We start from the raw sequence: 57,671 nt of genomic DNA, 5'->3' as shown, positions 1-57,671 counted from the left end.
CTTGAGTTTTAGGCCAATTTCGACTGCGACAATCTTGTAATTTCTGTATGTGTTCTTTTACTAGTTTTTGGTAGCGTCTCTGAGCATCTTTATTGCCTTTAAATGCTGATAAACGTAGCTGTTCTTTGTCCTTAACTGCTTTTGGTGATAACTGACAAAACTCCATTACTTGTGCCGCTGCTGGTTGAGTACCAAAGTTAGGCATCAACATACTGCTGCTAAACAAAACAGCAAACAGACTTCGACACAATGATCTTGCTGTGGGAAAATTTAAAGGAGCTTTGTACATATTCCTCAATTTATACTTTGATTAAGTAAGTAGGCGTTGAAATTTATCCTTGTGGCAAGGCAAAAGGCAAGAGGCAAAAGGCAAGAGGGGAAAGACTTTTAGCGATCTTACATCTTGTAACATACCTTGATTTTTTCCTGCCAACTTACTTACGTTTCTTAATTAATATATAGCAGCAGGAAAAATTTACAGCAGCTAATGGCTACACCAAAGCAACGCGGTCAGCGCAGCTATACCTACAGCTTTACAGCAGTCAGAGGACGATCAGCTTTTCTTGGTAACAATTCCAGAATTTACCACTGGCAACGCCCGTTGAAGGCATCCTTTTAAGGTTAATCATAGTGGAAGTTATATGTTAAATGAAGTAATTACAATCTTGAGACGTGAGCATTGTTTTGATCATTTGGATAAGGAAAAGAAGCAAAATATTTTTGAGGAAATTGTACATTTAGCTGGTTATCAATATGATTGTAATTCGGGAGAAATTTTAGAATGACACACAGAATTTTTTCAATTATGTGATTCTTGTTTAGCGAAAACTAATGATCTGGAATCAGGTCTTTGTATAAAATGCAGGTGATAGTTTGCATATTATTTAAGGGTTGGTTAGTTTTTCTATTTTAATAGAATCGAATTTTTACCGCAGGAATCGCTTTTTTGTTTCGTGCAAAGACGCAAAATCAATAATCAGTGACTCATTTCATTTAAAGCTATATTATTTCTTCACTAACTCCATGATGTTTTAAATTTTCAATAAAACTAGAAATTCCTTGATTACGACTTTCTAAATAACGGGAAGCATCATCAAACCATGCTTTTAAAGGCTGTTCTGTATCAGGATATCAGGATGTTTTTAATTATTTATCTGTTATTTATTCTTGTAATAAGACAGTATTTTCACGGTTACGTTTTTTGTTTATTTATTTTATTTTTTAATCACAATTGAAATATTAATAGATAAAGATGCTTATGGAAACGGGAAATATCGCCCAAACTCATATCTTGCACCTCTCCGTACCAACCCAGATAACCCAAAAAGGTGCGCGATAAGGATACCTTATTTTTATGGGTTTTTATCGCCAAATCAAGGGTTTTGGAATTATACGGTGTGATTAAATTACATCAATTTTTATTGGTACAAGATGTGAGCAAATCCAATTTGCATTAAACCCAAGTAGTTAGGTTTTATCTGTCTATCTGAGATTTTTATCTGCCTTTTTACTGATATATATAATTTTTTAAGGTTTACGTGATGACAATAATTGATATTATATTGATTTGTATTTTCTTATATTGTTTGTTCGTTGATTATTACCATCCATCTGTTTTTTCAGAAAAAGAATCCCAGCTAAAGCACCAAACATATAGTTCTTATAAAAGGAATTACAAACAGAAAAAAGTTAAATATAGATATCGTCCCATATATGAATTTGACTCGATGAGTGGAGTAGAATTTGAAGAATTTCTGGCAGAACTCCTGAGTGAATACGGTTATCTAGTAACTCAAACTGGATATAGCCAGGATTACGGTGCAGACTTAATATTATACAAAGATAATATAAAAATTGTGGTACAGGCAAAAAGATCAAATAAGCCAGTGGGTGTAAGGGCTGTGCAGGAAGTTGTAGGTGCTATTAATTATTATCAAGCCAATAAAGCAATAGTAATTACTAATAATGATTTTTCAAGCAATGCTCATAATTTGGCAAAAGCTAGTCAAGTAGAATTATGGGATAGAAGAAGGTTGCTTGATTTTATACGCGAAATCAACAATCCCACCAAAAATTAACAAAAAAAGATATTCAGGGAATCAATTAAGAGTCTAAAAGCAAAAGTCGGTTAAAACCGACTCGCCAAAAACCTCTTTTCCTCTCTGCGTCTCTGCGCCTCTGCGTGAGAAAACCCTAAAAATCCTCATCATCAATAAAAAACTCCGCTTCCTCATCAACCCTAGATTTCGACACACCCAACCCCCAAAGAGGCTGTAAAACCGCCACACTAACCAAACCCACAGCCACCCAAAAAGCCAACACCAAACCAAAAGGAATTTGTATTGATTGAAAAACCAAAAACCGTAAAGATACAGGCGTAGCATTCTGCACCGAAATCAGAGCGATCGCTAACACCCAACCAGCTATAACTATAGATATAAATAAATTCACAAACATTTTCATAACTTTAAATATAAAAATTCAGGAGTAGGGGCGAAGCATTCGGAAAATATCCTTTGGCAAAAACTGATAATTTATCACCCGAATGCTTCGCCCGTACAGGAGTCAGGAGAAAGAATGTTTAATTTTTAATTCTTTCCCCTCTTCACTGTCACCTGTCACCTATCACCTATCCTAACTTAACAATTTCAGCTTCCATTGTTGCTGCAATTTGACTAAGTTTATCGGGTGAGTTAGTTTCCATGTACACCCTCACCAAAGGTTCTGTACCCGAAGGACGCAATAAAACCCAACTACCTTCTTCTAAATACAGTTTGATCCCATCCTTTCTTCCCACTTCCTTGACTTTAATTCCAGCTACTTCGGAAGGAGGATTTTTTGTATAGGAATCAATTACAGCGTTTTTGTGAGATTCAGTTAGGTGTAAATCCAAGCGGTTGTTATACAAAGGACCATCAGCTTCTGCAATAGCTTCTTGCACCAACACACTTAAAGGTTTACCCTCGTATGCGATCGCCTCAGCCACCAGCATATCAGCTAAAACCCCATCCTTTTCAGGAATATGGCCAATAATACTCAAACCACCCGATTCTTCACCACCAATCAAAACAGCGGTTTCCCGCATTTTCTCACCAATGTATTTAAAGCCAACAGCGGTTTCATAAATTTGCAGACCATTTTTAGCCGCAAAATTATCTAACAAATGGGTAGTCGCTACAGTTCTCACAATTGCGCCTGTTTTACCCTTGTTTTTGATTAAATGTCTTGCTAAAACTAACAGCACTGTATTGGGAGTGAGAACATTACCTTGTTCATCCACAATACCAAAGCGATCGCTATCTCCATCAGTTGCTAAACCCAAATCAGCTTTATCAGCTTTAACAGCTTCCACCAACTCAACCAACTGTTCTCCCTTGGGTTCTGGCATACCACCGCCAAAAAGTACATCCCTCCAAGTGTGGAAACTTTCTAACTGAGTTCCGCAATGTTGCAGCACCTCATCTAAATAGCCACGAGATGTAGAATAGAGAGCATCGTACTTAACCTTTAAATTCGCACTCTTAATTTTTTCCACATCCAGCAAGGTGTAGATAAAATGCAAATAATCAGGCTTCGGATCAAAAGTAGAAATAGTCCCAGATGGGTTACTTCCCGGTAACTCATCCGATGCCGTTTCTATATTTGCCACAATAGTATCAGTAATTTCAGGAGTGGCAGGCCCAGCATAGTCTGGGATATATTTAATCCCACAATAAGGTGCAGGATTATGACTAGCAGTAAACATCAAAGCCCCTGCGGAATTCAAGTGTCTCGCATTGTAGGCAATTACAGGAGTCGGGCAATCCCGATCAGTAATTTTCACATTCCACCCTAAATCAGCCAAAACCGCAGCCGATGTCCGTGCAAACTCATCAGCTAAAAACCTTGTATCGTAGGCGATTAAAACTGGTCTGTCTTTACTATAGGCAGTTTCCAGATAACTAGCTATTGCCCTGGTTACTTTCCGCACATTGGGAAAAGTAAAATCATCGGCAATTATTCCGCGCCAGCCATCAGTACCAAATTTTATTTTACCAGAATTGTCAGGGTTACTCATTTTGCCACTCTCTCCCGTGCATCATCATTACCATTAGGAAGCATCCCGCAAAGCAACTGTATAGCCACTGTGCCGCAAGTATCCCCAAGGTAATTTCTCTCACTGTACCTGAGCAATGTCAACCCCCGCTAGACCCTTTGTTAGTTACCACCTTTGGTCCTTGGTTGCCCCCGCTAGAGGGCAAGAACATTGGCATTGTCAAATGAGAAGGGGATTTATTAAAGCTCGACAACACGAACCAGAGGTAAAAGCTTTATTAGCCCAAGCTACACCACCGCAGCGTATCGGTATCTTAGCTCAAAAAGGTGTGTATGAGTTTCATCATCATTTGCAGTGGTTAACTCAGTCGGATGGAGTGGAAAAAGTCGCGCAGTCACTGAAACTCAGTAACTTCACTTTTCAGGTTAAGCAACGGGTAATACAAATTTTACAAAAATATCAAAAATCACCTTTACTTTTGGGTAAAAGCATTATTCAGTTAACACCCGGTGATGAAGGATTTCCCAAACCAATTTTGATTGAACAAGCTAATTATTGTTTTCGGTTATATGCAGCTATGGATTGTGTGTTTATCGAGTCTGATAGCACTTTGCATATTTTAGATTTTAAAACTGGTAAGTCTGCTTTTGATAAACGACAAGCATTAGTTTATTTATTAGCAGCGCGTTATCTTTATCCTGGAAAATCTGCTGTAGCTTCATTTTATAATTTAGAAGTTTGTCAAAAATCTGAGTTAATTACTATTAATAATCATGAATTAGCATCTCTAGAATTTGAGTTGGCTAATGTAGCGAATAAACACCAACTTGATTTACAGAAATATGCAGCGAGAAGCAGTAACTTTAGTCAAATCTTTCCACCCAATCCCGGCAATCACTGCCGATTTTGTCCCTTTAATTCAATCTGTGAATTTTCTACTTATAATCCTGCAAAATCACACTCAATGCCAATAATTCGTAATTCGTAAGTAAGGAAATAGAGAATAGTTATTTTTCTTGTGCCTCCTGCCTCCTGCCTTCAACAAAATCTCTTAAAAAACGATAAATCAAGCTCACCAAAGTTAATACTCATGGCAATATTTAATTGTTCTAAAGTTGCCACTAACCAATCAATAGCATTAGTAGTCGCCGTTTCATAGTGATTAAACAAAATTGCAAATCTTTTTTCCAAATATGGTTTAACTTTATGACAGATTAAAACCACTTTCAGCAATAAGCCAATAGTTGGTAGCGAACCTTGATTACTAATTAAATCTAAAAAAGTTGAGTGTTGTGGCGATGCTTGACTGCTGACAACTAAAAAGTTTAGTAACTGACTACAAGTTCTCACCATTAAGAAGTCATTGAGCCTTTGATCATCAGCATCCGGTAATGTATTCTGTAAATGAGTGTATAAACGTTGATTAAATTGGCGTTTGCCATATTGTCCGTCAATGGAGGATATTAGATATTCATATAAATCATCCTTAAAATCCTGGAATTTAGCAGTTTGACTACTATATTTTAAGAACTGCTGCGCTCTTTCTTGGTAAGTATAATTACCTTCTGTTTTTCCAATAAATTGTTTTACGGTACTGTAGAGATCGCTATCGCTCAACAATGTAGGATTATTAATAGGCCGTAAAATCCGATTCGCTTCCGCTGGGGAAACTTTTCTTAAAACCTGAATCCGACGGACTTTATAAGTTATATATTGTGACAGGTCAATTTCAAATTTTTTTTGTACCTGTGCCTGAAAGTTTCTGACGGTTTCTTGTTGCTCAAAAGTAGAATCTTCACTAATTAAACAATGTTCATATAAATAAGGATAGCGACTGATCAAATTTATCAAAGGTTGATTATCTTTACGGGTATTCAACTTAGGTGTTTGATTCACTAATTGAAGAAACCGACGCAAGATTACATACTGATCACTTTCAGTAAAAATCTGCAACAGTTCCCGCAAGCGCCTAATTTCTCGCAGACGGAAAGAATTCACTACCAACCTATTAGGTGGTAAATCAAACAAGCTGATTAACTCCGTAATAGCATGATGCAATTGGGGTTGCATATACCAGCGGTTAATCAAAATATGACAACAACGGTTGAGAAAAAATTTAAAATCTTCTGTTGCTGTCTTAGAGGCTGTAATTTTGTCTAAAATTAGAATAATTTCCGGCTCAGGATAATTCGCACGCTCAACAAAAAGAGCGCGAAAACGTTCAATCATTTGGTCGGGAGATTCCATTTGTACCAAATGAAGAAAATGCTGATATATCAACTGCTCTTCTTGATAACAGTCGTGGTAGTTGTGTAGATATTCTCGTCTACCACCATGAACTTTCGCTAAGGGTGTTTGTTGCACAGTTTTTTCAGATTCAGAACTCGTCCAATTTTTCACCTTTGATTACCGTTTACAAACAGAGTTATAAGTCATTTTTCTTACATATATATGTACGCGTCAACCGAATTTACACGGTTTTAGCAAGGCTTGATCAAATCTTACTCTCCATATTTCTAGGGAATTATTTGCTTTTCACACTTTACCATGAAATCCGAAAATTTACTGATACTTTCATTAAAGTAAACATAAATCTTTCTTACCTATAGTTAAATTTATAGTTAAGGGTTGTACGGAACTTGTGGCAATGGGGGCGTTTGAAGCCAATTCAACAATGCTTCTACCTGATACCCCATTGCTAGCTACAAACTCCCAATTCTGAATTCCCAAATTAAACAGGTGGTAATTCTTTAAGAATTGTAAAACGAATATGGTTAATGGCCAACTCGCCAATAGAGATATCTTCTTTGGTTAACCGATCGCCATTGCTGGTAAGGGTTTCAAAGGATACTCCTTTGCCAATTTCGATATGATACCAGCATAATCCCATAAAAAAGCGTGTGGGATAGGGACCAGCATCGCCCACATCATCAGGATTAGATTCCATTGGTACCCACCCAAAATCAGGGATGTAAAACTCTAGCCAAACATGATTAAAGTCGGGTTGCAGAGGGACTCCTTGTTGTTCACCATAGGGAGGGCATTTATACCTACCTACAGTCCGACAAGGAATACCATTCAAACGGCACAAAGCCAACAATACGCCTACATATTCCCCACAGGAACCAACGCCTCGTTCTAAAACTATATCAGGTGTATCTATGTGGGGTTTGATACCATAGGATAACTCATCATAGACGTAGTTGCGGATATTGTACATTTTTCGCAACATATTAGTTTCTGAACCGACAGCTTCACGGGCTGCACGGCGGACAATGGTAGTCTCCATTGCTAAATCATCATCATCCACCAAATAACGAGTTTGTAACTCTGGTGTCAGTTCAGGGAGGTCTTCTACATCTTTGGGTGTGATGCGATACTTAATGCCGCGAACTTCTAAAAGTGCTTTCCAGCCGAAGATATGGCGTTCACCGGGAACGAGGGAATCAAACTTAAATACGGCTACCCGTTGTCCGGCGATAATTTCTTCTGTGAAGGGTAAACCGATGGGTTCAACTTGTTTGACCTTTTGGCGTTCTGTTTGAGATGGTAGCGCAATCCGCCATTCTACATTGGTTAAATAAACCTCGTCTAAGGGAGCAATTTCCTCTACATAGGACATTTCTACCAGATAACCATTAGATAGGGCGTAGCGTTTATCTGGCTGATAATGATAATACAGGGGATGAATAAAAGTGATATCCCGGTAGGTTAGCTCATGACTAGGGTCAGCATTGGGATTATCACGAATATAAGGCTCTTCAGTAGAGTAGGAAACATAGAGAATATCCTTACCTGTTTCATCCTGACTATGGATAGCGATACCTGTAGGAGAAGCAAAAGGTGTGAGAACACTAAAACGAAGTTCTCCAGTGGCCCTATCCATAGAGTAAACTGTTTGCTCAGTGCGATCGCAAACCCAGAGAGTTTCCTGACTAACTGCCAAATTTTCTCTTCCCACACCAGGGGCATAAAATCGAGTAATTTCTTTGCGTGTATCCCGGTCAAAAATCAGAACACAGCCCAGTCTTTGGCAGCTAACATAGACAGTGGACTCCCAAACAGCAACACCATCAGCAGCATAAGGTAAGGTGACAAAATGCTCCAACCCCAAAGAGTCCAGCTTACACAAATAAACGCTATTACCACGGCTGACCCACAGTGTATCTTCCCAGACGGCTAAACCAGTAACATCGCTAAATTCCTTAACTTGGTGGGGATTAAGAATTTTACTGTTATCAGAGATGGGGTCAATCTCCAATAAATGCCCTTTTGTTGTATCGATAGCAATAAGTTTATCTTTGATGAAAGCAATACCATAAAGGGTAACAGCAGTAAGCGGTCGAATTGTTTTTTGCCCAAACATCTGGCTAACATTCAAACTAGGGAGTGCAAAACTCATATTATTTTATTGGTCAGTTGTCAGTTGTCAGTTGTCAGTTGTCAGTTGTCAGTGGTAATTATCAATTACTACCCAGTCCCTAGTCCCTAGTCCCCAGTCCCCAATGTAACTTGAGTTGATGGAATTCCTGCCATCACTCAATTATGATCGAATTTTGTAACCCTTTCCTGTAACCTACACGATGTCTGCTCATTCTTTGCCTGAAAGTGCCGCAGTTTGGCATAGTTTAGAGGTTGATAAAGCTTTAAACCTGCTTGATAGTAATGCAGATAGCGGCTTAACATCCCAAGAAGTTGAACAACGTTTGCAAAAATACGGACCCAACGAACTAGAAGAACATGGTGGCCGTAGCCCTTGGCAGATTCTACTAGATCAGTTCACTAACATCATGTTATTGATGCTGATAGGAGTAGCCCTGATTTCTGGTGGATTAGATTTTTGGGCGCTGCAACAAGATACATTAAAAGCTGGTGAAGTGCCATTTAAAGACACAATTGCGATTATGGCGATTGTTATCCTCAATGGCATACTAGGCTATGTCCAGGAAAGCCGGGCTGAAAAAGCTCTAGCAGCCTTGAAAAAACTATCTTCTCCCTTAGTCCGCATCATCCGAGACGGTAAACTGGCGGATGTAGCAGGGAAGGAACTAGTACCTGGGGATGTGATGCTGCTGGAAGCTGGTGTACAATTAGCTGCTGATGGACGCTTAATAGAACAGTCTAATTTGCAGGTGCGGGAGTCTGCACTGACGGGTGAAGCCGAAGCTGTAAATAAGCAAGCAATTCTCACATTACCAGAAGATACTGCATTAGGCGATCGCATTAATCTAGTTTTTCAAGGAACAGAAGTAGTCCAAGGACGCGCTAAGGTTCTTGTTACCAACACCGGCATGACAACGGAACTGGGCAAAATTGCCACGATGTTGCAGTCGGTGGAAAGTGAACCTACACCCCTACAGCAGCGCATGACTCAACTGGGTAATGTGTTGGTTACGGGTTCTTTGGTACTCGTGGCGATTGTGGTGGTCGGTGGTATTATCCAAGCTAGAGGTTTTAGCAACTTACAAGAACTTTTGGAAGTTTCCTTAAGTATGGCGGTGGCTGTAGTTCCTGAAGGTTTACCAGCCGTTATTACCGTTACTCTAGCACTGGGAACTCAGCGAATGGTGCGCCACCATGCCTTGATTCGTAAACTCCCAGCGGTGGAAACTCTAGGTTCTGTAACTACCATCTGTTCTGATAAAACTGGGACTTTGACTCAAAATAAAATGGTGGTGCAGTCAGTCTACACCAATCAACAGACTTTCCGGGTCACGGGAGAAGGTTATGCTCCCATTGGGGATTTTCAGTTACATGACCAACCAGTTGACCTAGATGAAAATCCAGAAATATCGGCTTTGTTAGTTGCTTGTGCTGTGTGTAATGACTCGGTACTGCAAAGAGAAGCCGGAGAATGGGTAATTTTAGGCGACCCCACAGAAGGCGCTTTGATGACTTTGGCGGGTAAAGCTGCTATTGAAAAAGATCAATGGAGTAGTAAATTACCCCGTGTGTCCGAGTTTCCCTTTTCTTCAGAACGGAAACGCATGAGTGTAATTTGTCAAGTGGAGGAAGTGGCCACAGGTGATCCGGCTATGAGTGGGGTGGACCCGGTAATAGCAGGTTTTTTAGAATCTGAACAATATTTAATGTTTACCAAAGGTTCACCAGAATTAACCTTGGCACGTTGTCATCAAATTTATCTGGGTGATCACTCTATCACCATCGACGAAGAACGACGCGCTCAAATTCTGGCAGCCAATGACCAAATGGCCTCTCAAGGTTTGCGGGTGTTGGGTTTTGCCTACAAACCTCTAACGGAAGTACCTCCAGAAGCTTCAGAAGATACTTCTGAACAGGATTTGGTGTGGTTGGGCTTAGTGGGAATGCTCGATGCACCACGCCCTGAAGTCAGGGCAGCTGTGGAAGAATGTCGTCAAGCTGGTATTCGTCCCATCATGATTACTGGTGATCATCAATTGACCGCACGAGCGATCGCTGTAGACTTAGGTATAGCTGATGCAGATGCTAGAGTCCTAACCGGTCAAGAATTACAACGCATGAGTGACACGGAAATAGAGGAACAAGTTGATTTAGTCAGCATTTACGCCAGAGTTTCTCCAGAACACAAACTGCGAATTGTGCAAGCATTGCAACGTCGTGGTCGATTTGTAGCTATGACTGGGGACGGTGTGAATGATGCACCCGCCCTGAAACAAGCTGATATTGGTATCGCTATGGGTATCACTGGTACAGATGTCAGTAAAGAAGCCAGCGATATGGTGCTGTTAGATGATAACTTTGCCACCATTGTGGCTGCTACTAAAGAAGGTAGAGTTGTTTATACCAACATTCGGCGGTTTATCAAATACATCTTGGGCAGTAACATTGGTGAAGTTCTCACTATCGCTGCTGCACCTTTAATTGGCTTAGGAGGCGTTCCTCTGACTCCTTTGCAAATTCTGTGGATGAACTTGGTAACAGATGGTTTGCCTGCTTTAGCATTAGCTGTAGAACCTCCAGAACCAGATGTGATGCAGCGTCCTCCTTTTAGTCCCCGTGAAAGTATTTTTGCCAGGGGATTGGGTGCTTACATGATTCGCATCGGTATAGTTTTTGCCATCATTTCTATTGCCTTGATGTCCTGGGCTTATAATCATACTCATGCACAAGGGTATCCAGGCAATCCCGACACTTGGAAAACAATGGTATTTACTACTTTGTGTCTCGCCCAAATGGGTCATGCGATCGCTATTCGTTCTAACAACCAACTCACTATTGAGATGAATCCTTTTTCTAATCTCTTTGTGCTGGGTTCTGTAATCGTGACAACGATTTTACAGTTAATGTTAGTATACGTCCCACCGCTTAGAGATTTCTTTGGTACTCACGAACTAAGTCTTTCAGAATTGGGAACTTGTATTGGCTTCAGTAGCTTGATGTTTGTCTGGGTTGAATGTGAAAAGTTATTCTTCCGTTTTATGGGCAAAAGGACTGTTTAATTGGTAATTGGGGAAATGGGGAGATGGGGAGATGGGGAGATTGGAAATGAATAATTACAATCCAAAATCCGAAATCCAAAATCCAAAATTAAATAATTAATTTCTGCCTCTTACCTCCAATTACCTATTACCTAACCTTATGTACCTCAAAACTCTACACCTCCGACATTTTCGTAATTACCAAGAGCAAAAGATAGAGTTTAATGCTGCCAAGACAATTTTGGTGGGTAATAATGCTCAGGGAAAATCGAATTTGTTGGAGGGGGTAGAGTTGTTAGCCACATTGCGATCGCACCGCATGGCACGCGATCGTGATTTAATTAGAGATGGAGATGCGATCGCTCAAATTAATGCCACCCTAGAACGAGCAAACGGAGTTTGTGACTTAACCTTAACTTTACGACGACATGGCCGCCGTAGTGTGGCTATCAACGGTGAAACAGTCCGCCGACAAATGGACTTTCTCGGTGTTCTTAATGCGGTTGAATTTTCCAGTTTAGATTTAGAATTGGTGCGCGGTAGTCCTGAAGTTCGTCGTAACTGGTTAGATACACTTTTAATTCAACTCGAACCAGTTTATGCTCATATTTTGCAGCAATATAACCAAGTATTACGCCAACGCAATGCTTTTTTGAAAAGGAGTCAGGAGTCAGGAGTCAGAAGTCAGGAGTCCGAATTGGCTATTTGGGATGCACAGTTAGTTACCGCCGGTGCAAAGGTAATTAGAAGACGTGACCGAGCTATCCAAAGATTAGCACCCATCGCCGCAGCTTGGCATGGTAGTATTAGCGGTAGCACAGAAGTTTTACAAATTAACTACGCCCCTAATGTTCCAATAGGAAAAGACCAGAAAGAAGAAGTTGCACAAGCTTTTTTAGGTAAAATTCAACAGCGATCTGCTGTCGAACTGCACCGAGGTACTACCCTTGTTGGTCCACACCGGGATGAAGTAGAATTAATTATTAACCAAACACCTGCTCGTCAATATGGTTCCCAAGGTCAACAACGAACACTGGTTTTGGCTTTAAAATTAGCAGAATTACAATTAATTGAAGAGGTCGTTAATGAACCTCCTTTACTTTTATTGGATGATGTCTTAGCCGAATTGGATCTATCTCGTCAAAATCAATTACTTGATACTATCCAAGACCGTTTTCAGACTTTAATTACTACTACACATTTAGGTGCTTTTGACTCTCAATGGTTAAATTCTTCACAAATTCTCTTCGTGAAATCAGGAGAAATATCAATGTAAATACAGCAGGAGTCAGGAGTAAAACTGGCTTTGTGTATAGGTTTAAATTTAGATTATCTACCTCATTGATCTGCAATCTGCTGTAGGTTCAAGAGGCAGGAGATAGGAGGCAGGAGGCAGGAGGAACCCACGTTTTCTCTACGTGGGATTGAAGCAAGGACGCTTTGTATCTGGCGCTATGCGTCTCGATACAATTCCTCTTTTAAACTGGGCTTTAGACCCAGAACTAAAGTTTTAATTCTTACTTCTTCCCTCCTGCCTCCTGCCTTCTTTGTAATTGGTAATTGGTAATTGGTATTTTTAAAGTTTCTGGTAAATAATTTGGATATGAATCAAAAAAGTCATGTATTAGATAAAAAAGAGATTGCATTACTAAGTGCATCCTTGAGAGTGATTGAGCCAAAGCTACTGAAACCATGTGAAAAAGCAGATACAGAGAGAATGTGGCTTCAAGGAGGAGAACCTTATTTTGATATTTTTTTGGAATTAAAAAATGAGAAAATTATCTGGTTTCAATTTACATTACGTGGTAAATCGCTTTCTTGGTACAGTAAAACTTCTAGATTTCAAACAGGTATTACTAATGAATTAAGTATTGATGATGTGAGTTTTTATGCGGCGAGTAAAATCATAGATAATGATGATATATCGGATTTAGAATTTATTAATTTAGTTAAATCAATTCTGCAAACAAGAGCAGACGAAGAAATTTTTGCCAAAGCATTGAATTTGTTTAGTTTTACACAAAGACCCATGACTAATGGCACACACTGATTTTGAAACCGGATCAACGAATTTTTTATTGATTATCACCAATGACTAATAACTAATGACTAATAAAATTTTTCTAATTTTTTAAATAAATTCAGAACTATAACTGTCAACACAGCAGCAATTAATCCTAGCTGCCATAAACCACACCCAGAGGCAATTCCTAAAGCAGCTGCCACCCAAATAGCTGCGGCCGAAGTAAGACCATGAATTTCAATTGATTGTGATTTTTGAGAAGATTCGCGCAAAATTTCTCCAGCACCGAGAAATCCCACTCCAGCAGCAATTCCTTGAATGACGCGACTGAGAGCATCGGCACTGATTTTTTCTCCTCCGACTTGGATAGCAGTGATAGTAAACACAGCCGAACCCAAACTGACTAACATATGAGTTCTTAACCCAGCTGGTTTACGCTTGAGTTGCCGTTCTAAGCCTATAATTGAACCAATCAGCAGTGCCAGACAGAGCCGAAAGCAGATATTAAGCCAATCATTGCTGGCAATGTAATAAGGGTTTGTCAATTAATTCTAATTTACAACAAACAACATTATATTCTACGTTAATTGGTAATATGGTGTCAAAAAGTCAGTAGTAAATAATATTGACGTGAAATTGGCTAACAAGGCTACTACATAAATTCGGCATAATAAAAAAATCTGGAATAGCATTTTATCATCAAGTCGGTGGGTCGATAACTGACAGATGATACCTAACACCTGAACAAATGACACCTAATGATTTGAGTGGACAAACTCTACTGGCTTGACCAGATTACACCACAAGACCGCGCCCAGGTTGGCGATAAAGCGTTTTACTTGAGCAGAATTATGCAAAGGGGCTATCCAGTAGCGCCTGGTTTTGTGGTTGGGGCGGACGTTGGACGAAAATTTCTAGAAACTCTCAATAGTTCAGAGCCGTTGGTTGCGGACTTGCCCTATTCGTCGCTACATTTGGATGTAGGTAATTGGCTACAACTTCAACAGGTGGCTGGCCGCTTGCGTCAGGAAATTATTTCTGGTACTGTTCCACAGCACTGGGTGAATAAGATTTTCCAAGCTGCTAAAACTTGGGAAGGGAAATGTTTAATTTTGCGTCCTACACTGAGCGTATCATCTGTTAATCAGGTGATGGGCAATATCTCTGGGTTGCTGGAGTCGGTTTTTTGTGTTTGTGATTCTGAAGCGATCGCTCAAGGGTTAAAGCAAACTTGGAGCCAGTTGTTTCGTGCCAGAAGTCTCCTATATTGGCAGAGTGTAGGCATTAACTTCAAACAAATTAATTTAGGGGTGTTAGTGCAACCGGTGGAAAATGCGATCGCCTCCGGTTCATTCAAAGCCGACACATTAGGCTGGGAGATTGAAGCCACTTATGGATTAGGAGTAGCTATTAACAGGGGCGAAGTATTACCAGATGTTTACTACATCGAAGAAAAAACCGGAGTTGTTCAAGAACAACAATTGGGAAATAAAATTCTCGCCTATTCTGTTGGTGATTTTACATCTGTTGCGGCGGCGCAATCCCTGTCTACATCAGTATTGATGACAGAACACAATTGTTTGTTGGCCTACCTACTCAGTGAGCATCAGCAAAAACAGTATGCTTTACCAGAAGATTTCCGACAGCAAATAATTCATTTAGGCAATCAACTAGTGAGTGAACTAGGGGCAAAATTAACTATAAAGTGGACAATTACCGAAGCAACTTCAGCCCCGAAGCTTTACATTACTCAAATTAGCGCCCCTCCATCTTTAGTTACTAGCTTGCACTTCCTCAAAGGCATAGGGGCTGCTAGGGGACGTGTGATGGCTACTGCTTATGTGATTGTTAGTTCACAACCCAAACCAGAACAAATTGCCAAGGGAGTGCCAAAGGGAGTAATCATAATCGCCCCAGCAATCACTCCTGATTGGTTGCCTTTACTACATGAAGTGGGGGGGATTATTACAGAACGAGGAGGACTAACCAGCCACGCGGCGATTTTATCTAGGGAATTGGGTATTCCTGCTGTAGTCAGTGCCAAAAATGCCACAAAGTTAATTCAAACTGGCGAAAGACTAATGCTTGATGGTGACAGGGGAGAAGTTTATCGCAGTGGAGGAGAGGGCGATAACTGGCCTGATGGGGAGATGGGAAGATGGGGAGATGGGGAGAAAATTTCATCACACCAGTACACAAAGGAGCCACTTGAGAATAAGTCAGATCAGCCCCAGTACGGGTTTAGCATTGCTAAACCCCTACCTATGATTGCTACCCAACTATTAGTTAATCTCAGTCAACCTAATTTGATTGAAAAAGTCCAAAATTTGCCTGTAGATGGGGTGGGATTATTACGTTCAGAATTGATGATGTTAAATATTTTGGAGGGACAAAATCCTCATGCTTGGCTGTTGGATGGAAGACAGTCAGAATTATTAGAAACTCTATCTGCACAGATTAAAAAGTTTGCGCGGGCTTTTGCACCAAGACCTATTTTATATCGGTCTTTAGATTGGCGACCACAGGATTTACCTTCTTTTTGTGATAGTGGACAATCTTCACCACAGTCGATATTAGGTGAACATGGGACTTGGAGTTATTTACGCAATCCGGCTGTTTTTGAATTAGAATTGAAGGCTTTGATGTGGTTACAAAAAAATGATTACACCAATATTCGTTTGATGTTGCCTTTTGTGCGGACTGTGGAAGAATTTGTATTTTGTCGTCGTAAAGTTGAGCAAGTAGGTTTAACTCAAAATCCTCATTTTCAATTATGGATCATGGCAGAAGTACCGAGTGTACTGTTTTTATTGCCAGAATATATTAAAGCTGGGGTAGCGGGTATTTCTATTGGCACTAATGACTTGACGCAATTAATTTTAGGTGTAGATCGGGAACAGGGAGATTTAGCAAGTATATTTGATGAACGTCATCCAGCGGTAATGGGTGCGATCGCTCAATTAATTAAGATGGCTAAAGATGGGGGGATTCCTTGTTCAATCTGCGGTCAAGCACCTGCTTTATATCCAGAAATTATTGATAAGTTGGTGGAATGGGGTATTACTTCTATTTCTGTGGAACCGGAAGCTGTGGAGAGGACTTATCAAGCGATCGCTCGTGCTGAACAGAGGTTACTTTTAGCAGCTGCTAGGAAACTTTTGGGTAATTCGTAATTATAGAAATTTTTAGGTTATTGAATTACATTTTGATTAAGTTTCGCGCAAAGGTGCAAAGGAAGAAATCAGTAATACATATATCCCCGACTTCTTTATTTAATTATGTCAATAAATCATGATTTATTGCTAGAAGTCGGGGATCTGAGTGCTAGAAGATTTGATGGAGTTAGTTTTATAGTCCTTCCCTCAAACCCATGGCAATTTTACTGTGTTTTTCAATTTGTCCCATTACCTGTTTTGCACGCTTTATTACAACCGCAGGTAAACCCGCTAATCTTCCCGCTTCAATACCATAAGATTTATCAGCACCACCGGGTTGAACTTGATGTAAAAAGATAATTTGATCAGGTAACTCTTTCACAGTCACTTGATAATTAGCCACATTAGGAACAATACTAGCTAATTCATTTAACTCATGATAATGAGTTGCAAAAATAGTCCGAGATTTAATTTCCACTGCTAAATATTCTGCCACAGCCCAAGCAATAGAAAGACCATCAAAAGTTGCAGTTCCACGACCAATTTCATCTAATAAAACCAAAGATTTAGCAGTTGCATGATTGAGAATATTTGCAGTTTCATTCATTTCTACCATAAAAGTAGATTGACCAGTTGCTAAATCATCAACAGCACCAACACGGGTAAAAATGCGATCGCACACCCCCAACCTCGCCGACCTAGCAGGTACAAAACTACCAATTTGCGCCATTAACTGAATTAAACCCACCTGCCGTAAATAACAACTCTTCCCACTAGCATTGGGACCCGTCAAAATCACCAAATCAGGATAAGAACGTAGAGAGATAGGGACAACATTCTTCTTCTCTTCCTTCTTCCCTTCTTCCTTCGTGTCCTTCGCTCCTTCGTGGTTCATTCCTCCTAACCAAGTCGAATTAGGAACAAAAAACCCAGCAGGTAAAGACTGTTCAACAACCGGATGACGACCATCAACAACCTCAATTTCCCGTCCGTTCACCATTTCAGGACGACAGTAACCTTGATGGACAGCCAACTCAGCCAAACCACATAATACATCAGCAGCAGCTACCGCACGAGAAATATTGCGAATGGTTTCCGCGTGAGAACCCACCTCATCCCGTAAAGCGGCAAAAATCTCATATTCCAACTGATTTAAATCGTCCCTTGCTGTCAATATCCGTGCTTCTCGTTCTTTCAAGTCTGGAGTAATGTAACGTTCCTCATTTGTCAGCGTTTGCTTACGGATGTAATTTTCTGGAACTTGGTCAGATTTAGAACGAGAAATACTGATGTAATAACCAAAAGTTTTATTAAAACCTACCTTTAAGTTGGGAATTCCCGTTCTCGCTCTTTCATCAACTTCTAAATTTGCAATCCATTGTTGATCTGCTTCTACTGTAGCTTTTCTTTCATCCAATAGGGGATTTATACCGGGACGAATTAAACCACCTTCTTTTAAATGGGTGGGTGGTGATTCCACGATGTGGGCGTGTAACTTTTTTGCTAATTCTTCTAATATAGGTGGGACTTTTTGTAAAGCTTTGAGAAAAGGCGATCGCGCATCTTCCACTATACGAGATAATTCCGGTAAACGGGAGAAAGAATCAGCTAAAGCCATTAAATCTCGTGCGTTTGCTCTCCCTGAACCTGCACGACCTGTTAACCGTTCTAAATCGTAGATTTGCCGTAATAACTGCCGTAAATCTTGACGTAAAGAGGTATTTTCCAGTAGTTCTTGAATGGTATCTTGTCGCGCTCGAATGCCTTTGATATCAAGTAGCGGTTGTAACAACCATCTTCTTAAAGCTCTTCCTCCCATTGCGGTGCTGGTTCTGTTTAAAGACCACAACAAAGAACCGTGAAATGTACCATCGCGAACGGTTTGGGTAATTTCTAAGTTGCGTCGGGTTTGGTGGTCAACGATCAGATAATCTGTGAGTGTATAGGTGTGTAATAGTTGCAAAGAAACGGTGTTTTCTTTTTGTGTATCTTCGATGTATTCCAGTAGTCCACCAGCAGCGCGAACTGCGAGGGGGAGATGTTCACAACCTAACCCTTCGAGCGATCGCAATTTGAATTTCTGCAATAATTTACTTCTAGCTTCGGCTTGAGAAAAGGGAAGTTGCGAGCGCAAACTATAACAAAATGTCGGTGGTAAGCATTGGGGAAGGGAGGGTGAGGTTTCCCCCGGACGTAGTAAACTACCCAAATCAGGAGCATTTGTAGGAAACAACACTTCTGAAGGTTGCAATCGCATTAACTCTTGAGTCAGGTGTTCTAAATCACTACCTTGACAGGTGAGAAATTCCCCAGTTGATATATCTGCATAGGCTAAACCCCAATGATTCACCGCAATTACCACAGCGGCTAAGTAGTTATTACGACTTGCTTTGAGCATTCCTTCTTCTAGTAAAGTCCCTGGTGTGAGGATGCGGGTTACTTCGCGCTTTACTAAACCAATAGCATCAGCAGAGTCTTCAACTTGGTCACAAATCACTACAGCATAACCTTTTTCTACCAGTTGGGTTGTGTAGCGTTCCCAAGCATGATGAGGTACACCAGTCATAGCAATACGACCAAGCTCACCACCATGTTTACTAGTTAAAACTAATTCTAATTCTCTGGAGACGGTTACAGCGTCTTGGAAAAAAGTTTCAAAAAAATCACCGACGCGATATAGCAGCAACGCATGAGGATATTTATCCTTCATTTCTACATAGTGCTGATACATTTTACTCAGCTTGCTGCGGTCTTCTACCAGTTTTGTATCGCTAAGAGGTGTATTTGGTTGATTGCTTTCTGGTGTGGTCATGGTAGATGCTGAGGTTGCACAGTTTAGGCACTATTTTTGATGATAGCGTGATGTGGGGGATGGAGTGCGATCGCTTAAAGTTTATTTATTTTTTTCTCACGCAGAGACGCAGAGGCGCAGAGAGAGACGCAAAGAGAGATTATCAGTTATTATAGATAGAAACAGGGTTATAAAGATAACATCTTATGATTGGTAAGATTCTCCGTCAACGTTACCAGATTATCAAACAATTAGGTGCAGGTGGGTTTGGGGAAACTTACCTTGCTGAAGATTTAGATATTCCTGTTACTCCTAAACCGGTTTGTGTGGTTAAACGGTTAAAACCTACAGAAATTGATAGAGATAGTATACGTTTATTTAAACAAGAAGCACAAATTTTATATAAATTAGGTCAAAACCACGATCAAATTCCTAAATTGTATGCCTATTTTCAGGAAGATGAAGACTTTTATTAGACCTCTTGCACAATTGTTCCTGTGCTACAATTAGGAGGTTTAGGTTTTATGTGTATTTGGGTATTGTTGCGATAGCTGCGCTCTCTATTCCTTCGGTCCCGTAAGGGATACGAGACGCTACGCGAACGCCGAAGGCATCGCAAATTTAAAGATAGTCGTTTAATTCTAAACTTTTGGCTAAAATTAAGGCAAACCTCCATTTTAACATAAAATGAATTCTGCAAGAGGTCTATTTAATTCAGGAATTTATTGAAGGCAAAGATTTAACTAATGAAATCTGTCCTGGTAAAAAGTTTAGTGAAGCTGAAGTAATTCAACTTTTACGAGATGTTTTAGAAATATTGGTTTATGTCCATGACAACAAAGTTATTCATAGGGATATTAAACCAGACAATATTATGCGACGTAAGGATGGTAAGTTAGTATTAATTGATTTTGGTGCAATCAAACAAATTAATACCACTACTGCCATGAAATCAGGCTCTACTACCCGAACTATTCGTATTAGTACGCCGGGATATACGCCTTTAGAACAGGCTATGGGTAAACCTAAATTTAGTAGTGATATTTATGCTTTAGGTATGACAGTTTATCAATACTATTAGTAAATTAGTTATTCCCTGTCAGTTTGGTGATGCTGATTCGTTTTCAGAAGGACTAGCAAAAGTAAAAATAGAAGAAAAATGGGGATTTATCAATACTATTGGTAAATTAGTTATTCCCTGTCAGTTTGATGATGCTGATTCGTTTTCAAAAGGACTAGCAAAAGTAAAAATAGAAGAAAAATGGGGATTTATCAATACTATTGGTAAATTAGTTATTCCCTGTCAGTTTGATGGTGCTGATTCGTTTTCAGAAGGACTAGGAGCCGTAAAGATAGGAGGAAAATACGGGTATATCAACACCAATGGTAAAGTGATTATTCCCTGTCAGTTTGATTATGCTTTCAGATTTTCAGAAGAACTAGCAATGGTACAAATAGGAGAAAAGTATGGGTGTATAAATACTAATGGTCAAATGGTTATTCCTTGTCAATTTAATCAGATTTACTGGTTCTCTGAAGGACTAGCAGCCGTAAAGATAGGAGAAAAATATGGATATATCAATACTAATGGTCAAATAGTGATTTCTTGTCAATTTGATAGGACTGTGTGGTTTTCAGAAGGACTGGCAAATGTACGAATAGGAGATAAATGTGGTTATATAAATACTAATGGTCAAGTAGTTATTCCTTGTCAGTTTGATAATGCTTATAATTTTGAAGAAGGATTAGCAAAAATAACAATTAATGGAAAAGATCACTTAATTGATAAAACAGGGAAGATAGTTTATTAACTAAATTATGACTAATGATACAATCAAAACAGTTATCTGGGTAAATTCTGCTAAAGAAGAACTTTTAGAATTTCCTGAAGATGTAATTGATGAAGTTGGGTATATTCTCTACCGAGTGCAAACTAATCAAACTCATCCTAAAATCAAACCATTAAAAGGATTAAATGGAGTATTTGAAATTCGCAGCAACTATCAAACTGACACTTACCGAACTGTTTATGCTATAAAAATAGATGACGCTGTTTATGTTCTCCATGCTTTTAAAAAGAAATCTACTCAAGGAATTAAAACACCTCAACAAACTATTGATTTAATTCAGCAGCGATTACAAACAGCAAGACAAATCTCACAAATTAGACAAAATTAATCCTCATAAAAGGAATATTATGTTAGATTACACCATCAGTTCTGGCAATATCTTTCAAGATTTAGGATTTGCTAATGCAGAAGAAAAACTAGCAAAAGTTAAATTAGCTTCTGTCATTGCTGATATTTTAGAACAACAACAAATCACACCAGAACAAGCTGGACAAATTTTAAATTTAGAACTTGCACAAGTCAATAATTTAAGTAACGGTATTCTCAAAGAATTTACCCTTGAAAATTTATTAAGTTATTTAATAAAATTAGGTCAAAATGTAGAAATCATGGTAACAAATCAAAAATCAGATAAATCACAACCGAAAATTAATGTAGTTTATCAAAAAATTGCCTAATTACTCTGCTTCTGTATTGCAGTTTGCTCCATTCATTTTTGATATGATAGTTGTAAACAGGCGATAGTTATGGAATTTGAATTTGATCCTAATAAAAGTGCAACCAATCAAACTAAACATAACATTGATTTTATTGAAGCACAAAAACTGTGGACAGATACAAACCGTGTAGAAATACCCGCACGCACAACCGATGAACCCAGATTTTTAATCATTGGTAAAATAGGTGATAAATATTGGTCAGCAGTCATTACCTATCGAAGTGATAAAATAAGGATTATATCTGTTCGTCGTTCTCGTACTGAAGAGGTAAATATTTATGAAAGCGGAAGAATTTGATACTAAATTTGACAATTATGAAGATATCACTGAGTTTTTAGACTTATCTCAAGCAATTCGTCCCGGTTATGAACAGAAAAAAGTGAATATTGATTTTCCTGTTTGGATGATAGAAGCATTAGAACAAGAAGCAAAACGTTTAGGTGTAACTTCTGATTCTATTATTAAATTATGGCTTGCTGAACGTCTTGATAAAAAAGTGATCACTGGTTAACAAAGCAAAATAGATTTCAATTTTTCCTTATTCTGCGTCAGTGTTACTGGTTGATATAGTCATTTTTGATATTATGGTTGTAAAAATGCGATCGCAATAAGGGGAAGCTTGACAACTACCTCCCTATCTTATCAAAATCCTTACCCTGAAACAACCATCAACTTACCTCTACACTTTTCTGCATTTCACTTACACTCCCATCAACTTCATCAACCTTCTTCAACTCACCCGCCCGCCAACTATCAGCAATATCTTTAATAAAACTAGCGAGAGGAATAGCAACTAATAAACCCAAAACCCCGCCTAACTTCGCACCAATTAACAAAGAAATTACCACCCAAACAGGATTTAAACCTGTTAAATTTCCTAAAAGTCTTGGCGCAACAATATTAGAATTAATTTGGTCAATTGTCACGGCTATCGCTGCTACTTCTACCCCTTCCCAAAAGTTTTCTAATGTCACCAACAAACTCACAATACCAATACCTATTCCCGTTCCAAAAGGGAAAAGAGAGAAAAAACCAATGCCAATTCCAAAAAGTAATGCTAAAGGAATTCTTAAAACTACGAATGCTAATGTAACTGTTACAGCTAAAATCGAGCCTAATACTGCTTGACCAATAAAATAATTTTGGAAATCTTCTTTGAGTGATGATCTAACTTTTGTGCTAATATGGGGTGGAAACCATTGATAAATTCCGTTCCACAACTTTTCCCCATTTAATATTAGGTAGATAGTTAAAACTACTGCCAATATTAAGTTAACTAAAAAACCAATAGTATCAAACGCAAAACTAAGAATTTTACCAGTAAAGGACTGAAATTGGCTAGAAATTCTTTCTAATAACTGAGTTGCTAAACCAGTTACATTTACAGGTAAATCTTGTGTAGCTGCCCAATTCACAAAAGCTTGTAATTGTTGAGTTCCCGAATCAATCCAAGCCGGAAGAATATTAACTAATTCATTGAGTTGTTGGAAAATAAGGGGTACTAAAATCACGCCTACAGCCCCCAAAATTATGACCGCTAAAAGTAAAACTCCGACAATAGCTAAGTTACGTGGTACTCCGCGTTTATGAAAAAATTTGATGGGGTAGTCTAAAACAAAAGATAACAAGATAGCGACTGAAACAACACTTACCAAAGGTTGAAAATATTGGACAACCTGAATTAATAACCATCCATTGAGAATGATAATAGGAAAAGCCAAACCTACGCTTAACCAGCGCGGTAGTTTATTTACTATTTGCATACTATAAATCCATCACATTTATTAATTGATCTTTACAAAAAATGTCTATGAATTGGTGAGAATATTAAACCCATTTATTCATCTGCCATTTGTACATAATTTATTCTGAATTCTGTAGAGACGTTCCGCCGGAACGTCTCTACAATTGTTGGTTGATAAAATCCAGCATTATCCGTTGATGGGGAATTCCCAAAGGTCTGAATTCTCCAGCGATCGCAGAATAACAACTACCCCGTTCAATATCTTCCCTTGTCAATAATCCCATATCCCAACCTTCATGCAGCACTAGTTGATCTAATCCCACTAATAATGGTGCTTGAAAAACGTGACGAATAACTCTCTCATCGGTATAAAGTCCAAATTTAGCAAAAGAAGGTAACTCATAACCGATTTCTTCTATTACTTCCCGTACAAGTGCTATTTCTGGTGTTTCACCTGGTTCTAAATGTCCACCGAATAAACCCCAGCAACCAGCAGCAGCTATATTGGGGATATTGTCCCGTAGTTGCATGAGATATTTATTGTCTTGGTAGAGAATAGCGATAGCTACTTGAGGTAGTTGATTATTCATAAAATGCCCTTCTCAGTTGATTGATGCAGTAATAAAATCCAGCATAATACGTTGATGGTTAGTACCTAAAGGTCGCACCTCATCTGCAACTGCTGAATAACATCTGCCCGAATGAATATTGTCCACTGTTAATAACCCCATGTCCCAACCTTCATTTAAAACCAGTTGGTCTAATTTCACCAAGAGGGGAGCATGAAAAACGTGTTCAATGAATTTTTCATGGGTATAAACACCAAATTTGACTACATCTGCCAACTCATAACCGATTTCTTCTAAAATTTCCCGTTTAATGCCTACCTCTGGGGTTTCATGAGGTTCTATGTGTCCACCAAAAATTACCCAGCATCCAGGTGCATCTATAGTGGGGATATTGTCCCGTAGTTGCATGAGATATTTATTGTCTTGATAGAGAATAGCGATCGCTACGTTCGCCGCAGGCAACGCTACCTGGGGTAATTGATGATTCATAATAATTATTCTTCTAAGTAAACTTCCCCATACTCTTGCCCAGCCAAGGGAATACTTTTGTATCTTACTTTACCCTTTAAAACTACGTCTTGCCCGACTTGCAGATTACTTTGATTCGTCACAACCCAGATTTTGCCTGTCGAATCAGCGATTTGATAGGCTTGCTGCTTGATGAAAGGAGCGTGTTTTTCTATCTTTCCTTGGATGTAAACACTAGCTTGATTGTCTTGTGCTGGTTTAATTTCTCGAATCGGTGTAACATTAGCGCCAATCCTCAGAGTTTGTAAATTTAATTCACCAGGTTTCCCGTTAGCACAACTACAAAGTCCCACCACCAGAAAAAAGGCCAATCTTTGGTGAAAAAACCTCAAAGAAGAAAGTTTTGTTTGTTGTATAAAAGCAAGCAAATGAGAGAATTTTTGCATTAATCCTTACCTTTTCACCAGTTTTCTCAAGTTTCGATTCGTACTATCTATGTTTTACTGACAAAAAAAGGTTTTAGATCATCCTTTTATTCTTTATCCTTCAGCTAACGCAATTAATCTGAGAAAATAATCATTGACTGGGGACTGGGAACAGGTTTTTACCAATGACCAATCACCAATGACTAATGACCAATGACCAATGACTAATGACAATGGAAACAAAAACCGCCAAAATCCTTGATGGTAAAGCATTAGCCGCTAAAATTCATCAAGAATTAGCAGCTAACATTACAGAATTACAACCCAAAATTGGCCGACCTCCTGGTTTAGCAGTGTTAATGGTTGGTGATAACCCCGCTTCAGCAGCTTATGTTAGCAATAAAGAAAAAGCTTGCGCTAAAGTGGGAATTACCTCTTTTGGTAAACATTTTCCTACTCAAACCAGCCAAACTGAACTAGAGGAAGTAATTGAGGAACTTAACCAAGATGAACGGGTAGATGGAATTCTGGTACAGTTACCCTTGCCTAATCATTTAGATGCAATAACTCTTTTACATAAAATTGCACCGGATAAAGACGCTGATGGACTCCACCCTGTGAACTTAGGGCGATTGGTGCGGGGTGAGACAGGTTTACGCAGTTGTACACCAGCAGGAGTGATGCGACTGCTAGAAGAATATAAAATTCCCTTGGTGGGAAAACAGGCAGTAGTAGTAGGACGGAGTATTTTAGTTGGTAAGCCAATGGCATTGATGCTGTTAGAGGCTGATGCTACAGTCACTATTGCCCACTCGCGATCGCAAGACCTCAAAAGCATCACCCAAAATGCTGATATTCTGATTGCAGCAGCAGGTATTCCTGGATTAATCACTGCCCAGATGGTGAAACCGGGCGCTGTTGTGGTAGATGTGGGGATAAATCGCGTCACCGATAGCAGTGGCAAAAGTCGTTTAGTCGGCGATATCGATTTTGCCGCAACTGCTAGTGTGGCAGAATATATCACCCCTGTTCCTGGTGGTATTGGACCAATGACAGTCGCCATGTTACTGCAAAATACAGTTTCTAGCTATTTGCGGGCAACCAGTAATTAGGCAGTGTTAACGAAGGCAGGAGGCAGGGGGCAGGAGGCCGTTTTTGTAACGGGGATTGATGCCAAGCTACAAAAACTTTGGACGAAGTCTGGTTTTAGACCCGATTGTTTCGATAATTCCTCACTAACTGACTGTATTTGAGATTTTATGCTCAAATTTTCTGGTTTCACCTCTGGAGTCACGCCAAAATCCGAAATCTAAAATCCAAAATTGAAACATCAGTGAGCGTTTCAACCCTAGAGCAACGTAAAATTGTCACACATATCACCATAAACCAAAAATTGTAGGAATTTGAGCATGGTAGCAACGGATAATTTTCAAAAAACATCAGACCAAGCCAGGTTTAACCTCGCTGCCTATCTGAAAGAACGACAAAAGCTGTGTGATACTGCTTTGGATCAAGCTATTCCCGTCGTTTATCCAGAAAAGATTTACGAAGCCATGCGCTACTCCCTCTTAGCAGGTGGTAAGCGTGTACGTCCCATTCTTTGCCTTGCTACCTCGGAAATGATTGGTGGCACCATAGAAATAGCCATGCCAACAGCTTGCGCTGTGGAGATGATCCACACCATGTCCTTAATTCATGACGACTTGCCAGCAATGGATAATGACGATTATCGTCGTGGTAAGTTGACAAATCATAAAGTCTACGGCGAAGATATCGCCATTTTGGCTGGGGATGGCTTGTTAGCTTTGGCTTTTGAGTTCGTAGCCACCCAAACCCCCCAAAACGTACCCTCAGAGCGAACTTTACAAGTAATTGCCCGTCTCGGTAAGGCGCTGGGAGCTGCGGGTTTAGTCGGTGGTCAAGTGGTAGATTTAGAATCGGAAGGGAAATCAGATACTTCCCTAGAAACCCTGAATTTTATTCATAACCACAAAACAGCTGCCCTGTTAGAAGCTTGTGTAGTTTGTGGCGGAATTATCGCCGGCGCATCTACAGAAGATGTACAAAAATTAACTCGTTATTCTCAGAATATTGGTCTAGCATTCCAAATCATCGATGATATTCTAGATATCACTGCGACCCAAGAACAACTAGGCAAAACCGCAGGTAAAGACCTTAAAGCCGAGAAAGTCACCTATCCTAGCCTGTGGGGAATTGAACAATCCCGCGCCAAAGCACAACAACTGGTTGAGGAAGCTTGTGTAGAATTAGCATCCTATGGAGACAAAGCAACTCCTCTCCAAGCGATCGCTCATTATATAGTTAGTCGCAATCACTAGCGTCAAAAGTTTTTACAGCTGACAGCTGACATCAAAAACTGTTTCCTCGACACACAACTGTTGCTCTTATTCAATCACCTAACCAAAATACCATGCAGGACATAGGCGACATTTTCAACAACCGGGTGCTGCTGGTTGCACTTGTGGCTTGTTTTGTTGCTCAAGGATTAAAACTCATCTTTGAAGTCATCAAACATCGTAAACTGGATCTGCGTGTCTTAGTGACCACTGGAGGTATGCCCAGCGCCCATTCAGCTTTAGTAACAGCTTTAGCCGCTGGTGTTGGGCAAAGTATAGGTTGGGCATCTCCAGATTTTGCTGTGGCTGCGATTTTTGCCATCATTGTTATGTACGACGCTGCTGGAGTGCGTCAAGCGGCTGGTAAGCAAGCTCGGATACTCAATCAAATGATTGATGAATTATTTCATGAAAAACCAGACTTTTTCCAAGACCGTCTCAAGGAACTACTTGGACATACACCCGTTCAAGTAATAGCTGGTTCGGCTTTGGGTATCACCATTTCTTGGTTAGCTAGAGCCGCTTATTAGTCATTAGTCATTGGGAATAGGGGAGCAATAATCACCAATTACCAATTACCAATTACCAATTACTTCAATGTTACAACTGAACGCAGTAACATTACTTTTCGACCATCTGCTAAGAGGGCAAAAAAACCATTTTCATTTAGTTTTTGTAATGTCTTATATGCCTCTGTTTGGTTGGTAGTATAAACAGCCAACAAGTAAGGGCGTTGTCCATAGGAAACAAGACCTACATTACCTCCTACCGCTTTTTGTAAATTATTTGCCAGTTCCGGGCGGTTGAAATAATCTACCAACACAGCAAAACCTTCTCCCAAGACTCTGGGATTATAGCTGAGTGTCTGAGTTGGTAAATTTGCTGATGGGATTATTGCTGGTGTGACTGTTGTTGGTGCGATAGTTGCTGGTGCAACTGTTGCTGCTGTTGGTCGAGTCGTAATAATAGCAGACAAGCCAACAATATTGTTAACATATTTTGCCCAGCGGTTAGCATCATCAATCTTGTTAAAGCCACCGATCCGCGTTACTGTTTCATTAAGATATTTACAGGTAACAGTTTTTATATCAGATGGCAAAGCACTACGTAACTGCTGTTGATTATTAGCTGTGGGACTGACAACTAATAAGAGATACTCCCCTGCACTTGGAGGCTGACAAGCAGGAATGGCTGGTTGGGATAATACAGGACTAATATCAGCAATTATAGGAGCGATGCCTGCGGCGAGCGTAGCTAACGCTAATAATAAAGCACTTGGTAAAAAATGAACTCTTGGCAAAAACATTTGGTGTATACCTAATACCGTATAGTTTTTAACTTATTTTTCAGGGAACAGGGAACAGGGAACAGAGAACGGACAAAAGTAAGAAGTAAGAATTAAGTTTTTTCCCTACACCCCACACCCTACGCCCTGCCTTAAATTTATGACACAGTTGTTAAAGATGCCAAAGCATCAGAAATTGTTGCCGAAGGTGCCTGAAATTCTCCAGTGATTACATACTCTAACCGCAATTTTAACCAAGTTATAAATTGAGAATTGGTAGAAATAATGGCTACTGGAGGTTTAGGACACTTAGCTTTATTTGCTGACATTTCCGGTGCTTCTAGAAAAGCTGGGTTTTTTACTAACCAAAAGTCTATTTCTTTTTCTTGTTCGTGGTAATGACGGGTGCGTTCTTTCAACACTTCGTGTATTGGTTCTTCTTCTAGCAGAAAGTGTTGACTCGCCAAAACGTAATAGTATGTTTTCATTTTCATCCTTTGGTTACTATTTAATAATTTATAGGGTACAGTGTGGCTGCTGTACCCTGATCAGTTAACTTTTTTTCAATCCCTTAAACCAAGAACTGAAAGGACAACCACCACCCTTGTTTTCACTATTTTCCATTTTGCCACCTGCTGTCAGCTTGTCTAAGAACAGGGTGTTATCAAAATAGTGTTCTAAAGCGACAATCTTCAAATCATCGGTAACACGAGCTACACTCATACCAATAATTTCTACTGTCTCCCCCGTCGGTGCAAAGTCTTTGTATGCACCTTGGAAATGTCCCCAGTGTCGCCACTTAAATGTAACATTAGGTGGACCTGAGTAAACTTCTAGCACTTCCCAAGGAAAACCTTGGGGAAATGTACTGTGAAATAGTTTAGCTGATGATTCAAAACTTTCTTCTGAAGCTTTATAGTGTTCAGAATCAGCCATAAATAAATTATAAGTACCTTGGGCGGATACCTCTGCTGCTGTAAACTCTTTACCCCCATTTGTACTTATACGAAATTTATCATTCACCACAGATAACCATTGTTGGGGGTTACTCTTGAAAGATACCTCCATTTCAAAGGTTCTCACCAAATTCTGCACGATCGCTTCTAGTGTACCTTCTAAGTGATTACAGGTACTTTCTTTAGCCAGATTTTCATTAGAACGAGTATAATCCGGAGGTATCTGATAGCGCCATTTGGCATGGGTACTGTATGCAATCACTGTATCCCGGTCTTGTACCCAAAGAGGCAGATTGTTAGGCTGTTTGGCAGTCATAGAAGTCTTCAATTACAAATGTGACTGTAAATTTTTAGGATTACGCAGCTACAACCCCTCTACTTCAGTTATCAGTTATCAGTTATCAGTTGCTAATGACTAATGACTAATGACCCTGTATGGCTTGTTTCATCTCTCGGACTGCTCTTTCCATTCCTACTAAAGCTGCCCGACTGATGATAGTATGACCAATATTGAGTTCTTCCATACCTGGAAGTGCCGCCACAGGGTAAACGTTCCAGTATGTAAGTCCATGACCGGCATTGACGCGCAAACCAGCTTTAATCGCTTGCTCACATCCCTGGGCTAATATAGCTAATTCATGCTGGCGAGTTGTTTCATCTTTAGCCTCAGCATATTGTCCGGTATGCAGTTCAATAAACTTCGCTTGCACCTTGACAGAAGCTTCGATTTGTGCTGGTTCGGCATCGATAAACAAACTCACGGGAATGCCAGCACTTTGCAATTTATCAACTATTTCTCCTATTCTAGCAATTTGTCCGACAATATCCAAACCGCCTTCTGTTGTTACTTCTTCGCGCTTTTCCGGTACTAAAGTTACATAATCTGGTTTGATGTCGAGGGCAATTCCCAGCATTTCATCAGTAGCAGCCATTTCTAAGTTTAAGTGCGTTCTCACTGTTTGGCGCAACAGACGCACATCTCTATCTTGAATATGTCTTCTGTCTTCGCGCAAATGGGCGGTAATGCCATCAGCACCAGCTAATTCTGCTAATACTGCTGCTGCAATGGGGTCTGGTTCTACTGTCCGTCTGGCTTGGCGGATGGTGGCGATATGGTCAATATTTACACCGAGTGTAGGCACGCCTGGGTTTCTCCTGCTTCATTTTTCTGTGATGTTGATTTTAACTAATTTCTGGACTTTGAGTATGTTTAAGTTAAAATTGTGATTGTGAGCAGTGTGACAGGGTAGAAAAATAAATAATTATGAATTAATCAGAGGCAATATGTTGTTAGAATTGCAACAAATTATTGTTCATCCAGGCCAACAAATGTTACTCAAAGATATTAGTTGGCAGCAACTAGAAAATATTTTAGAAGAAATGGGAGAAAGGCGTGCTGCGCGTATTTCCTATAGTAATGGTTGGTTAGAAATTATGGTGCCTTTAGCTGAACATGAAAAAGATAAGGAAATTGTTGGTGATTTGGTGAAAATTTTGTTAGCAATACTCGATGTTGATTTTGAACCTTTTGGTTCTACAACTCTGAAAAATGAGAGAATGAGGCAAGCTGTAGAACCAGATACCAGTTTTTATATTCAAAATCAAGGGGCTGTAATTGGTAAAAATCGGATTGATTTAAATATAGACCCACCACCAGATTTAGCTATTGAAATTGATATTACTTCTCGGACTCGATTTGATAATTATGCAATTTTAGGAATTCCTGAACTTTGGCGATATCAAAAACAAGGTTTAGAAATTTTCTTGTTACAGGATGGGCAATATGTAAAATCTCCATTTAGTCCTAATTTTCCTAATATTCCAATTGTGGAATTAGTTAATGAGTATGTGCCGCAGTGTTTAACTATTGGCAGAAGTCAGGCGATGCGGAATTTTAGGAGTTGGATGCAGGAGAATTTACAGTAAAAGGTTGCGTAAATATAGCAACCCCTGAACAGCTACTTTTATTTTGTCCCAAATAGGCGATCGCCTGCATCTCCCAAACCTGGAATAATATAACCATGTTCATCTAAATAGTCATCAATAGCAGCGGTATACACAGGTACATCAGGATGAACTGAACAGAAATTTTCAATCCCTTCTGGTGCAGCAAGTAAACAAACAAACTTAATTGATAAAGGATTAGTTGACTTCAAACGTTCTACAGCAGCTACAGCTGTATTACCAGTTGCCAGCATCGGGTCTACCACTAACATATCCCGCTGATCAACATCTTGAGGAACTTTGAAATAATACTCAACAGGAATCAGAGTTTTTGGATCACGATATAAACCAATATGCCCTACTCTTGCCGATGGCATTAACTCTAGCATACCATCTAAAATACCTTGTCCTGCACGCATTACAGACACCAATACTAACTTTTTATCAGGTGCTAAAACTGGTGCATTCATCGCTGCTAATGGCGTTTTGATAGGTTCATATTTTAGCGGTAAATCTCGCGTGACTTCATAAGCTAATAACAAACTCACTTCTTTCAGCAGGTTACGAAATTTCGTGGTGCTGGTTTCAACTTTCCGCATGAGCGTAAGTTTGTGTTGTAGCAATGGATGTTCAATTAATTTTACTTGTGGATACATTTTTACTTCAATATTATTTTTCTGAATTTTAGTTTTAAGCTACGGTCATTCTTTTGGATACCACCCAGCCGGAATGACTTTAAAATTCCATTCGTCTGCAAAAATAAACATTCGTTCCATTATGTCGTGAGGAGAAAGACAACTTTTTTGGTTTTCTTTCCAATCTTTTTTATCAATTGTTCCTAACACCAAATATTTATTGCCAATAATTTCGGTATTTATCTGGCTGAATCCAAAAGCCATCAAAGATTCTATTTCCTGCTTTTTAACGATAATGAGGTCACAGTTCGTACAATATTTGCACTGTTTATTGAGGACAAAAAGCTGATGTGGCTTAATATGAATTACCAAAGGAAATTTACGTATTTTCGTATTTGTTTCACATTTTGGACATTTAGTAAAAGCGCAGTCTTCATAGAGGTTGAGAAAAAATCTATGTTTTTTTTGTGCTTTTTTGGGTTGGGACTGATCCGAGCTTTGTTTAGACATTTGACAAAATATAAATAAAAAACAGTTTAATACGATTACGATTTTTAGAGAAATATCTTAAAATACTGTACCATCACTGCTAATTTGTATAGGAGGAACACCTCCTTTTCTGAGTTCAGCAGCAATTTTTCTCCCCGCAGTCCAAGTTCCTCCTTGTAATACCTTGACCAAAGGTAATTCTTCTGCACTCATTTCCAACTTTTCTCGCACAGTAGCAGCAATATAATCTAAAAGAATCACCGTCAAAGCACGCCATTCAATTATAACTTCAGAATCTACCGAGTGAGATAATTTTAAAATCTCAGAATCTTTAGGAATAATTAATCCCAAATCAAGACATAAACCACCATTACGATATTCTGGTAAACCTGTGAGTTGATCTAAACCAGTAATTATCAAACCTAATTCTTGTAATGGTTCTAATAAAGAGTATGTTAGCCATTGAGAAAGTTTGTGAAAAGGTACTAAACCACCATTGCTAACATCTTGGTGAAACCATACATCACCCAAATTTATTCCGGCAATTTCTAATCTTCCTGGCCAAATCTCACCCAAACCTGTCAGAACTGCATCCAGAACTGTAGAAGCTGCTAACTGACCATTTTCAGATTTAGCTAAAAGATAATTTACCAAATTTCCTGGTCTGGGTTTTCCTTCTCCAAATAAATGAGGTGCAGATACTAAAACTTGTCCTAATTTTTGCAGTAAACTTAAACGCCCCTTGATTCCCACTAAAGGATTTTCTGAACTTACCTGAAACCCATTTGCTAATTCCGATTCTGTCAAAGTTTGCAATTTTGCAGCATCAACTTGTAGCGACCCATCTCTAGAAAAATTACCTTGAAAAAACATCTGGAAACTAGCAACTGCTAAACCTTCAGAACGTCCAAAACTTAAATTAGTTTCTTGCTCAAAATAACGCCAATTATTACCTGCACCCGCATCTAATAACACACTGACAACAGCTAAATCAAACTTTATGGCTGCCTTTTCGACTGGTGTTAAACCTGCCAATTTTTGATCAAATTTGCCTAGTCTGAAAACTCCTCCTGCTTGAAAATGTTGCCAACGACTGTGAAAAGGAATTTGCAAGTGTGGGTAGTTTTCCCAGCTTACTGCAATTACATAATCTGCAACTGCTTCTAATTGTGATAAATTGACAGTAAAATGTCGAGATTTACCCGCAATTGATAAATCAAATAATTCTTGGCAACGTTCCCGGATTGATATGGGAGAACGAAGATATCTAATTAGATTATCGTTGTTTATTTGTACGTCTGCGCTTTTTTTGTTCACTCTTTACAACCCAAAATATAATATTCCAAGAAATAAATTATTCTTCTAAACGAACCATTCCAGGCACAGAGAACACAGAGAGAGGAGAAATAGAATTGTTTGTTATAGCAATAGGCAAAAGGCAAGAGTAAAACCATTGTTATTCTTTAGTTTCAAGGACTAATCATGTCCTAATTATCCTGGCTACAGCTATATTTCTAGATTTTTATTTCCATGTGAAACCCTGCCATGATGAGAGTATCCCAATTTTCTGGCAAAATCACCACACTGACTAGAAAAACCTTGGAAACTTTCTTAACCTATGCCTTCGGAACGCTACGCGAACGCGCTCTTTGTGTCCTTCGTGGTTCGTTTCTTTCAAGCCTTGGGTCACTTGATAAAAACAAACTTACAAATTTGGGATGCTCCCGCCATAATTAGCTATGAATCTAAATTTCTTCCCTTAATATCTGCCAAACTATCTGCATCTAAAACATCTCCGGTAGTGAAGTAACCCGCAGCTTTTTTGGCTTCAATTTCTACTCTGGCATCTTGGGGTATTAAATCTTCTGGAATTGGTACTCTTTCTACAATTTCAATTCCTGCGTCTGTGATGGCATTAAATTTCATATTACTCATAGAAACCATGCGATCAATGCGAGTAATACCTAACCAATGTAATACATCTGGCATGAGTTCTTGAAACCGCATATCTTGGACACCTGCAACGCATTCTGTCCGGGCAAAATAGGCATCTGCGCGATCGCCTCCTTCTTGTCGCTTGCGAGCATTGTACACTAAGAACTTTGTTACTTCACCCAAGGCGCGGCCTTCTTTGCGACAGTAGACAATTACACCCGCACCCCCTGACTGTGCTGTTTGTACACATACCTCAATTCCATGTACTAAATAAGGACGACAGGTGCAAATATCCGAACCAAAGACATCAGAACCGTTACACTCATCATGTACCCGCACAGCTAGAGGTTTATTGACATCTGTAATGGCCGCAATTTCCCCAACAATATATACTGTTAATCCCCCAATTGGTGGTAAAAATACTTCCAAATCTGAGCGTGTCACCAGTTCGGGAAACATCCCTCCGGTTTGTTCAAATAAAGCGCGGCGTAAATCTGCTTCTGTAATGCCAAAGCGTTTGGCAATTCCCGGTAAATACCATACTGGTTCAATAGCAGCTTTAGTCACTACTAAATCACCATTGGCTTTCATGATTTTGCCATCTACCTGCAAGCGTCCCTTTGCTACTGCTTCTTGCAGTTCGGGCATATTAATATGCGCCTTAGTGATGGCAATTGTCGGGCGAATATCATACCCTTGTTGATAATAAGTGCTAAATACTTCGGATGCGATCGCCCCATAAGGATCAATAGATACTATCTTATCTGCATCAGCCCAACTCGGATGGGGTCCAATATGTTCTACTGGAGATGTATTAGTTAAATCTGCCCGGTGATCCGTTTGCAGCGCCCCACTAGCCACTGCTAAAGCCCGATAAACTGCATAACTGCCTGAATGAGTACCAATTACATTCCGATGAGTTTGCTTTGTTAACGTGGCAATAATCGGACCCCGCTGCATCGGTTCAGCCGCCCCCCAATGAATGGGGATTGGTTTTGGACCAAACTGACTGGGATGTGAAGTGAGAACAATATGCCTGGAAACGCTATTTGGCTTTGGCATAGTCTTTAAGTTATTTATTGTGTGATGTTTTTATCAACCATTAGTTACTAAGACTTGTCAAGCATCGTTAGTTAGTTGTTATTTTTAATATTTTATTATGCTGATGACTACTTATTCCTGAATATACATAATTCTTGCCAAAGCTTTGTATTAATCAATACAAAAGTTTATCCAAAAAATTTTTAATCAAGATACGAGAATTCATTGATGACTTTAAACATAACTTAGGAGATAATCTTCTGCAAAAGTTCTTTGCAAGGTCAACTTACCTGTTATCAACTTCATGGATTCTTTATCTATCAATTTTCTGCTGGAAGACTTGAAAAATCCTGATGCTTTAGTCCGTGAGCAAGCGACTCGAAAAATTTGGCGGCTCTGGTTTCAGCAAAAGGGAATATCTGGGCTAGAAAAGATTGACTATAGTCAAAAGCTGATGGATGCAGGGGAAATCGGCACAGCAGAAGAAGTATTAACAAAACTTATTCAAGCACAACCAGATTTTGCCGAAGCTTGGAATAGACGAGCTTTTCTATATTACAGTGTGGGCAATTATCATAAATCTCTAGATGACTGTCAGATGGTTGTGCAGCTAAATCCAATGCATTTTGGCGCACTTCATGGTATGGGCTTGTGTTACGCAGCACTAAAAAAGTATCGCGAGGCTATCCAAACTTTTCAACAAGCATTGAAAATTCAACCCTATTCCTTAGTGAATCAGAAACTGATTCTCGAATGTACAATTAAACTCAGTTAAACAGAATCCCCGCGTCCTTAGACCGGGGAGTGTCAAAGACTTTCCAAATAACTCAAAAGGTCTGCCATTTCTTGGGTGCTGGGCTGGAATTTGGGCATGGGAGGAGTTTTACCGCTAATTACTTGGTTAATCAACCCATATCGAGATTTGCGCTTGGAGACAGCTTGTAAGCTTGGTCCGACAAATCCATCAGCTTCCCATCCGTGACAAACAGCACAGTTGGTTTGAAAGATAGCCTTTCCCTGTACTGAGTTTCCTGTCAGTGATAAAACATCTTTGACGTAAGGATCGGAGGCTTGAACTATCTGAACACCAAAAATAGCCAAAGGGATGGCGATGAGTATCGCCAAAGCCGACAAAGCGATCCACTGAATCAAAGTTTCAGGTTTGGTAAGCTGCTTATCCAAAAGGTTTACTTTTACAGTCTAGGTGTACAAAAAACTTTTCATTTCCTACACATAGCTTAAAATTTCTTGATTGTACCTGCAAGCACAGATGAAAATTTTTAGATAGTCGTTACATTCCAAAAACGGCTTAGGGTGCTGGATTGATGCGGGATTTGGTAAAATCAAAAACAGGAAACGAATCTTGAAAATTTGCAAAGAGGAGATTTACAGTGGTTGAACCCCTACTGTCAGGTATTGTTCTAGGTCTGATTTTCGTCACCCTTAGCGGACTTTTTTATGCTGCCTATAAGCAATATAAGCGCCCCACTGAGTTGGGCGGCTGAGTCCTGAGTTCTGAGTTCTGAGTCCTGAGTGGTGGGGAGTTAGGAAAAATTTGAATACTGTCAACCTAGCTCCCCATCAATCCATATTTTCTGATTCCATGGTTCTGTAAAAGGTAACTGCTGTGTTGCCATAAACTTTTTGGTGGCAGATTTCCCAATTAGGGATTTCTGGGGGTGTAAAATTAGGACTATGTTCGACGGCTATTTCCCCGTCAGGATCTAAAAGTTGATAATGAGCGATCGCTTCTAAAACAGGCTCATATAAACCACTGGCATAAGGTGGATCAAAATATATTCTGTTAAACTTTTGACCTGATAATTTTTTTAACTGCTGGAGTATATTTCCCCGCAATATTTGAAATTTTTGATCATTATTAGCTACCTGCTGCCAATTCTGTTGAATAATGGCACAGGCTCGACTTGATTGTTCAATTCCTACTACTAAGCTGGCTCCTCTACATAAAGCCTCTGCACCCATTGAACCACTACCGGCGCACAAATCCAACCAGCGACAATTATCAATTTCTCCCTGCCAAATATTAAAAACTGCCTCCCGTACTCGCGAACTGGTAGGCCTAGTTTCTTGCCCTGGCAAAGTTTTTAACAGACGATTCCCGTAAATTCTCAGACTCATTAGTTATTGATCATTAGTCATTAGTTATTAGTTATTGGACAACTGACAACTGACAACTGACAAAATTGCAAATTTTTATTAAGCAGGGATTTTTTCACGAACTTGAGCCACAAAATTAGATAAAACTTGCAATCCTATATTAGAGGATTTTTCTGGATGGAATTGAACCGCCATGAGATTTTCATGAGCGATCGCAGCTGTAACTGTTTGACTACCATGACTCACTGTTGCTGCTCTAATTTGCGGTTCAGTTGGCTCAACATAGTAGGAATGGACAAAATAAACCCAAGGTTGAGCGGGTAAATGTTCCCACAAAATACTTTTTGGTTGAGTCAGTTGCAGTTGATTCCAACCCATGTGGGGAATAGCAATACCGGCTTCTGAACGAAATCGCCGCACTTTCCCGCGTACAATTCCTAGTCCTGGTTGAGTTCCTTCGGCGCTAGATTCAAACAAAATTTGCAGTCCTAGACAAATACCTAAGAAGGGTTTACCAGATGCGATCACATCCTTAATAGGTTGTTCCAAACCACGCGATCGCAAGTGTTGCATGGCGGGATCAAATGCTCCTACTCCTGGCAAAACTACAGCATCTGCTTGTTCTAACTCCTTGGCAGAATAAGTTACTTTAGGAGTTGCACCAGCTTTTTCTAAACCTTTACAGACAGAGTGCAAATTTCCCATCTCGTAATCTACGACTGCAATTACTGGCATTTACCTGCTCCTTGTAAATTTATTAGGGAGGGCATTTATATTCTAATTCTAAATAATATTTTTTATGCAGAAAAAAATCTTATTAACTTCTTTTAACACTTGGCTGAGTGAACAACAGTCAAATTCTTCTGATGATTTGTTACTCGAACTAGCCAAAATGGCTTGTGTCGATCATGATTTAAATTTTCTGCGCCTGCTACCTGTAGATGTTGCGGTTGCCAGTTCTCGCGTCATTGCCAAAATCAATGAACTCCAACCTGATTATGTTATCTGTTGTGGTATGGCTGCTAGTCGGCAAAATTTAAGTGTGGAAGTCGTCGCCAGTATCATGTCTGTTCAGGCTACGGATATTTCATCTAAAGATTGTCCAGAAAATTTTTTGCCAACAACTTTGCAAACAACTGTTGATGTTGAACAATTAGTAGCTGGAACAGCGGCAGTTGAGATTAGCTACGACTGTGGTAAATTTGTGTGCGAAGGTCTTTATCATTCAGTGTTGAACTACCTGAGTCAATCTCAACTACCCATTCCTTGCATCTTTGTTCATGTCCCGATTTTGAATCAAGAAAATTTGATAGGCATTCTGGCTGATTTTGTTTTAATCATTAACAACCTGGTGAGAGGGAACAGGGAACAGGGAACAGTGTCATAAAGTTAAATTGACTAATGACTAATGACTAATGACTAATAAATGTTCAATTTTAAATTTCCTATGTTGTCAGCATTACTCGGTTTGACTCTCGCTCAAGCAACTCCAGCCACACCACCACCGGAAGAAGTTGTCCAACCACAAGAGGTTAGGACATTACCAGGGCGTTTGGATAGTGTGCCAGTATTTAATAGCAATAGCCCAGAATTGGTATTAAAAGAAGGAATTTTACTTTCTACGTTTCCAGGAGATGGCAAAAAAGTACCAACGGCACATTTAAATTTTCCGTTTCGCGGGCGGTTTGATGTTTTTGCTCATCATGTTGCTAAAGCAGACCCACCGGAAAATTTACGTTCTCTTTACCAGGGAATAATGTTGCATAACCCTGGTACTAAACCAGTGAAAGTGAATATATTGCAGGGGTCTAGTTATTTAAGTCAACCAGATGCACCTTTTATTGAGTTAGATTCTTTTATTCCCAATGATTCGGGTACGGTGTTTGCTGGTCCTGGTAGTCGGGTGATGTCGGATGTATTGAGAGGAAGACGACAAAATATTTTCCCTGCTCAAATCGTCATTCCTCCAGGGGAAAGTCAGATGTTATTAAATTTACCAATTCCGGTGCAAGGATTGACTCCACCGCTGAATGGTCGATCTACATATATGCGACTGTTGAGTAATGGTACTGTGTATGCTGCTAGTTTAGCGATGTTTGCACAGACAAATGCTGATGGTAGTGAACGTGCGCCAAATTTAGCAGAGTGGCAAAATTTATTAAATAATGGTGAGTTATCGACACCTAGAGATAAAACCCCGACTCCGATAGAGGGAATTGGTAAACCTGCAATTTATGGACGTGTAGCAGGTGTTGCGCGTGGTTCTCAATGGCGATCGCTATTGGTAGATAATCCCCAAACTAAGTATTTAACAATTCCCCAACCAGGTCAAGCTTTTTCATATCCTTTAAGTACGCTGCATGGTGGTACTTTTGGCACTGGTCAAGTTCAAAGCGCACCTATGTTAGTGCGTTATCCTGATACAGCTTATTTTGCTCATGGTAATTATGGCATTCAATATAGTTTGAGGTTGCCTTTATTTAACAATTCTCAAAGTCAACAAAATGTTAGTTTATCGCTGCAAACTCCCATAAAAGAGGATCAGTTAACAAAATCAGGTTTACGCTTTTTTACTACACCAGCGCGTCAAGTTTTCTTCCGGGGAACGGTGCGGGTACGTTATCGAGATGAACAGGGTAAACCAACTACTAAGTTTGTGCATTTGGTGCAAAAGAGAGGTCAACCTGGAGAACCTTTGGTGTCATTAAATATGAAACCTGGGGATTCTTCTTTGGTGGAAGTGGATTTTCTTTATCCTCCTGATGCTTCTCCTCCACAGGTTTTAACAGTTACGACTCAGAAGTAATTGTAGGTGACAGGTGACAGTTAACAGTAAATTCATTACCTATTACCTATCACCTAATTTGTCTGATAGCGTTCGCGCAGCGTGCCGAAGGCATAGCGTGGCGTAGCCATATCAGGATTTTCAGGATGAAATAATTTTCCGATTTTTGATTGAGAAGATTCTGGACATATTCTTAGGACTTACGCAAAAGGTCACGACAGTAGGGGCAATTCATGAATTGCCCCTACGCAAAAATAGGGTTTTCAGCCACATCGTGCGTAAGTCCTGATTCTGATTGAGACAAATTTCAATAATTAACCAACATTAACCAAATGATCCACTGCTAACGGTTGATATTCAGGACTGGAAAAGGGGCGAAAATCATTTTTACACACAGCAGTAATGTGACATAATAAACGAAACTGAAGCGGTGTAGGTGATAAATTGATACGCTCTACTTCCAGCCTAACTGAACTAGGGTTATTCCCAATAAGATCGAAAATTTCACTTCGTAAGTAACGCGGACAATAACCTACAATATGATGGTCTTCTGTGTTTAAAGTTAACGCCTTAGTATCATAAAGGTTTTGAAATTCATGAGCTAACCATAATTTTTCTTTTGGCGCGAAATTATTAATTCTCTCAATTGCACATTTAGGCAAATGTCGCAGTCCATGAGCAAAAAAGTACAATTGATATTGTCCTTCTAAATCTGGTTCTGGACATGGAAAAACAGCAAGACTATCTGTCTCTCTTTCTCCACCACTACGGGCTAAAATTTCCAAAGAATTATCTTCTGCTGGGGTAATATTTAACCATTGAATAAAATTAGTATAATCAGGTCGGGAAGGAGACATTAAACGATTAGCAAAAACGGGAAATAAATGGATTGATGTATATACTTTGTTAAAATCAGGGAATGAATATAAAGGTTGAAATTGGCATTGATTCTGAGCTTCTTTTACTCCTTGGGTATAAACAAATTGATATTGTTTACCATCATAAGTCAATTTACCAATGGTAAACCATGAACGACTGTGAGTATCTTGCCAAGTTAGGAATAATGTTTGCGGTTTTTTCATGTTAATAATTCCTTGAAATTAAGTAATTTCTTTTGGTTTAAATCTAGAATATTTTGTGCAAATTCAATTGCTATATTTGACATACGATTTTTGGGAATGCGGTTAAAAATTACGCGAGTCTCTTTTGTAGATATACGTTCAAGATGTTCTAACCACATTATAGCTGCTTGGGGATAAAGAAGGGCAACTTGGTGAAATACATCAAAAGTTTTCAGAGATTTTTTATCTTCTGAATTAGCATAAAAAGCAGATTTGCATTTTTTGATATATGAATCTACTGATAGTTTTTGTCTTTTTTCATCATATAGTTCCCTTCCTAAAGAAGAAGCATGATCATAGGTTTGTGCTAAGTGTATAGTTTCTCTGGTATGGGGTGTCAATTTACGGTTTATTAAACCCCAGTTAAGATGATGGCGATCGCCATTACCAATCCAAGCATCTAACATCAGGTAGCCAACAAACACTTCTACAGATTTCTGAATATTACTTGGTGCTATCCAATCAATTGGAAAATTGATATGTTCTTCTGCCAGTACACTCAACACAATATCTATTGTATGTTGTGACACACCATAATTTTCAAAAGTGGGATAGTTTGGCAAAATTCGAGTGAGAATTTCATTACCATGAATTAGTGTTGCATCTTTTGGTAAAAATGAAGGTGAAACTATACCACGATCTCCTTCCCAAGTTTCTGCTAGATAATAAATAGCATGGGGTAATCTTAAAAGCTCACACAATTCAGATGCAACTTTTTCAGACCAATCCTGTCCTATATATTGGGATTTGTTCTGTTTATACAAGCAATAACCAAGCTCTTGATGCTCAAACCAAAACTTGGTATTAGTCCCTATTACCTCATTATTTGCAAGTTCATAATGATCTTGCGTAACAAGAATAATAGGAAATTCTTCATCTGGGTTCATTAGGTTTTTGATAATCAATATGATATTGTTTCAGTTAATCTAAATCTACGGTTAAGTAGTCCTATAATTTAACCTTTATTTTGGCAATACTGAAGCTTTTTCATTACCGCAAATAAAAATACACTAACTATACTTAGTTGATAATATTTTACAGGAAGATGACCTCTTGGTGCAGATAAACTTGGATAATAAAGTTCTTGATGAGCGCGAAAGAATCTTAAACTTAGGAAAAAGAATAGAGTTGCAAATTACAGCATCATAGAATATTTTGGAATATTTTGATAATTCCTGATATTTGATTATCTAGAAAATAGCGATCGCCCAAATTATCCAACAATTAGCTTAACCCTATCCTCACAAATCAACATCCTGAAAATCCTTAAATTCTGGAAATCCTGATTAAGACAAATATCATCATTCAGCTTTTTATGGGTCGCCCGGGATTCGAACCCGGAACTAATCGGTTAAAAGCCGAGTACTCTACCGTTGAGTTAGCGACCCTTTTGCTTTTTGCAACTTTCTAAATATAGCAAACTCTCTCAAGACTTGTCAAGGGTTTTTTAGAAAAAATCCACCGTTAATTTCACAGAGGTGGTTTTGCTTGCTCCTGGCTCTAACACAGTCAGATTTTCACCAGAATTCAGCGAGTTGCGGCCAGCCGTCCAAGGTTCCAGACAATAAAAATCCTTACCCTTGAGCGTCCAGAAAACCAGCATAGCATAGATATCGTCATAATCAAGAGTCAACTTCAACTTGCGGCTATGATCTGTCACCGCAGCCGACTGACTCCGCAAATGACCAAAGGCAAAATCTATCTCATCCCGTTCAAAATCGAAATTACCATTAAACGGGTGCATTTCCTTGGTCTTCTGGTCTAGATACTGTCCAGAGGGAATATCAAACTCTAACTGCGACTTATCACCACATTGAAAATAGGGATGAAACCCAGCCGAAAAAGGCATAGGTACAGCAGACAGATTTTGATAAACTTGGTCAATCACCAAAGAATTACCTTGCAGCGTGTAGGTAAAAGTTAGCTGAAAATCAAAAGGATAAACAGCGCGTGTTACCTCATTACTCTTGAAAACTACGCTTAAACTTGCCTTATTTTGTGTGACTTGTTCTGTCACATCCCAAGGTAAATCTCGCCCAAAGCCATGTTGTTTGAGAGTATATTGTTTCCCGTCGTAGGTGTAGGTATTATCTGGTAAGTTACCGCAGATGGGAAATAAAATTGGTACACCACCGCGAATACTTAACTCTGGGTTAGTGAACCTTTCCACATCTAAATAGAGAATTTCCTCACCTTGAATTCGCCAACGGGTAATAATACCGCCTCTTTCTGGTACTACTTCCAGTTGAGAACCAGCGGTTTCATCAGAAAGGACGTAGGTTTTGTATTGTTGCTGTTGTTGAGTGATGGTAAACACCATATTTGGTAATTGGTAATTGGTAATTGGTGATGCAATTTTGGATTTCGGATTTTGGATTTTGGATTGTTTTTGTCATCTCGAATCTAAAATCTAAAATCTAAAATTTTCTTCCCCTGCTCCCTGCTCCCTGCTTCTTCCCCAATCCCCAGTCCCCAATCCCCAGTCCCCAGTTACTCGTCTTCGGCAAAAATAAAGCGATATAATTCGCTGGCATCTGGTTCAGGACTGCTTTCTGCGAATTTCACCGCATCATCGATGACTTCCTGAATTTTCTTCTCAATGTCTTTAAGTTCTGCTTCTGTAGCGAGGTTTTGTTCTACTAAATAAGCAGCTAACTTTTTAATTGGGTCACGAGAAAACCAAAATTCTTTTTCTTCTTTGCTACGCAGTTCGTCTGGGTCAGCTAAAGAGTGACCCCGGAAGCGATAGGTCATGGCTTCAATGAGGGTAGGTCCTTCACCTGCACGGGCGCGGGCTACGGCTTCTTGGGCAACTTGGCGAACGGCTAAAACATCCATACCATCTACTTCTACGCCTACCATGTTAAACACGCTGGCTTTTTTGTAAATTTCAGGATCTGATGTGGCGCGATCATGAGCCATGCCAATTGCCCATTTATTATTTTCTACCACAAATAAAATTGGCAGTTTCCATAACGCTGCCATATTTAATGTCTCGAAAAATTGACCGTTGTTAGCAGCACCATCACCAAAGAAACAAGCGGTTACTTGATCAGCGTTCTTGTCTCCCAAGACTTCCCGACGGTATTTGCTTTGAAAAGCTGCACCAGCCGCAACAGGAATACCTTCAGCCACGAAAGCATAGCCACCTAATAAACGGTGTTCGGCTGAAAACATATGCATGGAACCACCGCGCCCTTTGCTGCAACCTGTGGCTTTACCAAATAATTCTGCCATTACCTCTCTGGCTGGAACTCCGGCGCTCAAAGCGTGAACGTGGTCACGGTAGGTACTGGAAACGAAGTCTTCACCTGGTCGCATTGCTCCTTTGATGATACCACTGCAAACGGCTTCTTGACCGTTGTACAAGTGGACAAAACCAAACATTTTGCCTCGGTAGTACATTTCGGCGCATTTGTCTTCAAAAAATCGCCCCAAAACCATGTCTTCGTATAATCCCAGTCCTTCTTCTTTGGTAATCTGGACGGTGGCAGCATCAAATTTGGGTAACGTGCGTTCTTGAACCATTATTGTGAAGTATCCCTGTCGTACAAGTTAAAGCTACGGTGTTAAAGTTATATTGGTGCAACACAAAACTTATACAAATCGCTCGTATTTAAACAAAATACAGCATTTTTAAGTTTGCTTCCTGCTTCTGCCAAGTCCGTTTGCGGGTTCTTGTCTACAGGCGTAAATTCCGCACTTGCTATGCGTACTCTGTTTACAGGTCTTAATAATGTTAGCTGTAAATAGGCCAGGGTTGGCAAAAGTCAACAATCCAACTATCAAATCTTAATTTATGGTTTCAAAAAGCCCTGTAGGGAATGGGTAAGGTGTAATTTTTTCATTTTTAATGTTTATTGCCTATTTATGCGGCTCCTCAAGTTAAAAACCGCTGCTTTTTGTGTTCCCTCTTTAAATTAACAATCAGCATGGCTGTTTTTCTGCATACCCATTAACATTTTGCCAAAGTTTTTCAGGTTCAGTTCCAAAATTTTCTGCCCTGCTGTTTCCTACTTTTTCTACATAAATTAGAAGATTTGTTATATTTTTTACATAAAATTCAGCAATTGTCATGAAAATTTAATCATGCTATATTATTTTTCCTAGTTATCAGGACTAACCAGGGCATCGGTATTTGTCATTTGTCTCACACAATGACTGTAAACAGCCTCAACAAATCACAAATTTTAGATTATAGTGGGTGCAATATCTCTGCCACTATCAAAAGAGGTGGTTGTGTTTGCCAGTATTGAGGTTGAATAGCAGTATATTTATGTGACAATAAATATACAGAAAGAATAAAGAGTGAAAATGGAAAGCTAATTTTTCAGGCTAGGGCATCAGGTAATATCATGGGGGTGATATTTATGCTGGGCTATATGAGCGCCTGGAATTAATCCTTAAGGTATAACTTAAGTGTTAGCAAAAAACAAGAGAAAAACTGTTATAATCTACACTCATATTGTATATGATACACGGTATTATTAAAGCTATGATTATGGCACGGCTTTATAAGCCTGGAATGCTCTAGGTTCATTATGTCGATCTCCAGGAGACTCTACGTAAACACAGTGCAGGGGAAGTAGGCTGTGCGAATTCCGCTCGATTACTACCGAATTTTAGGATTACCGTTAGCGGCAAGTGACGAACAATTGCGGCAGGCATACAGCGATCGCATTGTTCAATTGCCCCGACGGGAGTATTCGATTACGGCCATATCCTCTCGGAAACAACTCATAGAAGAAGCTTACGTGGTTTTATCAAATCCCAAAGAACGCAGCATCTATGATCAGGCTTATCTCGCCCACGCCTATGATCCTGATCGGGCTGGGACAACATCGCTATTAGAAAACAGCACCGAAAGCATTAACCGCAATCACGATGTCCACAGTCTCAGCATCGAAATCGCCCAAGAAGAATTAGTTGGTGCTTTATTACTTCTCCAAGAGTTGGGAGAATACGAATTGGTGCTGAAGCTAGGTCGTCCATACCTGGTGAGTAAAAATAGACCAGCTGGTGTGAAAGTCGGTAGTCATCTAACCAGTGAGGAATTTTTTGCCAGTCCTGAACTACCAGATATTATTCTCACGGTGGCTTTAGCCTGTCTAGAATTAGGACGCGAACAATGGCAGCAAGGTCACTATGAAAATGCGGCTATATCCTTGGAAACTGGGGAAGAATTACTAATGCGTGAAGGTCTATTTACTAGTGTGCAAGCGGAAATTGCTGCGGATCTGTGTAAGCTACGACCATACAGAATCCTGGAGTTACTGGCACTGCCTCAAGAAAAGACCAATGAACGCCGCCAAGGTTTGGAATTATTACAGAATATTTTAGAAGCGCGTGGTGGAATTGATGGCGCTGGGAATGATCAATCTGGTTTAAATATAGACGATTTTCTGCGATTTATCCAACAGTTACGCAATCATTTAACAGTTACGGAACAGCACAAACTCTTTGAAGCTGAAAGCAAGCGTCCTTCTGCTGTGGCTACATATTTAGCTGTTTATGCCTTGATAGCTAGAGGTTTTGCCCAACGTCAACCGGCTTTAATTCGTCAAGCCAAGCAAATGTTGATTCGTTTGGGTAAACGTCAAGATGTGCATTTAGAACAATCTCTATGTGCTTTGTTACTGGGACAAACCGAAGAAGCAACACGTGTTTTAGAATTAAGTCAGGAATATGAAGCTTTAGCTATTATTCGGGAAAAATCTCAAGATTCACCAGATTTGTTACCAGGACTTTGTTTGTATTGTGAACATTGGTTACAACAAGAGGTATTTCCTCATTTTCGGGATTTGGTCAGAAGGCAAGCCTCTTTAAAAGAATACTTTGCTGACAGGCAGGTACAAGCTTATTTAGAAGCTTTACCCAGAGATACGCAAACAACTAATGAATGGAATCCCACTAATAATCAGGTTTTTCCCTCACCACAAGTCAATAATCCTCGTTATCGCAGCTATAACAATGTTAGTAATGGGACAGTCAATCACAACCACACACCTGATTCTGATTTTTCCACTCCAGTAAGCAGCGAAATCCCTGAATCTACACAAGTCTCTTCACCACGATGGCATAGTTCAGCAGGAGAAAGAGGGCATCAAACACCAGAAATGCCTGTAGAATATTCGCCGACACAAGAAGTGGGAGCCGGATATTACCAGCAGAACTATGTCAGGAATGATATAGATACATCCGAACACAATAAAAAGCGTAAGCGACGCAAGCCAGCTTCAGCTAAGAGTCGAGAGCGTGTTGGGGAACATGGATATTCTTATTCTCCTCGACGACGACGCAATTTTGCTAACACCATAGAAGGAAAAACTCGCTTGGTTTGGCTGGTATTGTTATCTATGGGAGGTTTATTAGTTTTGTGGTTATTAGTTTCTACAGCTTGGGGATGGTTAAATAATATGTTTTTCCCCAAACCAACTTTGCTGGGAGAACCCTTAGCAATAGAACTGAATCAAGCACCAGTCAGCATTCCTAAACCCAATAGCCAACCAGAAGTAGGTGAGAGTCCACTGACAACGGCGATCGCAGAGGAAGTAATTAAGACTTGGCTATCCACCAAAGCCGCAGCTTTAGGTCCAAATCATGAAATTAATCGTTTAGATGAAATTTTAACTGCTTCTGCTGCATCACAATGGCGGCTAATTGTCAAGCAGGATATAGCAGATAGCCGCTATCGTAAGTACGAACATGATGTAAAGGTAGAATTTGTCAATCAGAACGGGAATATTTCAGATAATGCTGTGGTAGAAGCTACAGTTAAGGAAGTTACCCAGTTTTATGAACAGGGTCAAAGTAAAAATTCTTCTCAAGAACGGTTGCGGGTTCGTTATGATTTAATTCGCAAACAAGGTTTGTGGCGAATCCAGGGTATGACAGTTGTTAAATCACTTAACAGTTAAAAGTTAACAGTTAAGAAGCTAGTACCGCCGTGAAGTCAAAAGTCAAAAGTCAAAAGTCATAGGTCGTAAGCTTTTTAGCGATTGAGAATGGTTGGTTTATTTACGCCAACCTGTACTAGAATAATCAAGCATTTGGGAACATTCCAGCTTCAAGCCGCCCATAGCATCTTTGACACCAATAAAATTTGAATATGAACGCTACACAAGAACAACTTAAACTCAAATTGGCACAGGCTTTAGTGGCTGCCTTTGGTTCTGACTACACCGGAGTAGATCCGATTTTGGTGAGTGCGAGTAATCCTAAATTTGGTGATTTTCAAGCCAACGTGGCCTTATCCCTGAGTAAGAAATTGGGAATGCAACCGAGAGCGATCGCATCTGCTATTGTAGAAAAACTAGATATATCTGATATTTGCGACCCACCAGAAATCGCTGGGCCTGGTTTTATTAATTTAAAATTGCAAACATCCTACCTCGAAGCACAACTGAACGCCATTAAAGCAGATCCCCGGTTAGGTGTTCCCACAGCGAAAAATCCGCAAAAAGAAATTGTCGATTTTTCTAGTCCGAATATTGCCAAAGAAATGCACGTCGGACACTTGCGTTCTACAATTATTGGTGATTGCATAGCCCGGATTTTAGAATTTCGTGGACATGACGTATTGCGGTTAAATCATGTTGGTGATTGGGGTACGCAATTTGGAATGTTAATTACTCATCTTGTTGATACTTATCCCGACATTGGATTGATGGAAACTTCTCTAGGCAATTATTTACATGGTGATATAAATATAGGAGACTTAGTTGAGTTCTATAGAGAAGCTAAAAAGAAATTTGATAATGATGAAGAGTTTCGAGAAAGATCCCGACAAGCAGTGGTAAACTTACAATCTGAAAAAGAGCCATTCACAACCGCCGCATGGACTCTTATTTGTCAAGCTTCTCGAAAAGAGTTTCAGGAAATTTATGATCGGCTGGATATAGAATTGGAAGAAAGAGGAGAATCATTTTATAATCGCTACTTACCAAAAGTTGTAGAAGATTTAGAAAAAGCTGGATTATTAGAAGAAAACCAAGGTGCAAAATGTGTTTTCTTGGATGGTTTTACAAATAGAGAAGGTGAACCTTTACCCTTAATTGTCCAAAAATCAGATGGTGGCTATAACTACGCAACCACAGATTTAGCATCCCTCCGCTACCGCATTCAAGAAGATCAAGCCAAGCGGATAATTTACGTAACTGACGCAGGACAAGCAAACCATTTTGCTCAATTTATGCAAGTTGCAAAAAAAGCAGATTGGATTCCTGATGATGTGGAATTAGTTCACGTTCCCTTCGGTTTGGTTTTAGGAGATGACGGGAAGAAATTCAAAACTCGTTCTGGTGATACAGTCCGGTTAAGAGATTTATTAGATGAAGCAGTTTCTCGCACTCGTGCAGATTTAGAAGCGAGATTAACAGAAGAAGATAGAGAAGAGACTGAAGAATTTATTAATAATGTTGCTGATGTGGTCGGTATTAGTGCTGTGAAATATGCAGACTTAAGCCAAAATCGTACTAGCAATTATGTTTTTAGCTATGATAAGATGCTTGCTCTCAAAGGAAATACAGCACCTTATATGCTATATGCTTATGTAAGGAATCAAGGCATTAGTCGAGAAGGGAATATTGATTTTGAAAATTTGGGAACAGATGCCAAAATTATTCTCAGAGAAGATACAGAATTAACTTTAGCAAAGCATTTGTTACAACTTGATGAAGTGATTAGTGAAGTTGAACAGGATTTACTACCAAATCGTTTGTGTGATTATTTATATAATCTCAGCGATAAGTTTAACAAGTTCTATGAAAATTGTCCGGTGTTGAAATCTGAAGAACCTATTAGAACTTCGCGTTTGATGTTATGTGATTTGACAGCAAGAACGCTGAAGTTAGGATTAGATTTATTGGGAATTAATGTGTTGGAGAGGATGTAGATGCAGGAGTTTTAAACGCAGAGCTACGCAAGAGTAACGCGAAAGGACGCACAAAGGGATGTTTCTTGCTTTGCGTCTTTTCCAATTCCAGGCACTTAAGTAAAGTGAAATACGTCATGATTAGTTATAGGACTTACGCAAGATTGAACTCAAAACCTGATTCTTGCGTAGGGGTAATACCGCAACGGGCAAGCAAGCTACATGAATTACCCCTACTTCCGTTCTGTTTTGCGTAAGTCCTGAGTTATTGTGGCAAATAGTGAGGAGGAAGAAATGAAAGCAGTAATTTTTATGAAAACATTTATCACATCACTGGGTTTGTTTGTTTTATTGAATCCCAGTCAAGCATCAGCACAAATTGTCCCCCAACCTTGGGTTTCGGTGGGGGGAAAAGATGGCGATGTTACTTATGCTGTGGGTGCTAAAGCTTTGAGTTTAGGTTTTGAAGTGGGAACTGGCCCTGATGGTGCTACAGGTGTAGATATCTTAAAATTCATCAATTTACCTGTTATTTCTCCTTATGTTGGAGTTGGTTTATATTCAGAAGATAAGGGTGTGGCTTTCTCTGGTGGTGTCCAAGCAAACGCAACTAAACACGTTTTTATTGGTGCTGGATATAATTCTGTGCGTGGGTTTAATGGACAGCTAGGAATTAAATTCTAATTTTCAACTAATTTCCACTAATTTTGAATTTAAGACAATAATTAACAATGTGTAGGTTGGGTTAAGGAACGCAAACCAACATTTTCAGGGATTTATTGGGTTTCTCTAAATTTTACTCAACTTACCTATCTATCACATTCTTTATTATGGGTTTGTTGGGTTTCTCTGCGTTCTACCCAACCTACCTTTCTGGTATTATTATTGTTTTTATAAACAAAAACTATGCCTTAAGATAGTAGTATAGTTATTGTCTATTTATTTTGTCAATTAATATTAGAGGTTGGTAAAGAATATTACTCAACTTTTTATTAGGCAGTTAATGTAAGTTATTTGACAGGAAATTACTTATGCAACCAGGCTTAAATTTACTCATTCAACTGGTGTTAGAGTTTGCACCCGTGATGGTAAATATCATCCAAAAGCAAACAGAAGGTAACTCAAAAAACCAAATTTCTCAAATTCCCGAAGTATTTCAAGATTTTATTCAAACTGTAGATAACGTTACACGATTAGATATTACTAAAACTGAATTTACCCAGCAACAACAATTAGCTATTTACCATCATGCAACACAATTAAAAATAGCTAATCAAGAGAGAGAAACATCTATTAAGTTACCAGAAGTACATAAAATTCTGGATAGCTGGCCTTTGCGATTGTATCCTTCACAAATTTTAGAATCTTCTCCCAACTGTAAACGTGTCCCACTCAAAGTTTTTCTGGCAGCACCACAAATACAGTTTGATAAATTTGATTTTCATAATCCAAAAATTACTGAGGAAATTGAGCCAAAATTGGCTGAGGGTTTGCGTGAGTTTATTAACAATAATTATTCTCTGCATCATCCAGAAAGACCAATAGAGTTTTTAGCTGGTGCTTGGGATAGTAAGCGGTTTCATAGTGAATCTAGTATTAAAGCTTTATTTAGTGGTTTAAAAACCCAACCTACTTTAATTTTAGAATCCGAAAAAGATGGAGATTATCTAAATTTCCGTATTGCTTATTGGGGATTAGGACAAGAGAATTATTACTATAAAACTATTGCTCGATTACCTTATCGGCAAATTTTACAAGAGTCTGCTAAAAATCGGGCTTGGGAATGGAGAAAGATTAAAAATCAACTTTTAGCACTAGGAGAAGATTTAGAAGTAATTAATAATTTAGGTAGAGAAAGAAACCTGAATTTGGAAATTTTAGAAAAGGTAGAAAAATGGCAATCTCAGGGAATTGATGTTAGTCAGTTATCTCTAGAATATCACATTGGTCATCATGATTGGGAGCATCTTTACCAGGTTTTAATTACTTGTCACTGTCTAGTTACTGCTTGGGTGACAGATGTTTATTATTTGGTTAATTATGATGTAAATCCATTGTTACCAGAATTGCTACCAAGTTTACTCAATGATGCGGTAGATTTACAATCATTACAGTTAATCGCTAATAGTTATAAACAAGTTTATCAAACTTTGAAAAATGAGCGACGTTCTAGAATTCCAGAGTTAGCTTTGCAATTAGCTCAAGGTTTATCTCATGTTCCTAATTCTGATTGGTCCCAGGAACAAGTTGATTACTCTATTGATACTTGGTTGGAAATGCGGCAAGTATCCACAAAAGAAGTAATTCATCCTTTACAAGCGATGCAATTAGCATTGAAGTTAGAAGATGAAACTTATATCAGCAGATTAAAAGAATATTTTACTGGAATTGGTGATGGTGAAAATCTTGTTTATGTGGAAAGTCTTTTAGAAAAAATAGCAATTCTTAAAGTCAACCGCAGTTTAGAAATGCTCAATCTTAACCATACTCTCACCGGACATTCTGGTAAAGTTTATTCTGTAGCCATAAGTCCTGATAATGAGGTTTTAGTTAGTGGCTGTGCAGACAAAACTATCAATATGTGGAATCTGCAAACTGGTAAATTAATTCGCACTTTTACAGGCAATTCTGGTGCTATTTCTTCTGTATCTGTCAGTCCTGATGGCAATTTTCTTGCTGTTGGCAGTTGCGAACATCCACAAGGTAATGTTAAGGTATGGAATTTAAAAACGGGTAAACTTATTCATACACTTTTAGGACATCAAAAACCTGTTAATGTAGTGGCTATAAGTCCAGATGCTGCAATTCTCGCTAGTGGTAGTCATAAAATCAAAATTTGGAGTTTACAAAAAGGAGAGAGGATTTGTACTTTATGGCATTCATCAGCAGTTTACGCGGTTGCCATAAGTCCAGACGGCACAATTCTCGCTAGTGGCAGTTCTGATCATAAAATTAGATTGTGGAACCCCTGCACAGGTGATCCTTTACGTACTATTGCTGGTCATTTAGGTGAAGTGACATCAATAGCTATAAGTTCAAATGGAGAACATTTGTTTAGTGGTAGTGCTGACTCTACAATTAAAATTTGGCAGTTAAGTACAGGTAAATTGCTAAAAACTTTAAATGGACATACAGAAAAAGTGAAATCTATTGCTGTGAGTCCAAATTGTGAATTTATCTGTAGTGGTAGTGCTGACTCTACTATTAAAATGTGGGATATTTCTACAGGTGAAGTTTTACAAACTCTGACTGGACATTCTGGGGTAGTAAATTCTATTTCTCTCAGTGCCGATGGTAAAATTCTCGCTAGTGGTAGTTCGGATAAAACGGTTAAAATTTGGCAGGTGATGAAATAGGAAAGTGAGAATTTAATGGAACAATGTGGACCAAATCCTAAAAATCCCTATCCAATAGCAGAACATCATCGGGTTTGCTTTATTAAAAATTTTGTCAAATCACCAAATATCATTATTGGTGACTACACTTATTATGATGACCCAGCGAACCCAGAGGAGTTTGAAAAAAACGTTCTTTATAACTATGGTGATGATTCTTTAATTATCGGTAAGTTTTGTGCGATCGCTAGTCATGTTAAATTCATCATGAACGGTGCTAATCACAAACTGGATGGTATTTCCACTTACCCATTTCCCATTTTTGGTCATGCTTGGGAATCAGCAATGTCAAACTTAATGAACTTACCCAGTAAAGGTGACATCATCATAGATAATGATGTTTGGATAGGTTATGATTCCTTAATTGGTATTGGGTTGGCAACTTTCTACCACTATTGCCCTACTTTATGCCATGCTATTTCTTTACGCTACAAAGATTACCGCAAATTTCGTCATCTACAAGCTATTGAGCAAGGTTGTCGAGAAGTACGGCAATTGGCTCCAGTAATTCATGCACAAGGTATTACTCCCACTGTGAAAAATCTGAGAAAATTTATGCTTCATCCCTCTTCATTGTGGTATACCGAGGTCATTGAGGTTTTAAAGCAGGTAAGACTCTATCTTGAGCAGTAAGTGTCTTTTGACTCTGTATTTGTTACCGCTGCGCCATTTTATGCTTTAAAAACGCTCACTTTATCCTTTAAGTAACAGGGTTCGGCAAGCTTATCCTTTAAAAAACGGCAATCTTTTCCTTTAAGTCACATTCGGTTCATAGACGGTGAAAATATACACCTCCATCACATTGATGGCAAGCACAATAACTGGAAACCCAAAAATATGATGGCAATGCATCAATCCTGTCACCAATATATTCACATGAGCAAAAAGGATACTTAAGATTGTCGGGAGCCGGATGCATTGTAAGGCGCACGTCCGGTTCGTGCGGTTCGTTTCACGAAACTAACCCGTAAAGGTTAGGGGATGTGAGTCTTTACGCCGCCTTGAGTGCAAGCTCTAAAAGATAGTAAAGATAACTTCAGTTTAGTGTGAGTGCGTCGAACTTAAATTTGACAAGTCTCACCCGCTCGGAATAGCGTGATGCCAAAACTGCCCACATGAACAGAGAATTAACTCTGAAAGTGAAGCTGGGGACAGGACGAGAATAACAAACCTGAGATGGGGGTAACTTGTGTAGGTAAGTAGTTATGGTTAAACATTTAGTTGAACTTTCGTAAAAAGCGTCTAAACGTGAACGACCAAAATCAAGGTCGAATAACGACACAAGATAACACTTCAAGTGTGAAAATACCCGCATTATTATGATCTGGATAAATGCAATTCTGGGGAATCGTAGGCGAAATGAAAGAACCTAAAACTACAAACTAACTAAACTGAGGAACGAATAAAACAACTCTTGCAACCTCCAGTTACAGAGAGTTAATTCCTGAAGCTGTGGACTTCTTAAATAAAAGTTAGCGGGTAGAGTTGGTAAGATGTACTCGAAAATTCGAGAGGTAAGGACTTTCGGACAACTGGGTACGGTTTGCATAGTTAATGTTCAAAATGCGTAGAGAATGTTATGACAACGGAGTTAAATCTAGTTGATAAATGGAAATCGATTCCTTGGCGTAAGCTACGGAAAATCGTGTTTCGCCTACAAGTGAGAATATTTAAGGCTCAAAAGAACGGAAACGTGCGCCTTGTGCGTAAGCTTCAGAAACTTTTATTAAGCTCTAAAGCAGCTAAATTACTAGCCATTAGGCAAGTAACACAGTTAAACATTGGACGGAAAACCGCAGGGGTGGACGGAAAGAAAGCCCTCGAAGCCTCTCAAAGATTGGCACTATTTGAAGTGTTGGTCAAAAACTGGAAGCAATGGAAACACCAGCCTTTAAAGCGAGTGTATATCCCCAAAGCAGACGGAACAAAAAGAGGATTAGGAATTCCAACTATTAGCGATAGAGCCTATCAGTGTCTTATCAAATATGCCTTGGAACCATCAGCAGAAGCCATGTTCAACGCCCATTCATACGGGTTTCGACCAAGCAGAAGTTGTCACGATGTCCAGAGACAATTATTCAATAACCTAAACTCTAGTAGTAACGGGATAGGTAAAAGAATTTTAGAATTGGATATTGAAAAATGTTTTGACAAGATTGACCACAAATTTCTAATGCAATCTGTCCAACTACCAAAGGCAGCAAAACAAGGAGTTTTTCGGGCAATTAAAGCTGGAGTCAGAGGAGAGTTTCCTTCGTCAGAATCTGGTACGCCTCAAGGTGGAGTCTTCAGCCCATTATTAGCAAACATAGTCCTTCACGGATTAGAAAATGTTGGTCATGAATTAAGGCTAAAGGTCAGAAACGGAGGAAGATATGTAGACACGATTAATGGATTCCGTTATGCGGATGATGTCGTGTTCGTTTTAAAACCAGAAGACGACCCAGAACTCCTAAGAAAACACATTGATAGCTTCTTGGCAACGAGAGGTTTAAAAGTCAAAGAAGTCAAAACCAAAGTTGTACATAGTACCGATGGCTTCGACTTCCTGGGGTGGAACTTCTGTGTAAAACCCAATGGTAAATTCATTTCGACACCGAGCCAAAAAGCCACAAGTGGTATTAAGGCAAAAGTTAAAGAAGTGATGAAAGATAGTCGTTTCACCTTAGAGCAAAGAATCGATAAATGCGGTTCGGTTGTTCGAGGGTGGAGAAATTACCATAAATTCTGCGACATGAGCAAACATGACCTGTGGACATCACGCTACTGGACGTGGAAATTCATTCGTAAACAGGGAAGATACAACCGCTACCAAACCAATAAGGTTATAAAAATAGCGTTTCCTTCGGTCAGTTGGTCTGCGTGCAACTTTGTCAAAGTAAGGGGAGATAAATCACCCTACGACGGCGACTTTGTATACTGGTCAAAGCGAGAAAATGCTAATTATGATGGTACGACGGCACGTCTTCTCAAGAAGCAGAATCATAAATGCACACACTGCAACTTATCGTTCATTTCTGGCGACATCGCCGAACTACACCACATTGATGGCAACCATCTCAATTGGAAGCCATTAAACTTGGAGGTTCTGCATCGTGAATGTCACCAGCATCAGACCATACATGGTCAGATGAGAGTCCGAACAGCGGGGTAGACCCGACTTAGTAGGTGTCAAACTAGGAGCCGTGTGCGGTTAAAGTCGCACGCACGGTTCTGAACGAGAGGTGTCCTCAAGTAATTAAGGCATCGACTCTAATTAACTGAGAGGTGCGGAGGATAATACCTCCCATCGACCTAACTCAATATCATATTCTAACTCAATATCATATTGATGTGATGATGAAAGGTGAGATTCAGAAGTTAAAAGATGTAGTTTAAACATGAATAAAACAAAAGCCCCCTCTAAATAAACCAATAGAGGAGGCTTTTGAAAAAAATAAACCTGGCATCGAGCTATTTTGGCGTGGGGCAACCCCCAGACTATCGTTGCCGCAGCGGCGTTTCACCTCTGAGTTCGGGAAGGGATCAGTGTGGTTC

Annotated in this window: 54 protein-coding genes, 1 tRNA gene, 1 rRNA gene and 1 pseudogene (1 of these 57 running past the window's edge); 28 read left to right on the top strand and 29 right to left on the bottom strand. The window is 39.3% G+C overall.

All coding sequences use genetic code 11. The features are described from left to right. Positions 1 to 289, bottom strand: partial view of a family 10 glycosylhydrolase gene (locus H6G06_RS22490; protein WP_190564262.1) — the beginning only. 1,208 nt of this gene lie to the left of the window's left edge; the window shows 289 of its 1,497 coding nt (coding positions 1–289); its start codon is at positions 287 to 289; its stop codon lies off the left edge, out of view. Positions 290 to 641: 352 nt separating this feature from the next. Here H6G06_RS22490 and H6G06_RS27625 point away from each other — a divergent pair, with 352 nt between their 5' ends. Both H6G06_RS27625 and H6G06_RS22480 read left to right on the top strand, forming a co-directional pair. Next, positions 642 to 785 carry a hypothetical protein gene (locus tag H6G06_RS27625; protein WP_242039825.1) on the top strand — a complete coding sequence of 48 codons (144 nt, stop codon included), beginning with the start codon at positions 642 to 644 and terminating at the stop codon, positions 783 to 785. Between the two features lie 756 nt (positions 786 to 1,541). Next, positions 1,542 to 2,078, top strand: coding sequence for a restriction endonuclease (locus H6G06_RS22480; RefSeq protein WP_190564260.1), 537 nt, complete (start codon positions 1,542 to 1,544; stop codon positions 2,076 to 2,078). Positions 2,079 to 2,193: 115 nt separating this feature from the next. On the opposite strand, the gene H6G06_RS22475 is transcribed toward H6G06_RS22480, so the two are convergent. Both H6G06_RS22475 and H6G06_RS22470 read right to left on the bottom strand, forming a co-directional pair. Beyond that, positions 2,194 to 2,463 carry a DUF1049 domain-containing protein gene (locus H6G06_RS22475; RefSeq protein ID WP_190564258.1) on the bottom strand — a complete coding sequence of 90 codons (270 nt, stop codon included), beginning with the start codon at positions 2,461 to 2,463 and terminating at the stop codon, positions 2,194 to 2,196. Between the two features lie 166 nt (positions 2,464 to 2,629). Next, on the bottom strand, positions 2,630 to 4,057 hold the full coding sequence (locus tag H6G06_RS22470; protein ID WP_190564256.1) for a phosphoglucomutase/phosphomannomutase family protein: 1,428 nt from the start codon (positions 4,055 to 4,057) through the stop codon (positions 2,630 to 2,632). 115 nt (positions 4,058 to 4,172) lie between these two features. Between H6G06_RS22470 and H6G06_RS22465 the strand changes: the two genes are divergently transcribed. Continuing rightward, positions 4,173 to 5,024 carry a PD-(D/E)XK nuclease family protein gene (locus H6G06_RS22465; RefSeq protein WP_190564254.1) on the top strand — a complete coding sequence of 284 codons (852 nt, stop codon included), beginning with the start codon at positions 4,173 to 4,175 and terminating at the stop codon, positions 5,022 to 5,024. A 50-nt stretch (positions 5,025 to 5,074) separates the two neighbouring features. On the opposite strand, the gene H6G06_RS22460 is transcribed toward H6G06_RS22465, so the two are convergent. Both H6G06_RS22460 and H6G06_RS22455 read right to left on the bottom strand, forming a co-directional pair. After that, positions 5,075 to 6,436 (bottom strand): hypothetical protein, encoded by a 1,362-nt coding sequence (locus H6G06_RS22460; RefSeq protein ID WP_190564252.1) that lies wholly within the window; start codon positions 6,434 to 6,436, stop codon positions 5,075 to 5,077. Positions 6,437 to 6,767: 331 nt separating this feature from the next. After that, positions 6,768 to 8,438, bottom strand: a complete 1,671-nt coding sequence (locus H6G06_RS22455; RefSeq protein WP_190564250.1) for a transglutaminase domain-containing protein — start codon at positions 8,436 to 8,438, stop codon at positions 6,768 to 6,770. A 181-nt stretch (positions 8,439 to 8,619) separates the two neighbouring features. Between H6G06_RS22455 and H6G06_RS22450 the strand changes: the two genes are divergently transcribed. The 3 genes from H6G06_RS22450 (at position 8,620) to H6G06_RS22440 (ending at position 13,507) form a co-directional block, all read left to right on the top strand. Further along, positions 8,620 to 11,478: a cation-translocating P-type ATPase gene (locus H6G06_RS22450; RefSeq protein ID WP_190564248.1), complete on the top strand. Its 2,859-nt coding sequence runs from the start codon at positions 8,620 to 8,622 to the stop codon at positions 11,476 to 11,478. A 139-nt stretch (positions 11,479 to 11,617) separates the two neighbouring features. Continuing rightward, on the top strand, positions 11,618 to 12,733 hold the full coding sequence (recF, locus tag H6G06_RS22445; RefSeq protein ID WP_190564247.1) for a DNA replication/repair protein RecF: 1,116 nt from the start codon (positions 11,618 to 11,620) through the stop codon (positions 12,731 to 12,733). A 327-nt stretch (positions 12,734 to 13,060) separates the two neighbouring features. Then, positions 13,061 to 13,507 carry a hypothetical protein gene (locus H6G06_RS22440; RefSeq protein WP_190564245.1) on the top strand — a complete coding sequence of 149 codons (447 nt, stop codon included), beginning with the start codon at positions 13,061 to 13,063 and terminating at the stop codon, positions 13,505 to 13,507. A gap of 59 nt (positions 13,508 to 13,566) precedes the next feature. On the opposite strand, the gene H6G06_RS22435 is transcribed toward H6G06_RS22440, so the two are convergent. Further along, complete coding sequence (locus H6G06_RS22435) at positions 13,567 to 14,025, bottom strand: MgtC/SapB family protein (protein WP_190564243.1); 459 nt, start codon at positions 14,023 to 14,025, stop codon at positions 13,567 to 13,569. Between the two features lie 222 nt (positions 14,026 to 14,247). On the opposite strand from H6G06_RS22435, the gene H6G06_RS22430 reads away from it, so the two are divergent. Continuing rightward, positions 14,248 to 16,653 (top strand): putative PEP-binding protein, encoded by a 2,406-nt coding sequence (locus tag H6G06_RS22430; protein ID WP_190564240.1) that lies wholly within the window; start codon positions 14,248 to 14,250, stop codon positions 16,651 to 16,653. Positions 16,654 to 16,828: 175 nt separating this feature from the next. Here the strand turns inward: H6G06_RS22430 and mutS are convergent, their stop codons facing one another. Further along, positions 16,829 to 19,447, bottom strand: a complete 2,619-nt coding sequence (mutS, locus tag H6G06_RS22425; protein ID WP_190564238.1) for a DNA mismatch repair protein MutS — start codon at positions 19,445 to 19,447, stop codon at positions 16,829 to 16,831. A 185-nt stretch (positions 19,448 to 19,632) separates the two neighbouring features. Here mutS and H6G06_RS22420 point away from each other — a divergent pair, with 185 nt between their 5' ends. The 7 genes from H6G06_RS22420 (at position 19,633) to brnA (ending at position 22,506) form a co-directional block, all read left to right on the top strand. Continuing rightward, positions 19,633 to 19,902 (top strand): protein kinase, encoded by a 270-nt coding sequence (locus H6G06_RS22420; RefSeq protein ID WP_190564237.1) that lies wholly within the window; start codon positions 19,633 to 19,635, stop codon positions 19,900 to 19,902. A gap of 215 nt (positions 19,903 to 20,117) precedes the next feature. Further along, positions 20,118 to 20,507, top strand: coding sequence for a protein kinase domain-containing protein (locus tag H6G06_RS22415; RefSeq protein ID WP_190564329.1), 390 nt, complete (start codon positions 20,118 to 20,120; stop codon positions 20,505 to 20,507). After that, a complete protein-coding gene (locus H6G06_RS28070) occupies positions 20,494 to 21,237 on the top strand; it encodes a WG repeat-containing protein (protein WP_338422979.1) in 744 nt (247 codons plus the stop codon). The genes H6G06_RS22415 and H6G06_RS28070 overlap by 14 nt, the downstream gene beginning before the upstream one ends. Positions 21,238 to 21,244: 7 nt before the next feature. Next, on the top strand, positions 21,245 to 21,604 hold the full coding sequence (locus H6G06_RS22405; RefSeq protein WP_190564235.1) for a type II toxin-antitoxin system RelE/ParE family toxin: 360 nt from the start codon (positions 21,245 to 21,247) through the stop codon (positions 21,602 to 21,604). Positions 21,605 to 21,623: 19 nt separating this feature from the next. Next, positions 21,624 to 21,953, top strand: a complete 330-nt coding sequence (locus H6G06_RS22400; protein ID WP_190564233.1) for a helix-turn-helix domain-containing protein — start codon at positions 21,624 to 21,626, stop codon at positions 21,951 to 21,953. 69 nt (positions 21,954 to 22,022) lie between these two features. Further along, positions 22,023 to 22,292, top strand: coding sequence for a BrnT family toxin (locus H6G06_RS22395; protein ID WP_190564232.1), 270 nt, complete (start codon positions 22,023 to 22,025; stop codon positions 22,290 to 22,292). Then, entirely contained in the window at positions 22,273 to 22,506 is a 234-nt protein-coding gene (brnA, locus tag H6G06_RS22390) for a type II toxin-antitoxin system BrnA family antitoxin (RefSeq protein WP_190564230.1), read from the top strand. The genes H6G06_RS22395 and brnA overlap by 20 nt, the downstream gene beginning before the upstream one ends. Before the next feature lie 157 nt (positions 22,507 to 22,663). On the opposite strand, the gene H6G06_RS22385 is transcribed toward brnA, so the two are convergent. The 4 genes from H6G06_RS22385 to H6G06_RS22370 all read right to left on the bottom strand — a co-directional run bounded on the left by H6G06_RS22385 (position 22,664) and on the right by H6G06_RS22370 (position 25,222). Next, complete coding sequence (locus H6G06_RS22385) at positions 22,664 to 23,758, bottom strand: AI-2E family transporter (RefSeq protein WP_190564228.1); 1,095 nt, start codon at positions 23,756 to 23,758, stop codon at positions 22,664 to 22,666. A 139-nt stretch (positions 23,759 to 23,897) separates the two neighbouring features. Then, on the bottom strand, positions 23,898 to 24,329 hold the full coding sequence (locus tag H6G06_RS22380; RefSeq protein WP_190564226.1) for an NUDIX hydrolase: 432 nt from the start codon (positions 24,327 to 24,329) through the stop codon (positions 23,898 to 23,900). A gap of 12 nt (positions 24,330 to 24,341) precedes the next feature. Further along, positions 24,342 to 24,797, bottom strand: a complete 456-nt coding sequence (locus H6G06_RS22375) for an NUDIX hydrolase (protein ID WP_190564224.1) — start codon at positions 24,795 to 24,797, stop codon at positions 24,342 to 24,344. Between the two features lie 5 nt (positions 24,798 to 24,802). Beyond that, the gene (locus tag H6G06_RS22370) at positions 24,803 to 25,222 is read right to left on the bottom strand and encodes a hypothetical protein (RefSeq protein WP_190564222.1); all 420 of its coding nucleotides are present in this window, start codon (positions 25,220 to 25,222) and stop codon (positions 24,803 to 24,805) included. Between the two features lie 212 nt (positions 25,223 to 25,434). Between H6G06_RS22370 and folD the strand changes: the two genes are divergently transcribed. The 3 genes from folD (at position 25,435) to H6G06_RS22355 (ending at position 28,088) form a co-directional block, all read left to right on the top strand. Further along, positions 25,435 to 26,313, top strand: a complete 879-nt coding sequence (gene folD / locus H6G06_RS22365) for a bifunctional methylenetetrahydrofolate dehydrogenase/methenyltetrahydrofolate cyclohydrolase FolD (protein WP_190564328.1) — start codon at positions 25,435 to 25,437, stop codon at positions 26,311 to 26,313. 297 nt (positions 26,314 to 26,610) lie between these two features. Further along, positions 26,611 to 27,540 carry a geranylgeranyl diphosphate synthase CrtE gene (gene crtE, locus H6G06_RS22360; RefSeq protein ID WP_190564220.1) on the top strand — a complete coding sequence of 310 codons (930 nt, stop codon included), beginning with the start codon at positions 26,611 to 26,613 and terminating at the stop codon, positions 27,538 to 27,540. A gap of 92 nt (positions 27,541 to 27,632) precedes the next feature. Further along, positions 27,633 to 28,088 carry a divergent PAP2 family protein gene (locus H6G06_RS22355; RefSeq protein ID WP_190564218.1) on the top strand — a complete coding sequence of 152 codons (456 nt, stop codon included), beginning with the start codon at positions 27,633 to 27,635 and terminating at the stop codon, positions 28,086 to 28,088. Between the two features lie 59 nt (positions 28,089 to 28,147). Here the strand turns inward: H6G06_RS22355 and H6G06_RS22350 are convergent, their stop codons facing one another. The 4 genes from H6G06_RS22350 to H6G06_RS22335 all read right to left on the bottom strand — a co-directional run bounded on the left by H6G06_RS22350 (position 28,148) and on the right by H6G06_RS22335 (position 30,941). Further along, positions 28,148 to 28,864 (bottom strand): hypothetical protein, encoded by a 717-nt coding sequence (locus H6G06_RS22350; RefSeq protein ID WP_190564216.1) that lies wholly within the window; start codon positions 28,862 to 28,864, stop codon positions 28,148 to 28,150. A 137-nt stretch (positions 28,865 to 29,001) separates the two neighbouring features. Next, positions 29,002 to 29,331: an MgPME-cyclase complex family protein gene (locus H6G06_RS22345; protein ID WP_190564214.1), complete on the bottom strand. Its 330-nt coding sequence runs from the start codon at positions 29,329 to 29,331 to the stop codon at positions 29,002 to 29,004. 64 nt (positions 29,332 to 29,395) lie between these two features. Next, positions 29,396 to 30,115 (bottom strand): nuclear transport factor 2 family protein, encoded by a 720-nt coding sequence (locus tag H6G06_RS22340; protein WP_190564204.1) that lies wholly within the window; start codon positions 30,113 to 30,115, stop codon positions 29,396 to 29,398. Positions 30,116 to 30,221: 106 nt separating this feature from the next. Continuing rightward, a complete protein-coding gene (locus H6G06_RS22335; protein ID WP_190564202.1) occupies positions 30,222 to 30,941 on the bottom strand; it encodes a pyridoxine 5'-phosphate synthase in 720 nt (239 codons plus the stop codon). 142 nt (positions 30,942 to 31,083) lie between these two features. On the opposite strand from H6G06_RS22335, the gene H6G06_RS22330 reads away from it, so the two are divergent. Beyond that, entirely contained in the window at positions 31,084 to 31,725 is a 642-nt protein-coding gene (locus tag H6G06_RS22330) for a Uma2 family endonuclease (protein ID WP_190564200.1), read from the top strand. Between the two features lie 38 nt (positions 31,726 to 31,763). Here the strand turns inward: H6G06_RS22330 and upp are convergent, their stop codons facing one another. From upp to H6G06_RS22310, 4 genes are all read right to left on the bottom strand, one after another. Next, the gene (upp, locus tag H6G06_RS22325; protein WP_190564198.1) at positions 31,764 to 32,399 is read right to left on the bottom strand and encodes a uracil phosphoribosyltransferase; all 636 of its coding nucleotides are present in this window, start codon (positions 32,397 to 32,399) and stop codon (positions 31,764 to 31,766) included. Between the two features lie 45 nt (positions 32,400 to 32,444). Further along, positions 32,445 to 32,888: a hypothetical protein gene (locus tag H6G06_RS22320; protein ID WP_190564196.1), complete on the bottom strand. Its 444-nt coding sequence runs from the start codon at positions 32,886 to 32,888 to the stop codon at positions 32,445 to 32,447. A gap of 57 nt (positions 32,889 to 32,945) precedes the next feature. Next, positions 32,946 to 34,184 (bottom strand): DUF1688 family protein, encoded by a 1,239-nt coding sequence (locus tag H6G06_RS22315; protein ID WP_190564194.1) that lies wholly within the window; start codon positions 34,182 to 34,184, stop codon positions 32,946 to 32,948. Positions 34,185 to 34,604: 420 nt separating this feature from the next. Then, positions 34,605 to 35,864, bottom strand: a complete 1,260-nt coding sequence (locus tag H6G06_RS22310; protein ID WP_190564192.1) for a GTP cyclohydrolase II — start codon at positions 35,862 to 35,864, stop codon at positions 34,605 to 34,607. 283 nt (positions 35,865 to 36,147) lie between these two features. Between H6G06_RS22310 and H6G06_RS22305 the strand changes: the two genes are divergently transcribed. Further along, positions 36,148 to 36,618, top strand: coding sequence for a tetratricopeptide repeat protein (locus H6G06_RS22305; protein WP_190564190.1), 471 nt, complete (start codon positions 36,148 to 36,150; stop codon positions 36,616 to 36,618). 32 nt (positions 36,619 to 36,650) lie between these two features. Here H6G06_RS22305 and H6G06_RS22300 read toward each other — a convergent pair whose 3' ends face one another. Next, entirely contained in the window at positions 36,651 to 37,025 is a 375-nt protein-coding gene (locus H6G06_RS22300) for a c-type cytochrome (RefSeq protein WP_190564188.1), read from the bottom strand. A gap of 209 nt (positions 37,026 to 37,234) precedes the next feature. Between H6G06_RS22300 and petG the strand changes: the two genes are divergently transcribed. Beyond that, entirely contained in the window at positions 37,235 to 37,348 is a 114-nt protein-coding gene (gene petG / locus H6G06_RS22295; protein ID WP_013191177.1) for a cytochrome b6-f complex subunit V, read from the top strand. A 76-nt stretch (positions 37,349 to 37,424) separates the two neighbouring features. On the opposite strand, the gene rsmD is transcribed toward petG, so the two are convergent. Together rsmD and hisH are read right to left on the bottom strand one after the other, a co-directional pair. Next, positions 37,425 to 37,982, bottom strand: a complete 558-nt coding sequence (gene rsmD / locus H6G06_RS22290) for a 16S rRNA (guanine(966)-N(2))-methyltransferase RsmD (RefSeq protein WP_190564186.1) — start codon at positions 37,980 to 37,982, stop codon at positions 37,425 to 37,427. Between the two features lie 78 nt (positions 37,983 to 38,060). Continuing rightward, entirely contained in the window at positions 38,061 to 38,696 is a 636-nt protein-coding gene (gene hisH / locus H6G06_RS22285) for an imidazole glycerol phosphate synthase subunit HisH (RefSeq protein ID WP_190564184.1), read from the bottom strand. 64 nt (positions 38,697 to 38,760) lie between these two features. On the opposite strand from hisH, the gene H6G06_RS22280 reads away from it, so the two are divergent. Both H6G06_RS22280 and H6G06_RS22275 read left to right on the top strand, forming a co-directional pair. Beyond that, positions 38,761 to 39,348 (top strand): pyroglutamyl-peptidase I family protein, encoded by a 588-nt coding sequence (locus H6G06_RS22280; protein ID WP_190564182.1) that lies wholly within the window; start codon positions 38,761 to 38,763, stop codon positions 39,346 to 39,348. A gap of 60 nt (positions 39,349 to 39,408) precedes the next feature. Beyond that, positions 39,409 to 40,767 (top strand): DUF3370 domain-containing protein, encoded by a 1,359-nt coding sequence (locus H6G06_RS22275; protein ID WP_190564327.1) that lies wholly within the window; start codon positions 39,409 to 39,411, stop codon positions 40,765 to 40,767. Positions 40,768 to 41,060: 293 nt separating this feature from the next. Here H6G06_RS22275 and H6G06_RS22270 read toward each other — a convergent pair whose 3' ends face one another. The 6 genes from H6G06_RS22270 to H6G06_RS22245 all read right to left on the bottom strand — a co-directional run bounded on the left by H6G06_RS22270 (position 41,061) and on the right by H6G06_RS22245 (position 45,944). Next, entirely contained in the window at positions 41,061 to 41,828 is a 768-nt protein-coding gene (locus H6G06_RS22270; RefSeq protein WP_190564180.1) for an HIRAN domain-containing protein, read from the bottom strand. After that, a complete protein-coding gene (locus tag H6G06_RS22265; protein ID WP_190564178.1) occupies positions 41,825 to 42,754 on the bottom strand; it encodes a HipA domain-containing protein in 930 nt (309 codons plus the stop codon). The genes H6G06_RS22270 and H6G06_RS22265 overlap by 4 nt, the downstream gene beginning before the upstream one ends. A gap of 429 nt (positions 42,755 to 43,183) precedes the next feature. Continuing rightward, positions 43,184 to 43,255, bottom strand: a tRNA-Lys gene (locus H6G06_RS22260). Positions 43,256 to 43,314: 59 nt separating this feature from the next. Beyond that, a complete protein-coding gene (locus H6G06_RS22255; protein ID WP_190564326.1) occupies positions 43,315 to 44,184 on the bottom strand; it encodes an aldose epimerase family protein in 870 nt (289 codons plus the stop codon). A 173-nt stretch (positions 44,185 to 44,357) separates the two neighbouring features. Further along, positions 44,358 to 45,395 carry a pyruvate dehydrogenase (acetyl-transferring) E1 component subunit alpha gene (pdhA, locus tag H6G06_RS22250; protein WP_190564176.1) on the bottom strand — a complete coding sequence of 346 codons (1,038 nt, stop codon included), beginning with the start codon at positions 45,393 to 45,395 and terminating at the stop codon, positions 44,358 to 44,360. Positions 45,396 to 45,794: 399 nt separating this feature from the next. Beyond that, positions 45,795 to 45,944: a hypothetical protein gene (locus tag H6G06_RS22245; RefSeq protein WP_190564174.1), complete on the bottom strand. Its 150-nt coding sequence runs from the start codon at positions 45,942 to 45,944 to the stop codon at positions 45,795 to 45,797. Positions 45,945 to 46,459: 515 nt separating this feature from the next. On the opposite strand from H6G06_RS22245, the gene H6G06_RS22240 reads away from it, so the two are divergent. From H6G06_RS22240 to ltrA, 6 genes and pseudogenes are all read left to right on the top strand, one after another. Next, positions 46,460 to 48,784, top strand: a complete 2,325-nt coding sequence (locus H6G06_RS22240) for an IMS domain-containing protein (protein ID WP_190564172.1) — start codon at positions 46,460 to 46,462, stop codon at positions 48,782 to 48,784. Between the two features lie 191 nt (positions 48,785 to 48,975). Continuing rightward, entirely contained in the window at positions 48,976 to 50,760 is a 1,785-nt protein-coding gene (gene argS, locus H6G06_RS22235; RefSeq protein ID WP_190564170.1) for an arginine--tRNA ligase, read from the top strand. A 273-nt stretch (positions 50,761 to 51,033) separates the two neighbouring features. Next, positions 51,034 to 51,423, top strand: a complete 390-nt coding sequence (locus H6G06_RS22230; RefSeq protein WP_190564168.1) for a hypothetical protein — start codon at positions 51,034 to 51,036, stop codon at positions 51,421 to 51,423. A 347-nt stretch (positions 51,424 to 51,770) separates the two neighbouring features. Further along, a complete protein-coding gene (locus tag H6G06_RS22225) occupies positions 51,771 to 54,095 on the top strand; it encodes a WD40 repeat domain-containing protein (protein ID WP_190564166.1) in 2,325 nt (774 codons plus the stop codon). Between the two features lie 15 nt (positions 54,096 to 54,110). Continuing rightward, positions 54,111 to 54,512, top strand: a pseudogene (locus H6G06_RS28165) (LbetaH domain-containing protein); the annotation flags it as partial. Between the two features lie 1,201 nt (positions 54,513 to 55,713). Beyond that, positions 55,714 to 57,288 (top strand): group II intron reverse transcriptase/maturase, encoded by a 1,575-nt coding sequence (ltrA, locus tag H6G06_RS22215; RefSeq protein WP_190564164.1) that lies wholly within the window; start codon positions 55,714 to 55,716, stop codon positions 57,286 to 57,288. Positions 57,289 to 57,574: 286 nt separating this feature from the next. Here the strand turns inward: ltrA and rrf are convergent. Then, a 5S ribosomal RNA gene (gene rrf / locus H6G06_RS28160) occupies positions 57,575 to 57,671 on the bottom strand; the annotation flags it as partial.

This window comes from Anabaena sphaerica FACHB-251 (genome assembly GCF_014696825.1).
Classification (GTDB): Bacteria; Cyanobacteriota; Cyanobacteriia; order Cyanobacteriales; family Nostocaceae; genus RDYJ01.
This window is presented reverse-complemented; position numbering and strand designations above follow the sequence as displayed.

Coding starts and splice junctions, on each gene's coding strand:
- H6G06_RS22455 (WP_190564250.1), bottom strand. CDS start 8,438: ATGAGTTTTGCACTCCCTAGTTTGAATGTTAGCCAGATGTTTGGGCAA.
- H6G06_RS22470 (WP_190564256.1), bottom strand. CDS start 4,057: ATGAGTAACCCTGACAATTCTGGTAAAATAAAATTTGGTACTGATGGC.
- H6G06_RS22245 (WP_190564174.1), bottom strand. CDS start 45,944: ATGACAATTGCTGAATTTTATGTAAAAAATATAACAAATCTTCTAATT.
- brnA (WP_190564230.1), top strand. CDS start 22,273: ATGAAAGCGGAAGAATTTGATACTAAATTTGACAATTATGAAGATATC.
- folD (WP_190564328.1), top strand. CDS start 25,435: ATGGAAACAAAAACCGCCAAAATCCTTGATGGTAAAGCATTAGCCGCT.
- rsmD (WP_190564186.1), bottom strand. CDS start 37,982: ATGAGTCTGAGAATTTACGGGAATCGTCTGTTAAAAACTTTGCCAGGG.
- H6G06_RS22370 (WP_190564222.1), bottom strand. CDS start 25,222: ATGCAAAAATTCTCTCATTTGCTTGCTTTTATACAACAAACAAAACTT.
- H6G06_RS22320 (WP_190564196.1), bottom strand. CDS start 32,888: ATGTCTAAACAAAGCTCGGATCAGTCCCAACCCAAAAAAGCACAAAAA.
- crtE (WP_190564220.1), top strand. CDS start 26,611: ATGGTAGCAACGGATAATTTTCAAAAAACATCAGACCAAGCCAGGTTT.
- hisH (WP_190564184.1), bottom strand. CDS start 38,696: ATGCCAGTAATTGCAGTCGTAGATTACGAGATGGGAAATTTGCACTCT.
- H6G06_RS22355 (WP_190564218.1), top strand. CDS start 27,633: ATGCAGGACATAGGCGACATTTTCAACAACCGGGTGCTGCTGGTTGCA.
- H6G06_RS22270 (WP_190564180.1), bottom strand. CDS start 41,828: ATGAAAAAACCGCAAACATTATTCCTAACTTGGCAAGATACTCACAGT.
- upp (WP_190564198.1), bottom strand. CDS start 32,399: ATGTATCCACAAGTAAAATTAATTGAACATCCATTGCTACAACACAAA.
- H6G06_RS22230 (WP_190564168.1), top strand. CDS start 51,034: ATGAAAGCAGTAATTTTTATGAAAACATTTATCACATCACTGGGTTTG.
- H6G06_RS22480 (WP_190564260.1), top strand. CDS start 1,542: ATGACAATAATTGATATTATATTGATTTGTATTTTCTTATATTGTTTG.
- ltrA (WP_190564164.1), top strand. CDS start 55,714: ATGACAACGGAGTTAAATCTAGTTGATAAATGGAAATCGATTCCTTGG.
- H6G06_RS22340 (WP_190564204.1), bottom strand. CDS start 30,115: ATGACTGCCAAACAGCCTAACAATCTGCCTCTTTGGGTACAAGACCGG.
- H6G06_RS22380 (WP_190564226.1), bottom strand. CDS start 24,329: ATGAATAATCAACTACCTCAAGTAGCTATCGCTATTCTCTACCAAGAC.
- H6G06_RS22385 (WP_190564228.1), bottom strand. CDS start 23,758: ATGCAAATAGTAAATAAACTACCGCGCTGGTTAAGCGTAGGTTTGGCT.
- pdhA (WP_190564176.1), bottom strand. CDS start 45,395: ATGGTTCAAGAACGCACGTTACCCAAATTTGATGCTGCCACCGTCCAG.
- mutS (WP_190564238.1), bottom strand. CDS start 19,447: ATGACCACACCAGAAAGCAATCAACCAAATACACCTCTTAGCGATACA.
- H6G06_RS22465 (WP_190564254.1), top strand. CDS start 4,173: ATGTCAACCCCCGCTAGACCCTTTGTTAGTTACCACCTTTGGTCCTTG.
- H6G06_RS22420 (WP_190564237.1), top strand. CDS start 19,633: ATGATTGGTAAGATTCTCCGTCAACGTTACCAGATTATCAAACAATTA.
- recF (WP_190564247.1), top strand. CDS start 11,618: ATGTACCTCAAAACTCTACACCTCCGACATTTTCGTAATTACCAAGAG.
- H6G06_RS22395 (WP_190564232.1), top strand. CDS start 22,023: ATGGAATTTGAATTTGATCCTAATAAAAGTGCAACCAATCAAACTAAA.
- H6G06_RS22305 (WP_190564190.1), top strand. CDS start 36,148: ATGGATTCTTTATCTATCAATTTTCTGCTGGAAGACTTGAAAAATCCT.
- H6G06_RS22345 (WP_190564214.1), bottom strand. CDS start 29,331: ATGAAAACATACTATTACGTTTTGGCGAGTCAACACTTTCTGCTAGAA.
- H6G06_RS22375 (WP_190564224.1), bottom strand. CDS start 24,797: ATGAATCATCAATTACCCCAGGTAGCGTTGCCTGCGGCGAACGTAGCG.
- H6G06_RS22225 (WP_190564166.1), top strand. CDS start 51,771: ATGCAACCAGGCTTAAATTTACTCATTCAACTGGTGTTAGAGTTTGCA.
- H6G06_RS22310 (WP_190564192.1), bottom strand. CDS start 35,864: ATGCCAAAGCCAAATAGCGTTTCCAGGCATATTGTTCTCACTTCACAT.
- H6G06_RS22400 (WP_190564233.1), top strand. CDS start 21,624: ATGTTAGATTACACCATCAGTTCTGGCAATATCTTTCAAGATTTAGGA.
- H6G06_RS22440 (WP_190564245.1), top strand. CDS start 13,061: ATGAATCAAAAAAGTCATGTATTAGATAAAAAAGAGATTGCATTACTA.
- H6G06_RS22265 (WP_190564178.1), bottom strand. CDS start 42,754: ATGAACCCAGATGAAGAATTTCCTATTATTCTTGTTACGCAAGATCAT.
- H6G06_RS22475 (WP_190564258.1), bottom strand. CDS start 2,463: ATGAAAATGTTTGTGAATTTATTTATATCTATAGTTATAGCTGGTTGG.
- H6G06_RS22405 (WP_190564235.1), top strand. CDS start 21,245: ATGACTAATGATACAATCAAAACAGTTATCTGGGTAAATTCTGCTAAA.
- H6G06_RS22330 (WP_190564200.1), top strand. CDS start 31,084: ATGTTGTTAGAATTGCAACAAATTATTGTTCATCCAGGCCAACAAATG.
- H6G06_RS27625 (WP_242039825.1), top strand. CDS start 642: ATGTTAAATGAAGTAATTACAATCTTGAGACGTGAGCATTGTTTTGAT.
- H6G06_RS22350 (WP_190564216.1), bottom strand. CDS start 28,864: ATGTTTTTGCCAAGAGTTCATTTTTTACCAAGTGCTTTATTATTAGCG.
- H6G06_RS22275 (WP_190564327.1), top strand. CDS start 39,409: ATGTTGTCAGCATTACTCGGTTTGACTCTCGCTCAAGCAACTCCAGCC.
- H6G06_RS22280 (WP_190564182.1), top strand. CDS start 38,761: ATGCAGAAAAAAATCTTATTAACTTCTTTTAACACTTGGCTGAGTGAA.
- H6G06_RS22450 (WP_190564248.1), top strand. CDS start 8,620: ATGTCTGCTCATTCTTTGCCTGAAAGTGCCGCAGTTTGGCATAGTTTA.
- argS (WP_190564170.1), top strand. CDS start 48,976: ATGAACGCTACACAAGAACAACTTAAACTCAAATTGGCACAGGCTTTA.